The following is a 57,671-nucleotide window of genomic DNA, read 5'->3' as shown; positions in this document are numbered from 1 at the left end:
ACACGCAGCTAGGTCGGAGATTGCCGGACCCAGCTTGAGAGACGCAATCTTGTCTGCAATTGGGCCTGACGAACAGGGTCTCAGACTGCGGCTCCCTGCACCCGCGATCGGCCTGTCCGTGCTTGCGACCTCCACTTGTGCCCACACGTTTCACTCATCTGGTCGTGAACCTGACGGCCTCGCGGAGCGATGCAGCGGCACCGGTCAGATCGGCCAACCGGGCCGCCAGCGTTGCCTCGGCCAGACGCGGCGGAAGGGCGGTATTGAACTTCAGCCCGGCCAGTGCACGGGGGTCCACCGCCGGGAGGCACAGGTGGCCAGCGGCGTCCGCGGTTGCCCGCTTCCAGTCTTGGAGCGTGATGTCCTCACGCAGCCGGACGTATGTGTCCGTGGGGCGCTGAAGCGGATCGGTGATGGTGGAGAGGGTGGCGGCCAGAGTGGCGTTGGTGCGATAGCCGGCCCACGTCCACCACCGCACATTCGTGTCGCGGCCTCCCCGCATGACGACGGTGCCGTCGTGGTACACGAACTCGGCGCTCTCATCGCGCACGCGAGCGAGGGCACTTTCGGCACGGCGGGTGAGCCTGACTGGAGGGGCCGCGCCGAGCAGGATGTCGCGGGCCGCCCGTGTCAGCTCGTACGACGAGGTACGGGTCAGGCCGACGCCTCCCCACCGAGCCCGCCCGCCACTTTCCACGGGCTCGACGAAGCAGCGGCGGCGCGACCAGTCGATGTACGTCACCTGCCAGCTGCGCCCGGCGAGCAGAAGTCGGCGAGGGCCCACGACCTCGTCCGTGAGCAGCACGGGATCTGTGGTGCCGATCTCGGCGCGACCCGACAGCACAGTGAACTCCGGGGCGGCGGTGAAGACCGCGGTGAGATCCATGAAGTGCCGGTAGCCGAACCGCTTTTCGGCTTCTGGGCCGATGAACAGCAGTTCGCCGTCCCGGTCCAGATAGCCCTCCTCGACCAGATGGCGCACGATCGGCTCGGCGGAAGGGCCGAACGGACCGAGGCCTCCCCACCACTCCTGCCACAGCCGGTCACCGACCCGGTGCTCCTGGAGGCAGAGCGCCAGCACCTGTTGCGCGACGATGTGCCGGGGCTCCGCAGGAGCGATGACCGGCTCCACCCAGCCGCGCGACCAGAGCAGCAGAAGTGCCGCCGCGGACAGGAGGCCGGCGTCGTCGGTGGCGAGGAACAGGCAGTTGCGGCTGGATCCGGGCCGTCGACCGGTGCGGCCCAGTCGCTGCAGGAACGAGGCCACGGTGCTCGGCGCATCGATCTGGACGACCCGGTCGAGGTCGCCGACATCGATGCCCAGTTCCAGGGTGCTGGTGGAGACGATCACGCAGTCGCGAGCCTCCGCGAAGGCTTCCTCAGCCCGACGCCGCTCGTCTGCGGACAGCGAGGCATGGGACAGGAAAGTGGTCACGCCCTTCGCATGCAGCGCCGCGCCGAGCTCCTCGACCTGCTTGCGCGATTCGCAGAAGACCAGTCGCTTCTCGCCCTGGTGCAATGCCGCGATCACTGTCGCCGCATTGGCCAAGGACCCCACATAGTCGAGCTGGACATCCCCGGGCGGGGGCAGTTTCTGTACCTTCTCCTTCAGGTGCGGGGCGACGACCTGTGCCGTGCGCCGCCCGGCCTTTGCTCCCTGCAACCAGGTGAGCAGCTCCTCCGGGTTACCCACGGTCGCGGACAGGCCGACCCGCTGCACCGGGCGCCCGGTCACCCGCTCCAGCCGTTCCAGCACGGCCAGCAGATGCCACCCCCGGTCATCGCCCGCGAAAGCGTGCACCTCGTCGACGACGATCGCCCGCAGCCCGGAGAACAACGCCCGGTGGTCGACGTTGGCACTGACCAGCATGGCCTCCAGGGACTCGGGAGTGGTCAGCAGCACATCCGGCCGTTCGCGCAGGATGCGCTTGCGGCGGGAGTGTGTGACATCGCCGTGCCAGAGCGCGGCTGTGCGCCCCAGCCAGGAGGTGTACGTCTCCAGTCGGGGCAGCAGGTTGTTGAGCAGCGCCTTCAGCGGACATACGTAGAGAACCGAGGTGCCGTCCCAATTCTCCTGCGCCATCCGCGACAGCAATGGGAAGCACGCGGCCTCGGTCTTCCCACCTGCGGTGGGGGCGATCAGGACGGCGTCCGCCCCATCTGTCAGGGGGGTGATCGCCTCCTCCTGGAGGGTCCGCAGGCGGGGCCAGCCCAGGGTGTTCACGACGTGGTGGACCAACCCCGGGTGAAGCAGGTCCATCGGGTCGGGCGCCACGTCGCTCATGGGAGGTCCAGTTCGACATCATCGGCGCTGTCTACCGCCGCCGCGTTGCGTTCGACTTCGGTCAGCTCCGAGGCGTTCACCGTGAGTGCGTAGTGCTTGCGCGGATCGAAGTCCTCGAACTGGTCCACACGGTCGAGGACGTCGCCGACGAGCTTCTTGAGGAACAGGCGAGGCGCTACCCCCACCTTGCCCCCCAGCGCCCCGCCGACGGCCTTGGCCAGATCGGCGACATATACGTCGTCTGTGATCTCCTTGACTCGCTCAGCCGACGAAGCTCCAGACGCATACAGGTCCCTGATGGTCAGCCCGAGACCGATCAGCGAGTCCAGAGTGAAGCCCGGCAGCCTGAGCTGCACGGCACGCGGGTTGTCGAAGCGCGGATCGGTGGTGAAGTCGGTGGCCAGCCGTTGGGCCAGCGGAGCCAGACGCTGCACGCCCTGTCGGCCGTCGTAGAACGCCGGCGTGCCGGTGATCAACAGATAGAGGCCGGGGAAGCGTCCGGAGTGCACCTCGTCGATGAGCTGGCGTAGCGCGTTCAGCGCCTTGTCACGGGCATCGGAGCGGACCCGCTGCAGGGTCTCCACCTCGTCCAGAACGACGAACAGGCCCGCGTGCCCGGAGTCGCGCAGCACGGTGAGCAGCCCCTGCAGGAAACCCAGGGCGCCGAAATGGTCGAGGTCGCCGCGCACCCCGGCGGACCTGCGGGCCGCCGCGGCCACATGCGGTTGTCCGCCCAGCCACGCCATGACGGCTGAGGCGGTGGCCTCGTCTCCCGACTCGAGGGCCGTACGGTAACCCCGCAGCGCCGTCGCGAACGACGGGGCGTGCCGGGATACCTCGGTGAGTCGGGCGGTCATCAACCGCTCCACCTCTGTGGGCAGGTCTTCCTCCGACGCACCTGCGGCGAGAGCGTCCTCCTCAAGGGCGTAGAACCAGGCGTCGACGACCGGCCGGAGCGCGCTCGGGGGGAATCCGGGCGTGGTCAGCCGCTCGGTGAGGCGTCGGTAGACGGTCTCCAGCTTGTGCAGCGGGGTCTCGGTCTCAGAGACCTGGATCTCGGCGACGGCGAAGTTGCGCCGCTTGGCCCGCTCCCCGAGCCACCGCGCGAAGAAGGTCTTGCCCGACCCGTACTCGCCGCGTACGGCCTTGAACACCGACGCGCCCGACGCCACGGCGTCGAATTCAGAGTCCAGGGCACTCTGGAACCGGTCCAGGCCGGTGGCCAGCAGGTCGAGCCCGCTCTCAGGAACGGCTCCCCGGCGCAGCGCGTCGATCACGTCACGGCGCCGGGCGGCACTGACGGGTCCGTTTCGGCCAGGGCTGTCTGTACTCACCCCGACAGTCTCCCATCGGCCGAAGACAGGGAGGGCACAAGACGAAACGGACGGCCCTGGAGTGCACATGGACCGCAGTACGGACTGTCCGGCCATCTCCGGATCGCCGATGTTGGTGCACGATAGCGGCGTCGGTGAATGCCTTGACTGCCGCCAACCCCCTTGGTGCAATGACATGTTCACCGTCGTGAGGGACGGTGACGCAGCGTTCGGTCCCAGACGGAAAGACACAGCGTGGCACTCGACAGTCTGAAACTCAGCGATGCCCTTGCGGACGTCGCTTCCGGCGCCTTACAGCTCCCCGACTTCCAACGTGAGTGGAAGTGGGACGACGAGCGCATCAGGGCGCTCATCGCGACGGTGACACTCGACTATCCGCTCGGGGTGGTGATGGCGCTGCAGACCAATGGCACCTCACTGTTCCGCACCCGGACCCTCAAGGGCGCCGAGGATGCGGAGGGCGAGGTTCCTGATCTCCTGCTGCTCGACGGCCAGCAGCGATTGACCTCTCTCTTCCAGGCACTGCACCGGGACCGCCCGGTCGAGACGGTCGACGCCCGGGGCAAGCCCATGAACCGCTGGTACTACGTCGACATCGCCAAGGCCATCGGGCCACCGGCCGAACGCGACGACGCCATCGTGTCCGTGCCTGAGGACAAGATCCTTAAGACCGGCTTCAACCGCAGGGACCTCATCGACCTGGGTACCGTCGAAGGTGAGTGCGCCGCCGGCTACTTCCCCCTCCACTTCGTGTTCGACACCGAGCGAGTGAATGCCTGGCACCAGGAGTACGTGAAGGTCGACGTCACGAACTGGGGGCTGTGGGGACAGTTCCAGATGCACGTGCTCAACCGTATGCAGTCGTTCCAGGTCCCGATGATCAAGCTCGCGGCCTCAACGACCATGGACGCGGTCTGTGCTGTGTTCGAGCGGGTGAACACCGGTGGTGTGCCGCTCAACGTCTTCGAACTGCTGACGGCCACCTACGCGGGCAACCAGGAGTACGTGGCCGAGCACGGCGACTACTACAAGCTCCCCGACGTCTGGCTGGACATCAAGAAGGGCCTGACATCGTCATACCCCGTGTTCGGACGCATGGAGGCCGGTGTCGAGGACGGACTCAGCAGCAGCGATTTCCTCCAGGCCGTGGCTCTCGTCCGAACCTGGGAGCGCAAGCGCCAGGAGCCGCGCGCCGCGGTCTCCTGCAAGCGCCGTGACCTGCTGGAACTGCCGCTCGCCGACTTCAGCCTGCTCGCCCCGCGCGTGGCGGAGGCCTTCGAGTGGGTGGGGGCTTTCCTGGAACGGCAGTGCATCGTGCGCGCCCCCGACCTGCCGTACCGAACCCAGCTCGTACCGCTGGCCGCCGTACGGACGATTCTCGGCGAGGAGACCGAGAAAGCGGCGGCCGACGAGCTGCTCACTCAGTGGTACTGGTGCGGTGTGCTCGGCGAGATGTACGGAGGTTCTACGGAAAGCCGCTTCACCCGCGACGTGGAGCAACTCGTCGAACGACTCCAGGGCAACACGGAACTGGTCCCCGACACCATTGCCGAGGCGGCCTTCCTGGACGACCGGCTGGACACCCTCAGCACGCGCAACAGCGCTGCGTACAAGGGGGTTTACGCCCTTCTGGTCAAGCAGGGAGCGGTGGACTGGTACTTCACGGAGGCACCCCTGAACGCCGCTCGGCTGGCCGAGTACAGCGTGGAGGTGCGCCAGATCTTCCCGAAGGCGTGGATCGACAAGAACCACCGGGCCTACAGCAACAGGGCGAACTCGATCATCAACAAGACACCCCTGTCGCTGCGGGCCAGCAAAAGCATGACCGGATCGCCCGCCGGCTACCTCAAGACGCTCGCGCTCGAGTCGGGAATGCGCCCCGAGTGGTTCGACGACGTCATCGGCACCCACCTCATCGACCCTGCCGCGCTGCACACGGGCGATTTCGAGCAGTTCTACGAGAACAGATCCAAGCAGCTGCTGGAGCTGGTCATGTCGGCCATGGGCAAGCGCACCGTCTTCCGCGATGCGAAGGCCGGGTGACGCAGCCGTGCTCCGGACACCCTCCGACGAAGAACTGCTGGCGCTCAAAGGCCGGCGCATACCTCTCGTTGAGCTCCTGACCTGTTTCAACACCCGGTTCCGCAACGACCAGGCCATCCTGCACATCGAGCAGAAGCTGAAGGACGTCGGTCTCGCGACCCTGCCGTACTTCGCCACTTGCAGCAGCCAGTCCGAGATCCACATCGTTGCCCAGGAATCCGCAGCAGGGGACCAGGGGGACGGCGCGGACGAGGAGGATGAGGCGGGGCTGCTGCCTGGTGCGATGCCGCAGCAATCCTTCAGGATCGGTGACCTGCCGTGTGCACACGCCGGGGTCGACTCGATCACCCTCGGCTCGGACCTCACCGACGCGATCTACATCATGCAGGCGAAGAAGTACTCCCAAGTCCCAGTGCTGGAGGACCAGTACACGGTGACCGGCGTCGTCACCTGGCGCTCGGTTGCCATGATGCACGCAAGGGGCGAGGACGCCGTGCTGGCCAACGCGATCGTGGACGACCCTCCGGTCGCGCACGCCCACGACGACTTCTTCTCCTTGCTGCCCATCATCTGTGAGCACGGATTCGTACTGGTCAGGGCGAACAACGGACGGGTCAGTGGCATCGTCACCGCCGCGGATATCACCCAACGTTTCGACGCCACCGCATGGCCGTTCTTCGTTGTCGGCGAGATCGAGTTCCGGCTGCGCAAGTGCCTCGGCGCGAAGATGAGTGAGGACGCCATCCGTGCCGTGCAGCACAACGACAGGAAGACGGGGAAGATCGCGGACCTCATGTTCGGCCAGTACGTGATGCTGCTCGACGGCGATCAGCGCAACAAGCAGGGACACCGGAAAGAGGCGCTGTGCGCCGCGGCCGACCAGAACTGGCAGACCCTCGGCTGGACCGGGGTGAACCGCGTCCAGTTCGTGCACCAGCTCGACCGGGTGCGCAGCATCCGCAACCAGATTGCGCACTTCGACCCGGAGCCGCTGTCGCCTCAGCGGAGCGAGGAGCTACGCCAGTTCGTGGGGTTGCTGCGCCAGCTCACGTGACGGATGGTGAAGCCGACCCCGCGTCCCGGGGTCGGCTTCATCGATTTCTCTCAGTTCAACTCAAACTGGTCCCGCAGCAGTCCGGTGTGCAGCCGCAGGGTCCGCCCGTCCGGCAGCGTCTCCAGCACCTGGACACCGTCGTGATTGAGCAACTGCCGGAGCACGGCGGCGAAGCCGTCCGCCGGCCGGTTCGCGGGCAGTCCGACGCGCTGGGCGAGGGCAGTCATGGGCAGGGTGCCGCCCGCGTCCAGCAGAGCGTGTACGCCCTTTTCCACCCTGGCAAGGTCCGGTTTACGGGCGAGCAGCTGCACCTGTGCCGTGAAGACTTCGGACTTCAGGAGGGCGTCGACCAAGGCATCACTCGGAGACACAGGGGTTACGGACAGCAGAGCGCCCTCCTCGGATCCCGAAGGAACCAGCGCCACGTCGAACAGTGCCTCGTGGCTCTTGGCGAGTTCCGCCTCGTTCTTGCTCTTCTTGGGCGGCTTCTTCGGTACCGGTACCGAGACCGCGGCGGCTTGGGCCCGCGGTGGCTGCTCCTCCCCTCGCGGGACCAGTGACCACCAGCTCGGCTGCTGGTTCCCCAGCTCCCGCCAGCCGCTCGGCGGCTTCGCCCCGAAGGGCAGGAAGGCCAGCACCGGGATGGCGAACTCGGCCAGGGACGCGCCGCCGTGATAGCCGGCCTTGCGAGACGTGTAGCGGGTGTCGGCGTCCCAGAGGGCGACGATCTCGCTCTCCGGTTCCGGGTCGAGAACCCGAGGGCCTGTCAGCACGACTTCCTGCTCCACGAGCGGACCTCCGGGACCGCGGTGCCGCGCGGACCGCACATCCTCGGCGTCCACCCGCGCCGACCGTCGATCGATGACATGGCCGTGGTCGCTGGTGAGGATCACCGCTCGGCCCTGGTCCGCGGCAGACCGAAGCAGTGCTCGCAGCCCCCCTATGTCGGACAGTCGCCAGGCACCGTCACCGAGTTTCTGCTCGGAGGCCAGCCGGTCGTCCACGGTGTTGAGGACCACCGCCACATGCGTACGGTCGCCGACGAGCGCCTCGTGCAGTTCGGGCCCGAACGGCTCACCACTGGTCTCGGCGCGCAGATCGTCCTTGTGGAAGACCGCCACGTCCTCCCCGCCCCAGAAGCGGTGAGCGGGGAACAGCCTCTTCTCGTCGGCCTGCGTGCCCTTCATCAGCCGCGCTGCGAAGAGCGAGGTCCGCGACACGGCCGTGACCGTGGGGAGCGCGGCTGCCATCGCGCGGCGCCGCGGAGCGTCCTTCGCTCCGGGCAGCGGGTCGTACTCCGCCCAGTGGTCGCGCAGTTGCTCGCCGAGCTCGGCGGCGATGGCTGCGCTCATCCCGTCGAGCACGAGGAGCAGCACTCTCCGCTCCCCGGCCTTCACGACCGGGGCGACGACCTCGGGGAGGAACGTCTCCACGGCCGGCATCGAGCCGGGACCACGGTCGGTCGCCGCCCGGGCGGCAAGCACCTGGGCGAAGTGCCGGTCGATCTCGCGCCGACGGTCGCGCGCCGAGGCGCACAGAGCGTCGTACGCGGAGCGGAGCACCGGATCGGGATCGCCTCCGGACTCGATGTGCTCCAGTGCCAGGTCCACCCAGCCCGTCTCGGCGACGTGACGGGCGATGGCATCCGCCACCGTGTGGGTCTCGACCGGCGGGTCGGTCGCGAGCCAACGTGCCAGCCGCTGCGCCATGCGCACCCGCTCGATACGGACGCTGTAGTCGGGATCCCGGGCGAGCCGGTGTCGGCTGAGGGCCTTCACCGCGGGTGTGACCCGCTCGGGGCCGCCGCTCGACAGCGCTTCGCCGACAGCGGTGAAGCGTGCTTCAAGACCTGCCGCCAGTACGGGACTTGTCCCTGCAGCCCGTTCCGCCCCGAACTGGCGGGAAAGGGCGGCCGCCCGGTCGAGAACGAAGCCGGTCAGTCGCCGGGCCTCCGCTGCTGTTTCGTCACTGTCCGACTGTCCTGTCAGCAGCAGGGCGGAGACGAACTCCTCGCAGGACCGTCCGAAGGCCGCCGCTAGGGCGTCCAGGTGCTCACCCTGGGCGGGCGGCTCCTCTCCGAACCAGCGCTCGGCCCGCCCTCGGGCCCGGTAGTCCTCCGCGTCCGCCACGGCGTCGGCGTGGCCCCACAGCGCCGCGCAGAGCAGACCGAACGCGACGGCGTCCGGCCCGTGTTCCGCCGTCACGAGGGCGAGCAGGGCTTGCCCCGCGCGCCCAGCCTGCTCCTCTTCGCCGAGGAACTGTACGAGCCCGGCTCGCTCGGGCGCTCGCAGCGCCAGGAGCCGTTCCGGGCCGCCAGGCACGAGGGACCATCGCAGCAGGGTGTGGATGTCCAGTTCGTCACCGGCTCCCGCCGCGGAGCGGGAGATTTCGGCGTCCGGATCGTAGCGGCCGATTCCCAGCCTGCGCAGGGCGAGCGACGTCAGCGCCTCGCGCCGCGACAGGACACCGCCCGCCAGCTTCGGCCATCCGCCGTGCGGCGGAGCGGCGTCCAGCAGTGCCTCGGCAGCCCAGTTCTCCTCGAACAGCCGGTGGTCGGAGGCGCTGGCACCGAAAGCCTCCCGTACGACATCCCAGGTGTCGACGGCGTTGACCCGCTGCCGGTGCACCTTGGCCAGCAGATCGGGCCCGAGTTCCGCCTCCTCGCGGTCGGTGAGTACCACCAGCACGTCGGGCCCGGTGGCCGACGGCTTCTGGTGTGCAAGGAGCAGCTCGTACACGCCGAGGGGAGAGGGCGCCGCCGCGACCGCGGCCCGCCGCTGCTCACCCCACGGCAGCTCGTCCGGGCCGTCCCAGGAGGGCGCGGCCCGTAGCAGCACGACCCTGCGCTTGTCCGGCTTGAGGCCGGGCTGTGATGCCAGGTACTGGGTGATGGTCGCGGCATTGAGCCGCACCGCGCTGGTGGTGGTCACGGCCGCCGTACTCACTGTTCCCACACCTTCTCCGTCAGCTGCCTTCCGCTCATTCCACAACCCGCCAGCTGATCTCGATCTCTGCGTCCGGCTCGGCAGCCGCCAGTTCGGCCAGTTCGGCCTTCAACTCGGCCAGCGCACGGGAGGCCGTGGTCCGGCCCCCACCCGAGCGACGTCCCGCACGTCGTCCGCCATTGGTGCCAGGGTGGGTGGAGGGCACGGGCGGCCGGCTGGCGTCGGTGCTCAGGCTGATCGCGTCGGGCTTTGTGAGAGGTTCGGTCGGCGTGGGCGCGGCGTACGCCCTACGCGGGTCGGTGGTGGGTGCCTGGCTGCGCTCGATGACGGTGACGATGGACCGTCGTGCCTCCCGCAGCGCCTCCTTGAGGTCCTTGGTGCGCTGATCGACACGCGCCGCGCCGCGCAACTCCTCCAGCACCGCCTCACCCTGCGGCCCGTAGTTGGGCGCGAGTTTGAGCATGTCCCAGGCCGCGGTGGCCAAGGCAGCCGCGACGGACTCGGCCTGCTTGATCGACGCACCGTAGCGGCTCGTCGGCACGTCGCCGAGATCGAAGCCGGCGAAGGCGGAGATGACCTGCTTCGCCGCCGCGGAACCGCCGGCCGCCCCCTGGTCCAGCCCGCGCAGTTCGTCCAGCAGGTCCCGGGCCCGGCGGGCGATCGCCAGTCGGCCGGACTCGTCGGTGCCGTCCAGACCGAGCAGCGTTACGTGCTTCTCCAACTGCGCCACCAGATCGGCCGCGTGCGGCTGGTACGTGCGGGCCCGCTCAGTGATCCGCCGGGCGAACTGCCCGACCATCCGGCCCCGGCGCAGCCTGGGCGGCTCCTCGCCGAAGATCTCCCAGTAGCGGCGCCCCGCCTCCTCCCAGACGTTCTCCTCTGGCAGCGGCTGGGAACGCAGCGCGTCCTGCGGCTTGATCGCCGAGAGCTCGGGCGAGGGGTCGAGCAGCGCACCGGCCCGTACCCAGACCCGGTCGTCCATCTCCGCGTACGACGCGATGACCAGATTGGCGAGGAACGGCTCCAAACCCATCGGCGCGGGACGGTCGATCCACTCGGTGAGCTGCACGACGCTGAGGTCACCGGGACCGGCCTCGCCGCGCGCCTGGAGGGCGAAGTGCTCCGGCCAGCGGGTCGAGAGCCGGAAGTACGCCTCTTTCTGCTGGCCGAGCCCCAGGGGTGTGGCGACGCGCCGCATGAGGTCCCGTTCCTTGCCCGGGATCTCGGCCTGCCGGTCACCGGCTTCCGAGGCGCCGCGGATGTGCCCGAACACGGTCCGCGCGTCGGCGAGTTTGACGACGGTCCCCGTGCCGTCGGGGTCGAAGTCCGGGTGCGCGGGGAACTGGTGGGCCAGGAGCTTGCCCGCCACGTGCCGGACCGCGTCATGCAGGGACTGCCCGATGGAGACACGCAGATCCGGGACGTCGGGCAGCGGTTCCAAGTGCTCATTGAAGTCCGGAATGACGTCGCCGGGCTTCTTGGCCGCAAGGCCATAGGCCTGTTTGAACGCCGCCTTCACCGTCTTGGTCAGAGTCTCGCGCTGGTCTTCCAGCAGAGCCTTGGCACGGGCCCGGTTGTCGGCGTTCAGGTGCTGCGCGTAGCTGGTGTCGAAGCGCCGCTGGTCGGCGAGCGCGTAGTGGATGACGACCAGTCGTTGGAAGTCCTGGAAGCGGCCGGTGGACAGATGCGTGGGAATCCACCCCACCGTCCGTGGCCGATTTCCGGGAAGCCGACGGAGTTCGGCCATGCGATTGACGTCTTCGCGCCACCCGTACTCGCCTTCGTCGTACGGCAGATCGATGATCATCCGCCACAGACCGTCCTGGCTGGGGGCGAAGTCGTGGTCCTGCAGGTCGTCGTGGTCGGCGATGTTGCCGAAGATGACCTCCGCTGTGCGGTTCGAGCCACGCCAGACGAACTTCAGCTCGTCCGCGGTGAGTCGCTCCTGGAGGTCGATTCCCAGCTCCTCGGCGAGCAGTCGCTTGGCGAGGGCGCGGCGATTGGAGCGGTTGTTGTTGACGTTGGCGTTCGCGATGACCGAATCCACGTCCACGCCGGCCAATTCGAGCCGTACGCCGGGGTTGGCCTTGGTGCCGGTGGGTTTGATCTCCGCGAAGCGCGACGCCCACTCGTCGATCTTCGACTTGATCGCCCCGACCTCCGCCCCAGGGATGGGGGAGATGACCGAGCCGTGGTTGAGGGACGCGAGCCGCCGGATCGTCAGGTCCCGCAGCGCGGGCACACTGGGCGCCAGCGCGGACAGCAGAAGCGTGCACATCAGCCGGTCGTCGCCCACGAACGCCTTGCACCGCTGGACGAGCCCCTGGTCGGTGACGGTCTCGCGGCGGTGGCGGTAGCGCTCGATGTCCTCCTCGGTGACGTCGTACATCGCCAGGAGATAGGGCCGCAGCTTGGTGCGGTACAGCTTGTCCGCGGCCTGGAACTCCACCTTCAGACTGTCGACGAACGGCCGGTCGCCTCCATCCGCGATGACCGGGTAGAGGTCGCCCAGCGGGATGAGCTGCTCCAGCGTCGCGTCGTCGCGATGATCGGCCAGCAGCTGGCCCATGAGCTTCAGACCGGTACGGGAGCGCTGCAGCGCCGAGGAGATGTGGACCAGGGTGTCCATGAAAGAAGGCGAGAAGGGATACGTCAGCCGGAACGACGCCTCGTCGGCACCGGTCGTCCCCTCGTCGGATCCCAGCAACACGTCCCACACCTGCGGACCGACCCGCTTGATCTTCGCGAACGCCGCGTCGAGCTTGGCGGCGGCCTCCGCGCCCTTGGGCCTCAGGAGACGCGCGTGGGCGATCTGCGGGAGGTTGCGGTCCTCCAGCGTGATCTTGTCGAAGCGCCCGGAAGCCAGGTTGAGACTGTCTTGGATCGCGGTCTCGGCCGCCCCGGAGACCTCCTGGCCGACCAGCTCCCGCAGATCGCGCTGACGCGCGATGAACGACACGATCGGGATGGCGCGGCGAGAGTCCGCGCCCTCCACGAAGTTGGTGATCTTGTCCGCTTCGCGGGAGACGAACTTCTGGTCGTGGATGCGGTTGGCGAGCCAGAGGATCAGCTCGTCCATGAAAAGGATCAGCCCGTCGTACTTCAGCGACTTCGCATGCTCGGCGATGACGGCGAGGCCGGCGTCGAGCGAGATGAAGCCGTGCTCGTCCTCGGCGGCGTTCTTCGCGAAGCCGGGGAACCAGCTGGTGCTCGCGTCGTGCACCAGCTTGGCGCGCAGCTCGGCCGGGGTGGTCGGGTTGACCAGGTTGAGGTTGACCTCGGCGCCGTCCAGTTCCTCGGCGGTGAGGGCGGTGTTGAGGAGCGCCGGGGTCCAGGCGAAGGAGTCGCCCCACTCGTCGTCGGCATCGACGGTGTTCCCCTCGGCCGCGGCCCCGGCGAGCCCTTCGATGAACTTGTCGTCGCCCATACGATCCCTCAGCGCGCGGATGTCCGCGAAGAGGGCGTCGGTCCGGTAGACCTGCGGGGTGGGCGCATCGTCATGCAGTGCCTTGACGTGGCTGACGTACCCGCCGAGCACCCGCTGCTCCAGGGACTTGGCCCCGAGCATGTGGTACGGCACGAGGAGGAACCGCTTCCCGTCGGTGCTCAGCCATTCGTGCTTGGCCAGCACCGGATCGAAATCGGTCCGGGCGCGTGCGGCCTCGTCGCCCCGGAGCAGGGCGTGCAGCACGGCCATGAAGTGCGACTTGCCGGAACCGAACGAGCCGTGCAGATACGCGGCCTTCGACGTCTGCCCGTCCAGCGCGGTCTTGATCAGACTGAGCGCCTCGTCGAAGTTCTCCAGAAGGCGCTCGGTGACGACGTAATCCCGCAGCGCCCGCTCGGCGCCCTCCTCGGTGACGGCTTCGGCCAGCTTCAGGACGAAGTCCGACGTGGAGATGGACGTCTTGATGTCGATGACATCGCGGAGAAGGGGGGCCGTGGCGGCGGTCGGGGCCATCTCTGTCTCGCGTCTCCTGTTTTCCGTGTACTACGTCTACGTCCACCGGGCAGCGCGGCGCGTCCCCCCGTCGACCGGAACGGCGTGCGATGCCCGCACCGCACGCTGCTCCGGAAGCACCGTCCGCCACTGTTCACACATGTGGGGACGGTCTTCGATCGTATCGGGCGTGTCTGAAATGGGGGAGGGAGCTCACGCAGCGGAAGCCCAGGCCTCCATCAGCTGCTCGGGCCCGTACGTAGCCGTCAGTCCGTCCACTGAGAACCCGGAGCGGGAAACCGCGACCAGCGGGGTGTCCTCGTCGGCACCGGGTACGGCGAGGGCGTCCCGGGCCAGCGCGGCCAGGGCACGGCGGTCGAAGGTGCCGTTCTCGTGCCACTTGATCGAGCCGACGAACCCGACCTCGCGCGCCGGCGCCCGGTCCGCCCCCACGAGGTCGACCTCGGGATTGTTCGATCGAGGCCACCAGCCGCCCACTTCCCGCACCTGCGGCCACGTGTCGTCGGGCAGCAGTCGGGCCAGGGACTCTCGTACGACGGGTTCGATCGCCCGCCCGCGCCACGAGGTCCATCCACGTTCGACCGCCTCGACCACGATCCGGCTGCGTCCGCGCTCGATCTCCGGGATCCCCTGTTCGAGGAAGACCAGCCAGAAACGGAGGTACGGGTCGGCGACGCGGTAGCGGCGGTCGCGGTCTCCGGGGTGGGTGGAGAGAGGGGTGTCCACGGCGATGAGCCGCTTGTCCGCGAGGGTGCGCAGGGCCGGGTTGAGGGAGCCGGGGGGGAGCGGTCGGTCGGCTGCCCCGGCTTTCGCGGCGATGGTCCCGAAGGTCCGCTCACCGCTGCCGATCACGGAGAGCACGTGCCTGGCCTGGAGAGCGGTAGGAAATTCGGCGGCCAGTGCCCGCTCGGCGGAGACGAGGAGGGGGGAGGTGGGGTCGTCGAGGGCGCGGGATAGGAAGTCGGTGCGGCTCTCGCCTTCCTGCCACTCCTGGCAGATGAGGGGCAGGCCGCCGGTGATCAGATGGGCGTCGAAGGCGTCGGCGGCCGGGAGCCCGGTCATCGCCATGACCTCGGAGGGGGAGAGGGGCGCGAGGACCATCTCGACCCCTCGCTCATGAAAGGGGCGGCCGTAGGCGGAGAGCTGTTCCATCATGGCGAGATCGCTGCCGATGAGGATGAGCAGTACCGGCTTCCGGCTCAGCACACGGTCCCAGACGGTCTGCAAGGTGCCTTCCAGGACCGGGTCGCCTTCGAGCATCCAGGGCAGCTCGTCGAGTACGACGATGCTGGGGGCGTCGTCCGGGAGCACTGCGGCGAGCTGACGTAGGGCCGTGTCCCATTCGGCGACGGTTGTGACGCCGGCGAGGAGGGCGGTGTCGGGCAGTGAGGAGTGCCGGACCTCGGCGAGGAAGCGGGCCCGTTCCCGTTGGGCGTCCTCGCCTCGGGTGGCCTGGTGGACGACGTAGGGCACCTGGGCGCGCTCACAGAAGAGGTCCACGAGCCGAGACTTCCCGACGCGACGCCGGCCGCGGAGGAGCAGGGCCCGGCCGCGCTGGTCGCCGCGGCCGTCGCGTACCCAGGCGAGGTGGCGGTCCAGGGTGGCCAGCTCGGATGTGCGGCCTACGAAGCCTGGCATGGGTCACCCTTCGAGCTTGCTCGTGTTGAACATACTCAAGTGAACCATAGTATGGAGAATATGAGTAATGGACTGTGACTATGGGTGATGAGTGCGGGTGGACTGGAAGGCGGTGAAGGGCGGGCCGGCCTTGAGGTAGTCGGGTTCAGCTCAGGTGGGCGATGAATGCGCGCCAGGCGTGGGGGGTGAAAGCGATCACTGGGCCGGTGGGGCGCTTGCTGTCGCGGACCGGTATGAGTGCGGGGATGCCGTCGGCGATCTCGACGCACTCGTTGTTGCCACCGCTGTAGGTGCTGCTGCGCCACTTCGCGCCCGACAGGTCCAGCGTGCTGTGGCGTGCGCTATTCATGCTCTGTGCTCCTTGGCCCTGCGTCGGACGACGGCTCGGGATTCCATCGGAGAGAGCGCGGACGTGCGAGCGGCGTCGAACAGATCCTGGTAACGGGCGACTTCCGCCTCCCGCTCCAGCCAGATGGAGCCGGTTGGGTTGTCCGCCAGCACCACGTCGAGCGCTGCCTCCTCTGAGAAACCCAGTACTACGTACGGGCCGAACATACTCGCGTGTGCTCCGCGCGAGAACGGCAGGACCTGGATGGTGACGTTGGGCTGCTCGGAGGTCGCCAGGAGGTGCTCCAACTGTGCCTGCATCACCTGAGGGTCGCCGACCTGTTGGAGGAGAACGGCCTCCGACAGCACTGCCCAGAGATGCAAAGGGGAGTCGCCAGTGAGTCGCTCCTGTCGGGCGAGGCGAACCTGGACGAACTTTTCGATCTCGTCGGCTGTCTGCCATTGTCGTGAGGCCACCGTCACGGCACGGACGTACTCCGGGGTCTGGAGCAGGCCGGGAACCAACTGCGCCTGGAACGTGCGGATCTCTCCAGCCATGGCTTCCAGCGCGATGTAGTCGCGGTACGTGTCGGCGAGGACGGATCCGTACTGGTTCCACCATCCTTGCCTGCGACGGCGGTTGGCCGTGCGGGCCAGTGCTCCCAGTCGCTCGCGAAGCTCAGGATCCGCCACCTCGTAGGCGTGCAGCATCGCGGTCAGGTCCGGGAGTCGGACGGCCACCCGACCGTTCTCGATCCGGCTGATCTTGCCCTTGGTGCAGTCGAGGGCTTCAGCTGCCTGATTGGTGGTCAGCCCTGCGGCCTCCCGCAACCGGCGTAGCTCGTCGCCAAGTTGGCGGCCGAGCACGGTCGAGGGGTTCGGGGTGGTGCTCTTCGCAAGCATGCCAACACCTTTAGCAGAGCCGTGGATGCGTCAGGGTTGTATTAACCCGGAAGGGGGAAGATTGAGGTCATCTCAGTCGGCAACGTTGCAGATTCGGATGGTGCGCATACATTCTGCTGGCCATGGACATCGGCGTCCCATGGTTCGACTTGCTGTCTCTATGGGGCTCCGGCCGCGCGTCGACCCTCTGGGGGCTGCCATGGCTGCACCGAATGAAGTCACCTTCCGGTTAACCCGTTGCCGTCGCAGCGTGCCCCGAACGCGAGCGCTGGCGCATGCCGTGCTCAGCGGCTGGGGCGTCAGCCAAGACGCCCTGGAATCGGTGGAGTTGGCGCTCTCGGAATTGGTGACCAACGCGCTGCGCGTACGTGTGCCGAGTGACCGACAGGTGGGCGTACGGATCGCGCGATGCCTGGAGGGCGGCCTGCTGCGGCTGGAAGTCAGCGACGCGGGCTCGGGCAGGCCCGAAGTGCGGGCGCCCGGTGACGAGGAGACTGGCGGGCGCGGGCTGTTGCTCGTGGAGGCGTTGGCTCACCGCTGGGGAGTTGAGGAGCGCACGGGCGGGATCGGGAAGACAGTGTGGGCAGAGCTGAAAGCGCCGGACATCGTGGCTGAACCCGACGGGCGGGAGGTCGCGGCTGTCATGGTGCGGCCTGGCCAGCTAGTGCGAGTGTGGGGTGAGTGGCGCACTGTCCGTACGGTGCGCACTGAGTCGCACGCGGCTGGTGGACTCGCCGTTGTGCTTGGACTGGACGAGGGCCCGGCGCTACGGGTACACGCAGCAGAACCGTTGACCGTGCGGGACGATGGCGTGCCCTCCGCGCGGGAGAGAGGGGAGGGCACGCCGGGGTGATCAGCCCTTGGTTGGCTTCCCAGGACGCCAGGCGCGCAAGTCGTCATCGGTCAGACCGTGTTCGCCCTGCTTGGTCGCCCGGTAGCCCGCGAAGAAGGCTGCGGGGGAGCCGCCGTACAGGGGGTCGAACTCGTCGTGCCACTGGGTGAGCCAGGGCTGAAGTTCGAGGAGGCCGGCGAGCAGCGGCGTCATCTGCTCGTCGGACAGCTCGTCGTGGTTCGTGAAGTACGTGCTGAGGGTCTGGGCCTGCTCACGGTGATCCCAGCCCGCCCAGCCGAACAGGTCCGGGGTGCCGGAGATCGCGCCGGTGGCGTAGGAGATGAACCGCTCCTTCGGCACGTCCAGCTTCCCGCGGGCGCGCCAGTAGGACGGCTTGAGGAAGTCGGCCGACGTGTACTTCGGCGGTACGGGGATCGAGTCCCGGATCTTCCGCTTGGAGGGTTCGTCTGGGGCGGCGTCTTCCAGACGCTGGAGATCCCAGACGTGCTCCCAGTCGGCGCGCTTCCTGAGACCGGTGGGCTTGTAGCGCAGGGCGGCGAGGAAGGGCACGTGTTCCCCGGCGAGGAGGTCAGCGACGACGGTCGCCAGCTCATTGCGAGGGGCGTACAGCTCGGCCACGGAGACAAAGTCCGCGTCGAGGGAGAGAGCGGAGGTGAGCTGAGCCCGAGTGAGGATGGTCGGCTGGCCGTCTTGGAACCAGAGCTCGCGGTCCTCGATGTGGTCGAGAAGCCAGTTGCTCAGGGCCTTCTCCTGGAGCGCGTCCCAACCTTCTGTCGACCAGCGGCGCTTGTACTCGGGGCGCTCGACCATGCCGATAGCGCGGGACGACTCAATGGCGTCGATGCGCTTCTGGACGGTTGCCTTGTAGGCGTCCGACCAGTGGTCGGGGATCGTGGTGATGGGGGTGGACCCGTGCCGCTTGAACCACTCGTCGGACGCCTCGCCCTTCTCAACCCGCCGAGCCAGTACGATTTCGAAAGTCCGCTCGCCAAGGGCGAGTTCGGGGACTTCAGACTCGGGGGCCCGGAGGTCTTCCGGATGCAGACCATAGAGAGAATAGAATTGCCAGTCCAATTCTTCTTGCAAGGCGATCATCTGGGCGCGGATGGAGTGCCACTTGGTGCTTGCTTCGCGGAGGGTCGTGGCAGTGGGGGCCACGGATGCGGCTACGGATGAGGGGCTGGTAGCGCTCAGATCCTGGGCGAGAGAATCAAGGGCGACAGCGATTTTCTCGGGGAGAATGGGGGGAAGTGGGATGCGCCCTAGATTGGCGCCTTTGAATTGGTAGAAGCGCTCCCACTCTTGAGACTTGAAACCCTCGTTAATGCCCTGGCCGCCTTTATCGTGACAGGTCATCTTGAGCCAGAAACATACTGCGGAGCTGCAAAGCGCTCCCAGGACCTGAAGATATTCCTCCTCGCTGCTCTTTTCGTCGAGCTTGATCACTGGAGCGGTGTCTTTGAAGACTTTGTTTCCGCGATCCAGGGCGAAGTGGTTGAGCGTGGTGGTCTCAGGCACTGTGATCGACAGCGGCTGCCTATATCGACCCTCGAAGAACATCGAATATTCAAACCAGGTTAGTCCGCGCTGAAGTTGAGTCTTCCCAAAGGCTACGCGGCCTTGGAGCAGCTTTCGGTACGGCCAGAGGGTGCGGACAGCCGCTTCAGAAACTTCCGCTTTCAAAGACTCGCTTGAGTAAGGCCAGATCGAGGTCGTGGGATTCCAAATCAAGTAGTCACGTACCTGAGTTCCCTCGACGATGGGGCGTTGTTGCGCTGCGGAAATACCATTGCGTCTCATGTAGCCTGCGCCAAGCATGTAAGCATCGTCTTCACGCGTTACGGCGCCAGCTCCGATAACCCGAGCGGTCTTCTCCAGGGTGGTTTTCGAGCCAGAAGAAAGTGCAGCAACAAGTTCCAGCCCTCCGTCTTTGAGAATCCAGGGGCGCCGACTAAAGTGATCATCCCGGCTCAAATCATCAACAGAGACCCACTGACTGACTGAACCGGGCTGGTCGATCTGTCGGGCGATCGCGTTCCATACGAGGCCGTCTGCTGCATTCTCTGGCGTTACAGGTTCGCCTTGGACGCTGCGCACAGTGCGGATCGTTGGCGCACGCCCGATGCCAGACCGGCGTCGCCCCACCAGGATGACTGTCGGAGTGCCATGTCCTGGGATGAATGCTCCTGATGTGTCAATGACTTCGGTCAGCTCAATTTTGTGCGCAAAGTACTCTTCAATGAGCTTCGTCCCGAACTCTCGCTTCATGAAGGAGTTCGCAGTGATTTGGCCAACCATTCCGTAGCCGCGACCGTCCGGTTCTCCAGCCTTCGCTAGTTGGAAGAAGCGTTCAGCGAATGGCACGGAGAGGGCGTAAGCGCCGGCGCATGATGCGTACAACTCCCGATACAACGTGTTCAGCTTCTTGTCCTTGACCGTGATGTAGGGCGGGTTCCCCACCACCACGTCGTACCGTCCCTGCTCCAAGATGCCTGGGTAATCGTCTACGTCTTCCATGGCATAAGAGAAATCTGCCAGCGGATCCCCCAATTCCTCTTCGCCCAGAGTCAGCTCAAGCTGACGAGCCTTGATAAGTGAGTCACCCACCGCCAGATGGATCGGCCAGTCGTACTGCCCAGCCTCCCTCAGAGTCCCCACCCCGGACACCGCCATCGCCGCCACCAACAACCGGAACCGCGCAATGGCCACCGCGAATGGATTGAGGTCCACCCCGTGCACGGAGTTCAACGCATCCCGCACCCGCTCATGCACATCTCGCCCAGGCTCCCGCTCCGCCCACAGCCGGACCATCCTCCGAAACGCGCCCAGGACAAAGTGCCCCGACCCACACGTAGGGTCGATCATCTTCAGCTCGCCGAACCGCCCGCCCAGCTCCCGCACCACCGGATCCATCGTCCGGTCGAGGATGAATTCCTCCACGAACTCCGGCGTCTGGAGCAGTGCATACGTCTTCCGGGCCGCCTCTGACAGATCCTGGTACAGGTCACCGAGGAAGCGCGTGTCCCACCCCTTCGTGCCGTCCTCGTTCAGCGGGTCAGCGAAGTCGTGGACCAGCTCACCGTCCTCCCGCCGCTCCCGCCAGAACTCCACCAGCGCCCGCGCCCCGTCGTGCGAGACCGGGATCTGATACAGCGGGTTGCGCCGCTTGTCGAACAGCAGCTTGCCGGCCTGCCCGGAGCCCAGCTCCGCGAACGCCCGCTCCAGCCACCCTCGGTACGTCGGGTCTTGCTCGTCCTCGACGTACTGCCGATACCGGGCCTCCGCCAGATCCCGCCGCTCGGCGTCCGGGCCCGTGAGGTACGGCTCCGGGATCAGCCGGTTGTCCTCGCAGAAGCGTACGAACACCGTGCCCAGCACCCACGCGACCGCGACCTGCGTGACCCGCTCGTCCAACCACGCGCTCCAAGTCGCCCCCGTGCGCTCAAGCTTGAACGCCTGGTCGTACTCAGCCCGCAGCCTCCCCGCGACGGCCTCCGCCGCCCGCACCAGCTCGGCACCCTCCTCCGGCAGCCCAGCCAACCGCTCCTCCAGCCAGGCCCCCCACTTGGGGCTCCCCTTGGGGTCGGCCTTCTGCAGCTTGCCGTACTCCGTACGCAGCGGCTTCAGAACGGTCTCGCCGTCCCGAACCTGCTGGCCGAGGTCGACCTCGACCGCCTTCACCTGCTTGATCAGGTCCGCCAGCAGTGCCTTGGACTTGCGGTCGATCACCTGGTCACGTCTCCTGTCGTCATCCCCACCCACACGCGAACCGCTCCGAGTACGGCACGCGCGCTCAGCGCATCATCCCCGTGGGCCGCCGGCCCCGGCCCTCTCCGGCTTCGCGCGGTGCGCGTTCTGTACCCAGAATTCATTCAGCGTGATCCACTCGCCCAGCCCCGACTGATACGGCACCGCCACCGTCCCCAGCCGTGGCGGCCGGGCCGGGTCGCTCTGCGGACACAGCAGCCACAGCGCGCGGCCACCACCCCGCGACCGCTCCGCCAGCCGGTCCAGTACGCCCATCGCGTCGTACCGGGCGAAGACCCCAGCGTCCGTCAGCACCAATGGAGCAGCCAACCCGCCCCCGCCACCGTTCCCAGAACCCGTGCCCCCCGGCACCAGCAGCTCCCCGATCCGAGGCTCCACCAGTCCCCACGCCGTCCCCGCATACTCGGCGAATTTCATCGCACCCGGCGTCCCGGTCTTCGCCACATCCGCACGCAGGATGGTCTCCCACGTGGGCTTGGGCCGCGGGTCGACCAGCTCGTGCAGCGCTCGAACGAACAGCTCGGCCACCGACACCACGACGGCCCCGCCCGCGAAGTCGTCGCGCCCAAGCTCGTCGATCGCATCCCGTGCCCACTCCGTCGGCACCGTCAGCACACGGAAGCCGTCCCGCCGTGCCGAAGCCTTCAGCCGGTCCTCGGCCGTGCCCGCCGCCGCAAGCTCCGGATCGTCGGAGTAGCGGTGCGCGGAGACGGTGCCCGTCGGCTGCCGCCGCGCGTCCGACGACAGATAGGCAGACACTCCGTCCGGACTGCTCGGCAGATACCGCAGCGTCCCCGTGCTCTTGCGCGTCGACAGCACCAGGTCGAAGCCGGCCTCCCGCAGAGCCCTCGTCAGCGGACCGCCCGTGGGCAGGGCATGGCCACCCCGCTCGTTCAGCAGCTCCGGGAAGCGGGCCCGTACCCGCTCGTGGACGTCGTCCGCCGTCAGGCCCGGCTGCTCGGCCTCCGCCATCCCAGGGATGAGCGGTACCAGGCCGGCCTGGGTGAGGCGCAGCGCGCGTACCAGCGGCAGCTTGCGCGGATAGATCTCCAGACGGGGTGTCGCGGCGGCATGGCGGGAGGCAGCCACCGCGATCTCCACCATGCGCCGGTCGTCCCACTGCACCGCAGCACTCGGCGGCGGTACGGCACCCAGCTCGGCCACCACGGTCGCCGCCGTTGGCAGGGTGTCGAGCCCGGCCAGCCGGTCCGCGATACGGCCGAGCCGCTGGGCGTAGTGGAGCAGCCCCGGCGCGGACGGTGTGTCCGGCGCGTCGTCGGCGCCCACCTCCAGGGCCAGCAGGCCCGCGCCCATGCTTTCGTCGGCCGCGTCGCGGTTCGGGGCGTGTCCGAACTCGGCCTCCTCCGGGACGAGTTGCTCGACCTCCACCACGGCCCGTACGGCGGCCAGCGCCAGCGCCCGGCGCTGCTCGCGCTCCTGGAGCTGCGTGCCGCGCCGCACGGTCAGCGCGTCCGCGACCTCCGCGGCCGAAGCGACCCGGCCCAGGTCGTGCAGCAAGTCCAGGACCTCGGCGCGCAGTGCCCGTACCGCCGCGTGCTTCTTCCAGCGGGTCCGCTGGTTCTTCAGCATCTGCGGGATACGGCCGGCAGACAGCCCCAGGGCGCCCGCGACATCCTTCTGCTTGGGCCAGACCCCGACCTCCGACGGCAACACGCCCTGCTCGTTGGGCAGCCGCAGGAGTAGCCGTACCATCTCGCACTCGTTGTGGTTCGAGCCGTCCTTGCGTAGCGGCGGTACGAACACCGTGGCGAGGGTGTCGAGGCTGACGCTGCGCAGCGCGCGCTCCGGCAGCGAATGCGCACCGGCGCCGCCGTTGGCCGCCACCGCGTCGACCGCTGCGGCCTCGGCAGCCGACAGCTCCTCCTTCGCGGCCTTGCGGCCCTCGGGAGTGAGCGGCGCGGCAGGCTTCTCCGCGAGCTTGAGGCGCCACTGTTTGATGCGGCTCAAGACCTCCTTGCGGGTCTTCGCGCCGAGACCGGGTGCGTTGACGAGCTGGCGCTGGCTGTAGTCGAGCAACTCACCGACCGTGTTGACGCCGAGGCCGTACACGAAGGACTCCGCGGCCGGGCTCAGACCGGACGACGAGACGAGCGTGTCCCGGTCGACGCGCTCCGCCAGCCGCTCGCGCTGCTGCTCGGCGCTCTCCTCCTCGGCCTCCGGAATGGCGGCGTCCGGGGCGGGCTGCGCCGCCTCGCCCTGCGCGGGTGGCGCCGCGTGCCGTGACGGGCGGCGGGACGAGGGCTTCGCCTCGTCCATGGCGAGGAAGATCTTCTTCCAGGCGTCCCGCATCGGCTTGAGGTCGGGGAAGCGCTGGGAGGCGTCCCGGTGCAGGGCCTTCTGGAAGAACGCGACCAGACCGTCCCGTACCGCCGGGTCGAAGGCGTCGGCGGCGATCCTCGGGTACGGCTCCTTCTCCGGGTCGGTCTGGCGTGGCGAGACCTTGCCGTCGCCCCACACCGGAAGCTCTCGGGACGCCATTTCGTGCAGGGTGACGGCCAGGGCATAGCGCTCGGCGTGGGCGTCGTAGACCGAGCGGTCGGTGAGCGTGCCGATGAACGGGTCGAGGTAGCCGTCCGTGCCCGCCGCGGTCTCGTTCACCGGGTAGCCCGCGAGCGAGAAGTCGATCAGCACCAGTTCGCGGGTGCGGTTCGGGCGGATGCGGATCGCGATGTTGTCCGGCTTGATGTCGCGGTGCCACACGCCCTCGCCCTCGAGGAAGTCCACCGCGCCGAACAGGTAGTCGCCGTACGCCTCGAGCTGGTCCACGGACAGGCGGCCGAACTCGCGCAGCTGCCGGGCGACGGTCTCCTCCCGGCGGCGGCGCTTCGTACCCGGTGCAGACGGCTCAGCGCTCTCCTCGCGCTCGTCGCCGACGTACTCCATGACCAGGACCGTGCGCGGGTCGATGCGCTGCGGCTCCGGCTCGACCAGGCGGATCACGCGGGAGTCGGGGCGGAGCCGGCCCAGTACCTCGGCCTCGCGGCGCAGCACCTCGCCGCGGCTGTCCGACGTCGCGACCTTCAGCACCGCCAGGGACTTCGAGAAGCGCACATCCGGGCCGGCGGTCAGGTCCCGCACCAGGAACGCGCGGCTCGTCGAACCCGTACCGAGGCGGCGCCTGACCTCCCAGCGGCCCGCCAGCACATCGCCGGCGACCGCGTCCAGGGGGTCCTTCTCGGGTTCGGCCGGGCGCGGGGCCTCGGCCGTCGGAGGTTCGGTCAGGTCCGCCTCGACGACCTCCAGCATCTCCAGGAAGTCGTCGACCGACGACAGCCGGGCGGAGACGTCGTAGGCCGTGGCCGCCTGCACCAGCTCGTCGATGTACGGGGAGAGGCCGTCCACCACGGAGCTGGGGCGCAGGCCCTCGCCTGCCTCGTAGCGAGCCACCAGTTCGGCCTGGCTGGCGGCCGGTGGCCTGCCGGTGGCCAGTAGATAGGTGAGCACTCCGAGTCCGTACACGTCCAGGGCGACCGGGTCGGGCCTGAGCGCGGTCAGCTCCGGGGCCAGATAAGGGTCAGCGCCCTCGGCGAGATGCGCGCCCGCGCGCGAGAAGGTCGTGGGGGCGAACCGCTCACCGCTGCCGGTCACGCCGTGCTCGGAGCTGCGCTGGACGGCGACCTGCCAGTCGGAGATCTGCAGGTGTGGGCTGGACCAGGCGCCGGTCTCGCTCTCGGAGTCGCTCCGGCCACCACGGCAGCGCGGGATGACGTGGACCGCGCGGGCCGCCAGGGTGCGGTGGAAGATCCGCCGGCCGTGCGCCGAGCGCACCGTCTCGGCCAGCTGCCTCACCAGCGCTATGCGACTGAGGATGTCCAGCTTCTCGCCGTACTGGAGCAGGTATTCGTCCAGGCGCAGGGTCCGCGGATCGAAATCGAAGATCAGCGCGGGGCCCGCGGAGTGCCCGGAGGGGTCGTACTGCTTGAGCTGGACGACACCTGGGTGCCGGAAGTGGCGCAGCACAGCGGCTTCGCGGCGCGCGGCACGCTCGACGGATGCCCGCAGCTCGGCGTCGGAACCGCGCTCGCGCAGATACACACGGACGCGGGCGGCCTCCGGCAGCTCACTGTGCTGGGCCAGATAGTCGGCCCAGGTCGGGCCCGAGTCGAACGCCTTCCGGCTCAGCAGATATGGGCCGACCTTGTACTCGGCGTCGCTGCGCGCGATGCCGATGCGCTCCAGAACCGCCTTGATCCGGCGCGAGCGCGCGGCGTCGATCCGGCGGTACTCGTCCTTCGGCGGCTCCTTCAGCATCTCGGTGAGCTGGTGGACGGTGAAGACGCCGTTGCGGTCGTGGGCGGGCAGCCGGTTGCGCAGCGAGGAGTCGGTGAAGCAGACGGCCTCCGAGACCCACACCTTCTCGCCGTTCTGCTGCAGCAGCGCGGCCAGCTCCTTGGCCTTCTTGTTGGCCAGGTGCAGCGGATTGCCGTGGGGGATCTGGCGGCCGCTGGGCTGGGTCTGCAGCCAGGTGCCGTTGCGGGACTCGACGGAGCCGTGCCAGTCCTTCAGCTCGATCAGGTGGACTCCGCCCGGAGCGATTACCAGGAGGTCCACTTCCCGGACGTGGCCGGTGTGCGCGGTGAACGTGAAGTTCGACCAGGCCCGCCACGGGTCGTTGTCCGGGAGCTTCTCGCGGATGGCCTCCAGGCCCCGGTGCTCATGCTGGAACTCGGATTCGGTGACCGTCGTCCACCGGCCGTCCCGCATCTGCCATCCCCGCTTCGCTGTTGTTCTGTGCCGATCGCTGCTGCTCAGGCCGCAAAAGTCCCGCACCGATCGTAGCGGGGCGGGGAACCGGGACGAAGGGGGATCGGTGGGGTCACGGTCGGAGCTCCCGGATTCGGGAGTGGATTCACCAAATCAATTCCGAGCTTCGAGAGTGGCATTTTAACGTTGCCCGACATGCAAACCGACTGCTGGAGCTACACCAAACCGACTGCTGCAGTGCGCTACTGTGGTGTGTAGGTCGACGGGGGGCGCTGTGTCTCGTCGGTTTGTTGTGCTTTGTAGGCATGCGTGGTGAAGGGAGAACGCAGGTGGGTGGGACGCGGGGCATGAAGGTGACGCTCGCGATAGCAGTGGCGATGATCTGCGCGCTGCTGGTCGCCTTGTGGCGCCTGGCGCGCACAGGCGACCTGGATCAGGCCCTCATGACCGGCGGGGGCGTGTTCGTCGCGGTGTTCACCATGGCCTTCATGGCCATGACCTACATGAGCGGCGGCTGAGTCCGGCCAGGCATGATGGGCGCACCAGAAGGCGGTCGTCCGGCCGAACGCGTGCGCAGACGGGAGACAAGGTGGAGCGAGCGTCGAAGGGGATGTCACTGGGGAGGGTGCTGGATGCCCTGCGCGGGGCACTGGCACCCCAGGACGCCCTTCTCCTCGTCATGGCAGTGATCCTGCTGCGCCACGAGGCCGAAACGGAGCGTGGCGACGAGTGGGGCGATCTCACGCCGGCACGCGAAGCCTGGGGTGCGCTTATGAGTGGTGGCCTCTGGCGGGACGGGGGGCACGGTCTGGCTGAGGCGCTCCATCGTGGACTTCGCGCGCGGGAAGCTGAATTTTCTTCGTTGCTGGACCTGCCGAACCTGGGCGGAGTGCGAGGCCAGCAAGTAGCTGCCCTGATCGACTGGGTGGCCGCAGCACCGGACCTGACAGAAATCTTCGAAGTCTGCCTGGATCATGGGCAGACGACGAGCAAGGGCGGCGACTACTACACGCCGTCGGATGTCGCTCGCCTCCTGGCCGGTGTGATGGAGCCCAGGGAGGGCGACGCCGTCTATGACCCCGTTTGTGGTTCCGGCGGCCTCCTTCTGCGGGCTCGCGAGCACCTCGAAGCGAGCGGTGGCCATGCCGATGAGCTGGCGTTGTACGGACAGGACGAGAGTCGGAGCGCCCTGCAGACCGCTGCGATGAACGTCTGTGTACACGGGGCTGAAGCACGACTGAAGGGCCCGGAATCCACATTTGTCAACGACCGGTTCGCGGACCTGACCTTCGACGTGGTTGTCGCCAACCCGCCTTTCAACCAGTCTGGTTGGGACGAGGGCGGCTACCTTCGCCACAGCCTTCCTTGGCCGTACGGGGTCCCACCGGCCGGAAACGCCAACTTCGCCTGGGCCCAGCACGTCGTGAGGAAGATGACGCCGACGGGGCGGGGTGCGCTCCTGCTGCCCACAGGCGCTGCCACTACGGCGAAGACCGCAGAAGGCCAGATCCGCGCCCGTCTGGTCGATGACGACGTCCTGAGTTGTGTGGTCGAACTGCCTGCCGGCCTGATTCCTCATGTGCGTAACCCGGTGAGTCTGTGGCTCTTCACCAAGAGCAAGAAGCCTCGCGACAACTGGGGGCGCAGTGACCGGTCGGGACAGTTCCTGCTGATCGACGCCCGTGACACCGCCGCGAGCGTGACGCGCGGACGGCGAGCCATGCCAGAGGCAGCGAAGAAGCGCATCATCAAGACCTTCGCTGCCTGGAGGGGAGTGCGGGGCAGCCAGCCGTACGAGGACGTACCCGCCTGGTGTACATCGGTCTCCCGGGGCGAGATCGCGGCGAAGGAGTACGACGTACTGCCCTCCCACCACGTTGCCGCGCCACCCGCCGAGTCCGTGCCCGCAGATGCGCACGAGCGTGCTGCCGACCTGACCGACGAACTGCTCGGGCTGTTCGAGACGTCCCGCCGCCTCGAAGGCGAGTTGCGTGACCTGCTGGGGCAGCTGTGACGCAGGAGAGTCTGGAAAACGAGCTGCAGCGACTGCCCAGGGATTGGGGTGTGGGACGGCTGGGTGATCTGCCGAACGTGCAGGTCATTGGGTATGGCATCACTCGCCCCGGGGCGCACGTCGACGACGGTGTGCCCATGATTCGGGCTGCCGACATCCAGGACGGACGACTGCGCAGCGACGAACCGAGGCGGATCGCCTCCCAGGTGCACGAAACAAGCCTGCGCAGCCAACTGGAGGTCGGCGACGTCGTCGTGGTCCTGGTCGGCCGCGTGGGTGAAGCGGCAGTCGTCGGCGGAGAGTTCCACCACTGGAACGCGTCTCGGACCGTCGCCATCATCCGACCGAGCGAACCCGACGAGGCGGCCTGGCTGAGCCTGTGGCTCGGATCGCCGGCGGTGCGAGAGTGGTGCGAGAGGCAGGCCACTGGTTCCACACTGCAACGCACGCTCAGCCTGGCGGCGCTGCGAAGTCTCCCCGTGCCGATTCCGCCAGTAGGGCCAAGGACCGCCCTGTTGCGAGCGATGCGGCTTCTGGAGGCGAAAACGGCGACGAACTCACGTATCGCCGAGTGCGCCACGGAGTTGAGCGAAGCGCACTTCGCACGCGAGGCGCGCGACAGCAAGTCCTGGCCGGAACAGCCCCTGGCAAGCCTTGTTCATCTCACTGCCGGAACTGCACCACGCCCGCGCCCGGACGGCGACGGGACGCAGACCGAGGGCGGTACCGCTTTCGTCGCCCCCGCGGACATCCTGCAGAGCGAGCTGCCCCATTTGTATGGCACGGAGCGACGACTGCCCAAGGGTAAAGAGGGCCGCGTGTGCGCTCCGGGCTCCCTTCTCGTCGCCTCAAGGGAAGACGGGGTGCGGGCCGTGATGAACCAAGTACCTGCCGCCATTGGCCGCAACGTACTTGCGCTGGGACCTGAGTCGGTATCCGATGCGCAGTGGCTGCTGCACGAGATCCGCTCGCGCGGCGCCGAGCTGGCAGCTACCGCACAGGGATCTGCAGGGCGTGAACTCAGCGGTCGGGCGTTCGGAGCCACCATGGTTCGGTGGCCTCCGAGTGATGTGCGTGAGCGTTTCGCCCGGCTCGCCGAACGCCTCCACGCTCGAGCGCACATCGCGCAAACGGAGAACGAGATGCTGCGCGGCCTGCGAGGACGGATCCTCGACAGCTTCCTGTCCGGCAGATTTCCGGGCAAGTCCGCCTCTTGACCGACCTCGGAGTCGACGGATCACCCGCCAGACTCCACGAGGTGAGAACGACTTGAAGCGCCGCGCCGATCTCGACGAGTACAGGCCCGTTGTTTGATGCCTCAAGTCCGTTACCAATTCCCCTTCTTAGTGTGAAAATCTGATCACCATGGGGAATGGTTATGGTGATCAGCCGAACTTCGGCACAGGTTCAGGGGCAGGTTCAGGTACGGGGGGAGGGGCAGGCGGCCGACGGAGGCAGAGCCCGGTCGGACACATAGAAGCCGACGCGGCCCAATGGGTGTTGCAGCCCCGCGGCAGCGCCAGGGTGCGCGGGCCGCAACACTTCGAGCACTCGGTGCGCAAGGGAATCCGGCTCTCGGACTACGAGCACGCCATCGGAGAGCATGCGGTCGAGCTCAAGCGGATCTTCCCCGACGGAGTGGCGCGGTTGTGGGGCTCGACGCCCACGCAGCAGACAGGGAACGCCAAGGCCGTCGCGCTGCGGGATCGGAAGGTCGGCGACGAGGTCCTCTTCTATGCCCAGAACATGTTCATCGCCCGCGCCCGCATTCTCGGACTCCTTCACAACCGCGACTTGGCGGAAGCGGTCTGGGGGGTCGACGAGGAGACACAGAGCACCTGGGAATACATCATGGCCCTGGGCGACGTCGTTGAATTCGAGGTGCCGGCGGAGCCCATCCTGACTGCTCTGGCAATGACACCTCCGCTGCGCAGCCTCACCCTCGTCAGGGCCGCGGAGCGCCGCCGTCACCTGAGCCTCCTGGACGGACGAATACCCGCCGCGGGAGAACGACCGTCCGGCGAGGGAGGGGCGGCTGCTCCTACTGACAGCATGGGGCGTGGGGACCTCTTGCGCGCACTCGGAACCCTCGACGCCGATGTTCCGGACGAGCGACGTACCCGTCACGGGTCTCTCACGCTCATCTGGGCCATTGGTCGGCTGGTGTCGGGGCAGGATCGTCTGGCGCCGTCGGACGTCTACCAGAGCCAGCTCGAGCCCATCTTGCAGGAGTTCGGCTCCCCAGACGTCTCAGTGTCACTCGAGTATCCGTTCCGTCACCTGAGCGACGGCGGGCTGTGGGAAGTCGTAGGTACGGAGCGTTCGGACTCAGACCTGCTGTCGCTGGCGGCCTCTGTCGAGTCAGGAACCCAAGCAGGGCTCCGGCGGGAAGCCGCAAGGCTGCTACGCCAGCCGCTCGCCCGTGCCGAGGCGATCGGTCTGCTGTGCACCACCTACTTCGGGGACGTCGACCAGGAAGAACTCCTGGAGCGAGTTGGCCTTGGCGGGTACGCGCACGCCAGCGGAGCGGATGAAGGCGACGGTGAGCGCGATGGCAGGGGCGGGTCTGCTCGGGCCAAGGGGCGCCGCCAGGTCACCGCCTCGCGCCCCGACAGGGATCAGCGACTGGTGAACAGGGTCAAGCTGCTCCACCAGCATCAGTGCCAAGTGTGCGGGCTCCGACTGGAGACACGTTTCAGTAACTACAGCGAGGCGGCACACATCAGAGGGCTTGGAAGCCCGCACGACGGTCCGGACGAGCTGACCAATTTGCTGTGCCTCTGTCCCAACCACCACGTCCAGTTCGACACCCTGGCCATCTTCATCGACGAGCACTGGAACGTGCGGCGGAGCAAGGATGGAGCATCCATCGGCACCCTGAGACGCCACCCCGAACACGACATCGACGAGCAGCACGTCGAGTACCACCGAGGACTGTGCGGAGGGAACCGCTTCAGCGCTGTTCGCAGCTGATCCTTCGGGGCGCAGGGCGCGCACGCGACCGCACGGCCGTCCCTTGAATGCCGGTGTCTGGTGCCCGGATGGGCCGAACTGAACCCTATGCCGCGAGGTTGCCGCGCTGATCTGCATCAAGGTGCGGCCGTCTCGGGCGGGCACTTCGTTTGGATCATGGCGAGATGCGCGCCTCTGGCCAGAACTGCGCTCTTTCCGTTTCAACTTCTCCCCCGCACGCTTCGACCAGGAGTGGTACGGCGAACCAGCGGAATCAACGGGGGAGCCGCGATGGTCGAGCCGATCTATGTGCCGGTCCTCCCTACAACGCGCGCGGCCCTGACGGCTTACGCTCGAGTGGATCTCGGCCTGCGGCAAAGGATCGCGCCACTGTGGACGGTCGTCCCGTGCACCGGGCCTGAGCGCCCTCGAGGACGGTCCCCAGTCCCCGACCCGGAGCCGGACGAGGCGGCATTGCGACGCTGGGTGAGGCCACGCATGGACGGTCTCATCGACGTCATGGGTGGCATGAGCGGCTGGGTGGACCCGACCCACGTCGAACGCCTCCTCGACGCCTCTGCGGAGAGTCTGTGGCGGCTGGCGACCAGGAGCAACCTGCGGCTGGTCACCGGCCCGGAACGGGACCCGGATCACCAGCGGTACGCCGTTGATCTGGCCTTTCTGAGCGTTCTCGGCCTCGGTATAAGGGTCCTGCTCGAGGGTCCTGCTCGACGATCCACCCGACGAACTCCGCCGAACACAGCTCGTGGACCTAATCAATCGGCTGCGCCCGCCTCCCTTGCGACTCGATCTTCGGCTCGGTTGAAGGCGTCAGCAGCCATGCCTCAAAGCCCGAGCTCTATGCGACGAATCGGCCGTCTGGTCAAGCCACTTCCGCCCCATGCCGCTTGCCTTCCAACGACATGGGCGTTCGACCTCAGCTCTTCTGCTCGCCAAGCGCCGCGCGGAGCCAGTCCAGCGACCCCGTGTCCAGCACCGCGTCAGCGAGTGCCTGGCCTGTCTTGGTGACGATCCGGCCCCGGCTGTTGTCGATCCATCGCTGAGCGTTGGCGTAGCCCTGGTCCCGGTATTCGATGCCCTGGATCATGCACTCCAGCTTGTCGGCATCGCGGGCGCAGATCGCTTCCGGGGACTCCTTCGCCTCGTACTCGGCGACCAGGTCGCGCACGGCTTCGGCCAGGAGCTCGGGCATGCCGGCGACTTGGTCGGCAGTGATGTCGCGGGGGTCAGCTTCTCCGCGGGTGTACTTCTTGCCGAGGTGGTTGACGTCCCCTGTGCGAGTCTCCTGCGAGTCGTGCCAGACGGCGAGGAACGCGGCCCGGGCCGGGTCGGCGCCCTCCAGCTTCGCGATGATCGTTGCGATGAGGGCGGTGCGCCAGGAGTGCTCGGCGACCGACTCGGGGTGTTGTACGCCAGCCATCCACCATCCGGTACGAGCGGTGTTCTTCAGCGTCCCTGCCTCGTACAGGAAACGGGCAACCGCTGTCAGGTCCTCGGACACCGTGGGGCTCCTCTCACGCCTCGGCGAGGCGGATTGCGTACCGGATGCTTTCCAACTCCCGCCGCCCGCACGACGAGAGCTCATGGCTATCCAACATCACGGGGAGCCGGTCGCGTAGGGCCCGGGCTGCCGCACCGGATTGCAGGAGGTTGGGGCGGATCTGCAGCAGCGACCACAGGGAGTGGATGTTGAGGTCGACGTAGCCGTGGTGTGGCGCCAGGCCCTGGACGAGGTGTGACAGGAGCTTGTCGCCGGGCCACGGTCGGGGTGTGCGGTCGGCGATGAAGTCGTCCGAGAGCTCCATGTGCTGCATCTCGCCCACCCAGTACGCCCAGTAGTTCAGATTGGCGGACTCGCCGGCGTCGTCGTCCACGAGTGCGGTGTCGATGAAGTGGCTCATGCGGTCGCGGTCGCCCTGCCGGGCGGCGACGGCCGCGACGCTGCGGGCGTTGAGCCACAAGGCCAACCAGTCGCTCGGCCGTTCGGTGCGCTGCTGGTGGGAGAGCCAGTGCGCTGTGTCGGGCTGTGTGTCGTAGCCGGATAGGTAGAGGGCCTGGCGGCGTAATAAGAACTGTCCTTCGCCGCGAGCTTGCTCGGCGGTGTGCCGCATGGTGGAGAAGAACACCGCACGTTCCGACTGGCTGAGCTGGGGGCCGGCCGGTGCGGGTCCACGTCGGGGGCGCGGCGGCTGAGGCCAGTCCCGGATGGGTTGCGGCGGTACGCCGTTGAGCGGCCACGCCAGGACCTCGCCGAGTTCGCGCTGCATCACCATCGCGCCGAGCGGGCTTTCCTTCACCGCGGCGTCTTGGTCGAGCACGGTTCCAAGGAGGACGTCCGCCTCGAGAGCGCGCTCGAGCGCCTGTAGGAGCGCGGACGGGGTGCTCAGCTGCATCAGCCGGTGACGGTGCATGAGCATCTGGCCGACCGGTACGGAGGTCAGCGGGCGGCGTCCGGTCTCCCAGCCAGCGATGGTGTCCGGGGAGACGTTCAGGTGCTCGGCGAGATCCTCCTGCGTGTAGCCCTGTTGTTCCCTGATGACGCGTAGGACGTACCCCGAGATGAGGCCTGAACGGGGCCGCGTCGGCATTCCCGTACCGCCGGTCAGGGTGCGTCGTGAGCTTGGCCGCATGGGGTGTCCGTTCCCGGGGTTCGAGCGCAAACCACCTGTACTCACAGTCACTTCAGACCGTGGCGCCGGATTTCTACCGTTGTAGTCATCCCGGATCGAGCCTAGTAGGGAGGCAGCTGCTCATGCGCCCCGTTACCCATGCACACGGCCCGAATGTGTCACCTCAGGCTGCGCCGCACCCGGTCGCGGAGGTCGAGTGGTGAGGAGCGAGACTCGACGCACGACACCGGACCCGGAGGCCGGGGTGCTGATGCACGCCCGCGTTGATGACGAGCTGGGAATCAGTGAGTGGCTCCTGCAGGCTGCCGACGATCCGGCTCGGGCGCGCGCCGAGTGGCAGACGATGAACATCGCCCTTCTACGCTGCGGCGTTCACTTCTCCGCCGTCCGTGTCTCGGTCGATGTCGTGTTGGCTGCTGCTCGCAGTAAGGACCGGGCCCGGGTCGACGAGTACCTGGCCGCCGCTCTGCACGGCGGCCCGGTATTCGTCGACCGGCAATCAGGTTGGTATTACTGCCTGGTCCCGGCCAGCACATGCGCCACCTTGCGGGTGCCGGACACGGCCTGCCTCGCCGCGGGCAGCTTCCTCGGAGTGCCGCACCCGAGTATCGACTCAAGCAGGTACCTGGCTCGCTCCTCCTGGTGCGTGCCGCCGGGCCGTTCCGAAGCCTTCTGCCAGGCCGACGCGGTCGTGCAGATGGTCAACCTGGGCCGTTTCCTCCTGGCCGGAGCCAAGGGGACCGACGATGCCTGAAAGCCCGCCGCTCGACTTCGACCTGTTCCGTCAGGCCTGGACGGAAGCCTTGGAGCTGACCAACGGGCTGCCCGCCACGGTTCCAGAGCGGGCCGAGGTAGACAGACTGACCGGCTACCTGCGCGGGCCTGTGGAACTGCTGGCTGCCGAGCTGGCAGCGGCGACCGAAGGGTGGGCGGCGGACAGCAGCGACCGCGAGACCGCGCGCTGGCTCCTCATTCGAACCCGTAAGGCACTCGACGAGGGGCAGGGCCCGAACCACCGCACGGCCGCCGTTTACATGGAAGACCTCGCCCTGACCTGCCGGGCCCTGGCCACGCTGTGTCATCAGCTTGTGCGCCCGCCCTGAGCGGTTAGCGCCTCCGAGCCCCGACAAACCAGCGTTGTTCCGAGTCCATAAGGGCCCCGGTAATCCGCCCTTCCGCCTCGAATCGCAACGACCGTTGTTCAAGGAGGACTTGTGTTCAGTCACGTAGACCGTTTGCCCCTCGGCACGCCGCTGCCGTCCGGTGCAGCCTCCCTGGTTCCGTGGGGTGTGCGGCGCATGGCGCCGTACCCGGCCTTCGATCCCGGCTATGCCCGCACCGAACTCGACCCGGCCACGCAGACCGCCCGCTACTTCGACGCCGTCGGGCAGCCCGTGATGATGCCCGGCCACGGCACCAGCACCGGCACCAATCCGCCGACGAACACCGGCAACCCGTCCGACGGCGCCGGACCAGGTGGGGGCGGCGGCGGGGACCAGGACACCGGAAGCGACAACGACCAGTGAGCACGGATTCGCGCCCGGTTCTGGTCGTCACCAACCTGGACGACCCCACGACCGACCTGGTGATCGAGGATCTGCACAACCGGGGCATCCCGGTCGCGCGGTTCGACTCCGGGGACTTCCCGCACGCCTTGTCGATCGCGGCCACGATCACCACCCAGGACGGCATCGCGGGAATACTCACCACGCCGTCACGGACGACCGATCTGTCCTGCGTGCGGTCGCTGTACTACCGGCGCCCCTCCGGCTTCGTCTTCGACCACCTGCCAGAGCAGGACGGCCGCTTCGCCCTCATGCAGGCCCGCTACGGGCTCGGTGGCGTCCTCGCTTCTTTGCCTGGCTGCCTCTACGTCAACCACCCCCACCGCATCGGCGACGCCGAGTTCAAGCCCTCCGGTCTGGCCGCCGCCGTCAACGCCGGATTCCGCGTCCCGCCCACCCTGGTCACCTCTGACCCGGACTCGGCACGGGCTTTCGTCAAGGAGTACGGCCCGGTCATCTACAAGCCGTTCTCCGCCCCGCTGTACCGCATCGACGGTGTCTCGTGCACTGTCGAGGTCGGCGAGGTGACGGCCGACCAGCTCGATGAGACCGTGGCCGGGACGGCGCACCTGTTCCAGCACCGCGTCGACAAGGTCGCGGACGTCCGTGTGACCGTGATCGGTAGGCGGGTGTTCTGCGTCCGTATCGACTCCGACCTGCTGGACTGGCGTACCGACTACAGCAAGCTCATGTACAGCGTGGTCGAGGCGCCGCCCAGGATCACCGAAGCTCTGCACGCATACCTGGAGCACTTCCGGCTCGTCTTCGGCGCATTCGACTTCGCCGTGGACCGGCATGGGCAATGGTGGTTCCTGGAGTGCAACCCGTCGGGGCAGTGGGCTTGGCTGGAACCCGAGACAGGTCTGCCCATGGTCGCGGCCATGGCCGATCTGCTGGAGAGGAAGCAGACGTGACGGATGACGAAGAACTCCGGCTCCGGCTCGCCGGGCGCCTGACCGGTAGCGGCCACCTGCGCACGGCCCCGTGGCAGGCGGCGGTCGAGGCCGTCCCCCGACACGAGTTCCTCCGCGGCGGCTTCTTCGAGATGGTCGACGGCTCAGTGCCCACGGCGTGGCGGCCGGTGTTGCCCGACGACCCACGCTGGCTGGCGCGCTGCTACGACGACGACTCCCTCGTCACGCAGATCGCCGGGACGATCGTCCCCGCCGACGTACGGGGCGAGGTCATGCGCGCCCCAACCTCCTCCAGCACCATGCCCGGTCTGGTTGCGCGGATGCTCGAAGAGCTCCAGGTCGAAGACGGCCAACAGGTCCTGGAGATCGGCACCGGCACCGGTTACTCCACCGCCCTGCTCTGCCACCGGCTCGGCGACGACCTGGTGACCTCCGTCGAGGTCGACGAGCGCGTCTCCACCCGGGCCCGCAACGCGCTCGGACAAGCGGGGTATGCCCCGCGCCTGGTTGTCGGCGACGGCCTCGCCGGATACAAGGAGCATGCGCCGTACGACCGGATCGTCGCCACCTGCGGCATCCTCAGCCTGCCCCACGACTGGCTCGAACAGGCCCGCCTCGGCAGCCTGATACTGGCCACCCTGTGCGGCTGGATGTACTCCTCGGAGCTGGCCAGGCTGACCGTCCACGCCGACGGGACCGCCACCGGCACCTTCCTCGGCGGCCAGATCTCCTTCATGCTGGCCCGCACTCAGGCGCCGCCTCTACTCGGGACGCTTCCCGATCTTGACGACGGGGACGAACGGTCGACCAGCCTCGGAGCCGACCTGGACGACTGGAACACCCGCTTCGTAGCCCAACTCGCCGCGCCCCACGCCCAGAAGATCACCCTGCCCCGCGACGGCCGCACCGAACAGGTCCTCATCGACGTGGAAACCGGATCGTGGGCAGCCTTGCGCCAAGACGCCGGGGGGCGCTGGCTCGTCCGCCAAGGCGGACCCGAACCCCTCTGGGACGCCATCGAAGGTCATGTCCAGCGGTGGCAGCAGGACGGCGCGCCACCTCTGGAGCGCTTCACCGTCACAGTGAGCCCAGAGGGCCAGCGCGTCACTTGGCCCAGGGCGTAGACACATCGCTCCATGAACGGCGACAGCGGCCGGTCCTGCGCACCACGCAAGTACAGGACCGGCCGTCACGTCTGTTCACCGCCGTGCTCCTGGCTCCGCCGCTGACCGAGGAGGGTCCCTTGACCACACCGCAGTCGCCCGGCACCTTCGTCTTCGACCGACGCCTGCTGATGCTTTTGCTGGACGGCACCGTGCTCGCGGTCGCGCCCACGCCGGCCAATATCAAGGCGTTCGGCCCACCTCCGGGCGGCAGCCACAAGCCCGGACACCACCCCCAGGTCAAACTCGCCTGCTGATCGCCTGCTGATCGCCTGCGGAACCCGCGGCATCCTCGGCGCCCGCTTCGGCCCGCGCCGGACAACGAAGTCACCCTGGCCACATACCTGGCCACGGCCCCGATGCTGTCGGGCGGGCAACTCGTACTGATGGACCGGGCCTTCCACGGCCACGACATCCTCGCCCGGATCACTGCCTGCGGCGCCGACTTCATCGTCCGGGCCCATGCAGGACGGTGTCTCCCACTTGCAGGTTGGGGGCGGTGGTCATCGCGTCTCCTTCACGCAGGGCCGTACGCCCGATGAAGGTCCATCCCACCGCATCGAGGGGCGTAGCTGAGCGCCCTACCGGGGCCGTCTCGGGGCCGTGGAAGGGCGCTCGACGTTGACCAACGCCGATATCCGGCGACGGCTAAGCCACAGGTCACAGTCCTGATCGATTACGTGCCCGGGGGTCACAGGGTCTGCGGGTCACTTCCAGAAGAACTGAGCGAGGCCACCCGGGAAGGGGCGGGCGCCTCCCGCCCTCAGGGGAAGGAGGCGCCCGGCGTGGTCGGTGGTTGCGAGGTGCGTCAGCTCAGCGGCAGCCGGTACACACCGCTCCCTGTGCCCGCGAACAGCCAGTGTCCGTCGGGAGAGACCAGCACCGAGTGCACGTCAGGGTCGAGGAGCTGCGCGGAGACACTGTTGCTCCAGTGGCTGCCACCGTCGTCGCTGCGGAACACGCCCTGACCAGGCTCGGACAGGTCGCGCGATGCGGCGAACAGCGTCCCGTCCGGGGCGAAGGTGACGTCGTCGTAGGTCAGTTCGGCAATGCCCACAGCGTCGCTGAACGATGCGCCGCCGTCATGGCTCACCTTGATCATGCCGTCCCCGACGACCACGATGTGGTTCGGATCGGTGGGGTCGACCGCAACCCGGTTGACCTGCCCGTCGAACACCTTGACTCCGGTCGAGCCGGAATCGGTGCTGTGGTAGAGGCCGGTCACATCACCGATCCACAAACCACCGTCGGCCCGGCGGTCAACGGCAACCGACGCCACGCCCTGCAGCTCCGGGAACTGGTGCAATTGGAAGGTCGCACCGCCGTCCTGGCTGGCATACACGCCTACGGCCGGGAACGTGGACGCGGCGTAGATCTTCGCCGTATCACCGGGGTCGACGGCCACCGAGAATGACGCCCCGCCGGGGACCTGGGCCAGCGTCCGCCAGCTGGCCCCGCCGTCGGTCGAGCGCTCCAAGGCGAAGCAGTCGGTCATGCAAAGGCCGCCGCGCGTCCTCAGCACGTCTCCCTTCTCGCCCGGTACGGTAGCCAGCGCTTCGATTTGGTTGCCGATGGTGTCGGTGCGCTGCCCTGTCCACCCCCACTCCTGGTAGCCCTGCGGAAGGTTCTTGGTCAGGGGTGCCGTGGAACGGTAGCTGCCCGCGGTGGCCGTGCCGGCGATGAGGGCGGAGCCCGAGACGGTCAGCGAGTCGACCTCGGCGTCAGGCGCGCCGATGCGCTGGAAGCGAACCGAGTTCGAAGTCGTGTAGATCCCTGCGGCAGCCGCAATGACCTGCTCTTGCGGTCGGTCCGGGAAGCTGCCGGTGTCGGTGTAGACATCGAGCGCTTTGGTCGCTGCCGGCTTGGGGATCCACGTCCGGCCGAGATCGCGGCTCACCCACAGGTTCTTCGCGCCCGATCCGTCGGCCGCCCCCGCGACCGTCTGCACCTGGAGCTCGCCTGACGCAGTCAGCCCGGTGTAGAGGATCGCGTCCTGCTCCCCCCAAGGCCCGGTCAGCTGGGTCCAGTTGCGGCCATGGTCGGTGGAGAAGACCGCGCCCTGGAATATGTTCGAGGCCACCAGGACCGAACCTTGGGCCGACAGGTGTTGCACCGAGAGTTCAAGGGGCGTCGGCAGCTTCCGCGCCGGGCCGGCGTTCCCGAGTGCGTCCTCGATGAGGTAGATCCCCTTGCCGGTGCCGACGAACAGGTCGTGGTCATCGAGTGCGAGCCGGGTCGCTCCGCTCGGTGAGCCGGGGAGCTGCTGCCAGTTCAGGCCGTGGTCCGAACTGACGAAGACCCCTGCGTCACCGGCCGCGAAGACGTACCGTCCTGAAGGCGACACCACCACATCGGAGATTTCGGTGGGGCTGTCCACCACCGTATGGAACGTCCGGGCGCCGTCGTCGCTGCGCAGCAGGAAGCCCTGTCCACTGCCCAGCACCCTTCCCGCCACATAAAGGACGTCGGGGTCGTGGGGATCGGCCGCCAGCCGCATTCCCACACCATTGGGAATTGCGAACTTGGCCTGCGGCTGCCACGTCACACCGTGGTCGTCGCTCCGATCGATGCGCATGCCCCGGTCGGGCAGCACGTAGACGCGGGACGGCATAGCCGGGGTGAACGCGAGATGGCCGCCGCTGGCGTTGGGGCCCATCAACTGCCACTGAGTCGCGGTGGCGGTGTTCGGGGTGCCCGTACCGGCCGTGGCGGGCAGTGTCGCTGCTCCGGCGAGGGCCGTGCTCAGACCCAGCACGAGCAGGGTCCGCTTCATGGTTCTGAGGTGCATGAACGGATCGTTAATCGGACAACGGTTGGTGACAACCGGTCGATGCTGTCCCAACTGCGCCATGTCACATTCAGGCCAATGCGTCGGGTGACGTATGAGTGCTCTGCGGCGTCATACCAGATTCCGGGCTTATGGCGGTAAACCATGCACGCCTGGAGAGCCGCCTTTGGCCTTTGTCTCCGCCGGTTTGGCCAGAATCGGTACGCCTCGACGCACGGTGGCGTGGGCGCGAAGGGCAGTAGGCGGCTTTGCCATCCTCGGTGCCGCCAAGGAGGTGCGCTCCCCGTCCGGATGATCGGCTGAGCGCGAAGGCCTCTGACATCCACGGCTGACATCAACGACGCCGGACTAGGGCGTACACCAGCGTCTCTGTCCGGCCGTCGCACCAGTCGACGGCAGCAGCCAGTCCCGCCCCGACTCGTCTCGTAGTCCGGTCCGGCACATGCTGGCAGGCATCAGCGCCCGTGGACTATCCGTGGACAGGAAGCCGTCGAGTGGCTGGACGATGCGATTCGTTCGTGCAGTCAGCGCACGCTTCGGCAAACCCCGCCGGGAGATGTCCGCGCTGTATATCGGCGGCCGGAGAGCCGGCACTGCTCAGCCGATTATCCCGACTTGCTCCGGAGTGTCAGTGGCGGTCCGTACGCTCGGCAGCATGGAGGGGGACGAACTGCACGAGGGATTGAGTGGCGAGCGGCCCGGTGAGGGGAGCGACAGCGAGGTCTGGCAGCGGCTGAGTGCGTACGCCTATCTCAGCGCGCCAGAGCGTCTGGAGTACGTCGCGGTGATGCGGGTGTTCTGCGGCACTCTCCTCGCGGACCTGGCCGTACCCGATGTGCTCGGCAAGCTGGCGCAGGCGGGTGGCCCAGGGGCGGCACTTGGTGCGGAGATGCTGACCGCTCGGCTTGAACAGCTCGTGCGTTGGGGGAATCTGCTGCGCAGCACGCACACAGTCACGGCGACCAGCATCGCTGAGTACCAGCGCTCCCGGTCTCGTTATCAGCTGTCCAAGCTGGGGGAGCGCGTGCAGCGCGACGCGGACGAGGTGCTGGCCGGTGCGGACGCCGCGCGTGAGGTCAGCAGTGAGCTGCTCACGCTCGTCGACCGGGGCCTTGGCGAGATCGCCGCTCTGGCTGCCGCCCCAGGTGGCGCGGACCCGCAGCAGGCGCTGGAGAAGATCAGCACCCTCTTCGCGCAGTTCGCGGGGTTCGCCGAGTCGGTGCGGGACTTCTACGCCTACCTGGGTCAGGTGCTCGCCCGCTACGACCTTGATGGAGCTGAGTACCAGGGTTTCAAGGAGCTGCTGCTCGACTATGTGGAGGCGATCACCGAGGACGTGTCCTTCCGCGCCCCGCGCATTGCCGCGCACCTGCGGGCGATCTGGCCGCACTTGCCCACGCTGCTGAGCCGTATCGACGCCCATGCGGGAGGCCTTGGAGCGCTCTCCGATGCATTGCCCGAGACGCGGGTGCAGCGCAGCCGAGGTCGGGAGCCGGCTGACTGGGAGGGTCTGCGCGACTGGTTTGCCGACAATGACGGTCACGGCAGCCAGGTGGACCAACTCCGGGATGCGACCCTGCGTGCCCTGCAGTCCCTGCTCGCCAACGCCAAGCGGATGCTGCGCTCGGCGTCGGGGGAGATGTCCCGGCGCAGGGACCTGCTGAGGCTGGCGGCCTGGTTCGATGCAGCGGAGCCGGAGGAGGCCCACGACATCGCGGTTGCCGCATTCGGGCTGTACGGGGCACGTCATCTGGGCGTGGCGCCGGATCCCGATGCGGCTGTGCCTGCGTATGTGAGCTGGTGGACCGGGCCCGTTGTGGATGTACCGGTGGCGTTGCGCGAGCGCGGCAGCCGGGCCCCGCGCGGGCGGGCCGCGGCGGTGGAGGACCATGGCGAGCAGAAGCGCCGCCTCGTGGAGCAGGCAGCTGAGCAGGTTGCCGCGCGTCAGGCCGCGGCCGCCGAACTGCGCAGTGCCTCGGGGCGGTTCGACCAGGTCAGGCTGGGCTCCGCCGCGATGCGGCTGCTGCTGGAACTCCTCGCCACCGCCCTCGGCAATGCCCAACTGCGCTATGAAGCAGAGGAGTTTCGCCTCGAGGGTGCGCAGGCTGGTGACGAGGACCTGGGTATCCGGCTCACCGCCTGGCGCACCCCGGGCCGGCACACCGTGCTGCGCTCCGTGGATGGTGATTTGACCGCGGACGACCTCACCCTGATCGTCGACAGCAGCGCCTCGGCGCCGGCCGCCCGGGAGGCGAGCGCGTGATGACCCTGCCCTCCGCCCACGACGTGGCGCTGGCTGCCGAACGCCGTACCGCCGCGCGGCTGCTGCTGTCCCACCCTCTGGTCACCAGTGACGGCCCGTACAGCGACTCCTTCCCGCTGGTCCGGCGCCACGCCGACTGGCTCGCCCAGCGCTTCCAGCAGGTGTTCGGCTATCGGCTGCTCGTCGAGGCGTCATACGCCCGCCTGTTCAAAGCCGGCCTCGGCCCCGGATCCGGTCACCGGCTTCAGCGACCGTCCACCGGCACACCGTTCACACCACGGACGTACGCCTACCTGGCTCTCGCCCTGTCTGTCCTCGTCACCGCCCCGGAACAGCTCCTGCTCTCCCAACTCGTCGCCGACCTGCGGGCCGCGGCCGTCGACGCCGGAATCGAGATCGACGACACCGGGCGGCAGGCCGAGCGGCGCACGCTGGCCGCCGCGCTGCGGCAACTCGTCGACTGGGGTGTTCTGACAGAGACCGAGGGGCATGTCTCCTCCGTCGCCGAGGAGCGGGGCGGCGAGGCGCTCCTCACCGTGGACCGTGAGATCGCCCGTGCGGTCGTCGCCGGCCCGCTGGGCCCGAGCCGCGACGGAGCGGATCTGGTACGTCGCGCAGCCGACCCCGGCTTCGGCGGCCCGCGTACGTATGTCCGCAGGCGGCTCGTCGAGACTCCTGTCGTTCACCTCGACGACCTCACGGGCGCGGAGCGCGAATGGCTGCGGACCCGGCAGCGTCGCGAGTCCCAGGCCTTCTCCGAACTGCTGGGCCTGGAGGCCGAGATCCGCGCCGAGGGCATCGCCCTCGTCGATCCGGACGACGAGCTCACCGACCTGAACCTGCCCGGAACCGGCACGGTCGCCCAGGCGGCGTTGCTCCTCGTGGAGCGGCTGGTGGACCGACTGCGCCCCACCGACCCCGGCCACCCGGCGGTCGGTGGCCGGCTGGTCATCGGTGTACCCGTCCCGGACGAGCTGTTGTCGGAGCTGCTCGACGAACTGGTCGAGGAGTACGGCCGGCGCGGCAACTGGCAGCGTGGCCTGCTGGACGACCGGGACGCGCTGCTCGCCGCCGTCCTCGACCTCCTGGTCCGCATGCGTCTGATGGCACCTGTCGGTCCGGTGCGCGCGGACGGTCATGGCCTGCCCGAGGGATACGAGGACACCGTGCCGGACGGCCGCCCCGTCACCGACGTGTCGGGGGCCCGCGCAGCGGGCAGCGGCGGCTGGGTGCTGCTCGCCGCGGCTGCCCGGTTCGCCACCACGGTGGCCGTCAAGCCCCGTACGCAACAGCACGGGGCTGACAGCGCCGACCCCGCCACTGCCGATTCCGTCACTCAGGAGCAGCCCTGGTGAACCGACCGCCGTCCCCGCACCGCTACCGCCTGCACCGCGCCGGCATCCGCAACGTCTGGCAGTACGACGAGCAGGAGTTCTCCTTCGGCGACGGCCGCCTGCTGCTGCGCGGCAAGAACGGCGCGGGCAAGTCCAAGGCACTTGAGATGTTGCTGCCGTATCTCCTCGATGGGGACGCCCGCGCCCTGGACGCCACCGGCACGGGCCGCACCACGCTGCCATGGCTGATGCTCGACGGCTTCGAGCAAACCAACCGGTTGGGCTACCTGTGGGTCGAGTTCGTGCGGACGGATGCGCAAGGGGAGCAGCACCATCTCACCCTCGGTGCGGCCATCCGGGCCTCTCAGTCGACCAGGACGGCCAAGCCCTTCTTCTTCGTCACCCCGCTGCGGGTGGGCGAGAACCTGCACCTGGCCCCTGCAGGACAGCCGCTCCCGGTCGACCAGCTCAAGTCCTGTGTCGGCGCGGAGAATGTCACCGACCGCGCCGTGGAGCACAGGGTGCGCGTCGCCCGCGACCTGTTCGGCCTCAAGGAGCCGGCGCGCTATCGCAACCTGCTCCACCTGCTGCACCGCCTGCGCCGCCCCACCATCGGCGACCGCATCGACTCCGGTGGCCTGGTCAACGTCCTCGCCGAGACACTGCCCGCGCTCGACGACGAGATCGTGGAGAAAGTGGCGCGCAACCTCGACGACCTGGACGCCGTACGCAACGACCTCGGGCGCCTTGAGCGGACCGACGAGGCGTTGCGGACCTTCCTCACCGGTTACCGCGGCTATCTGCATGGGACGCTGCGCTGCCGGGCCGGCCAGGTGAGCGACGAACTGGAACGGCTGGCGGAGTACCGGCGCGCGGCGAGCGACGCAGCCAAGAAGGCGACCGACCTCCGTACGAACGAGGAAGACATCGCCGCCCGCCTCGACGCCCTCGTGGCGGAGTCGGAGGCGGCCGAGACGGATCTTGCCGCGCTGCACGCCAGTGCCGCCTACCGCAGCCTGCAGGAGCTCGGGGAGAAGCGCGCCACGGTGACCGCGCTGCACAGCGCGGCGGCGACCGCCTTCAAAGCCCTGCGCCAGGCCCACAGCGGTCAGGAAGAGGCAGGGCGACGGCTCACCGACGATGCCGGCAGGCTCGGCGCGGAGCTGACCGAACTCGCCACGGCTCACGGCGAGTTGCTGCGGGAGGCCGAGCGTTCTGGACTCGATCCCGTACACCTGGGAGAACCCCCGCTGGCCCCTGCCACCGCGGTCGCCTCCGCCGCGGCGGCACAACTCACAGCGCCGGACGGCGACTTCCAGCTCGTCCGGCACAGCGAAGTACTGGCCCTCGACACGCAGACCTGCGCCGACGCCCTGCATGCCTGGGACACCCAACTGGACGCCGCGGGATCGGTGATCAGGAACCGCGTCCGGGCCGTCACCGAGTTGATCGCGCTCCTGGAGAAGGCACGCCTGGCCCGGCGGGAGGCACACGAGGCCGACGCGGCCCGGGAGCGCCTGGAGGAGCAGACGGAGGAGGCACGTGCCCGGGCCGGGCGCCGCCGGGAGGAGACGGCACGCCAGGGCGAGGCGTTCGCCCACGCCGTCCGGGTCTGGACCGAGCGACTGCACAGCCTCACTGGCGTGCCGCTCGACGCCGTGCGCGCGCAGACCGTTCACGACCCGGCACTGGATCCGCTGCCCGCCTACGTCCCCGACGAGGTGGCCGACACGGCACGCTCGGTCCTCGACGATTGGCTGACAGCACTGGGCGAACAGCGCGACACCCAGGCCGTGGCGATCCGTGAACTGACTGCCGAACACAACCGCCTGCGCCACGACCGGGAGGACTGGGAGCACCGCACCGACCCCGCGCCCACACCCCCACCGCACCGCTCGGCACCTCGCACAGCCGGCACCGGCGCACCCCTGTACCGGCTCGTGGACTTCACGCACGGCACAAGTCCGACCGTATGCCCAGGGCTGGAGGCCGCACTCGAAGCGAGCGGCCTGCTCGACGCCTGGGTGCTGGCTGATGGCACCGTCCTGGACCCGAACGCGCTGGACACCCTCCTCGTCCCCGGAACCCCTGCCGCCGGCCCCACGCTCGCCGACGTGCTGCGTCCGGTCGCGGCGCCGGACAGCGGGGTGACGGCCGAGCGGGTCGAGAGCGTGCTGCGGGCAGTGGCCTTGGTGACCGAGGGAGCCGCGGAGGCGACCGGGGAGTCCGTGATCGGCACGGACGGCTCCTGGAAGCTGGGCGCCGCCTGCGGTCGACACATCAAGCAGACCGCCGAATACGTCGGCGCGGAGGTGCGCGCCGAGACCCGCCGCCGCGCCCTGGCCGAACTCGACCGGCGGCTCGCCGAGGCGCAGCAGCACCTGATCGAGCAGGAACGGAGCCTGCGCCTGCTGACGGAGCACCGCACGCAGGTGGCCGACGCCCTCAGTCACCCGCCCGCCGGACGTGGACTGACCGACGCCTGGGCCCGCGCCGCCGAGGCCGAGCGCACCGCCCAGGTCCTGGCCGGCCAGGCGTCCGCGGCCGCCCGCGAGGCGGAGCAGGCGCGCGCCCGCGCGGTCGCCGCCCGCCGCGAGACCGAAGCCACGGCAGGCGCACATGACCTGTCCGCCGACCCCATGGCCCTCGACTCCGTACGACTGGCCCTCGACCGTCTCACCACCGGTACGCAGCGGCTGCGCGGGCGGCTGCGCACCGTCGCCGCATCCGCCGACGGCCACCGCCAAAGCCGCGAGGATTACGAACGTGCCCTGACCTCCCGCGCCGAGGCGGAGTCCGACTATGCCGAGCCGCTCGCCCGCCTGGACGCGGCGCGCCGCACGGTGCAGGCCCTGGAAGAGGCCCTGGGCGCGTCGGAGCAGGAGATCCTCGCCCGTGAGGACGAAGCCAAGCGCCGCCAGGAGGCGGTACGGCGCCAACTTCCGGGTGTGCAGCGGGACATGGGCGACACCCACGACGCACGGGTGCGCGCGGAGGAGGACGAGCGGGTACGGCACGAGGCACTGGCCCAGCAGGAGGGCGAGGCGATCGCGAGCGGAAGACGACTGCGTACGGCCTTGTCCCTGCCGGGCGTGAGCAGAGGTGCCGGCCTCGACCTTCCGGGGGAGGCAGCGTCCGCCGAGGACGACGCACGCGACCGTACCAAGGCGCTGCGCCGACTGATGGAGACCGTACGCAGCCGCCTGGACGCCGAGCGACGCGACATCTCGGACACCACCCTCCTCAACCGTCACACAGAGCTGCGCGACCAGCTCTCCGGGGGCTACGACGCCACCCTTGAGGAGCACGACGGCATCAAGGTCTGCCGCCTCGTCGACGACCACGGCGCACACGACATCGCCGTGGTGGGCGAACGCATCGCCGCCCAGGCGGCCGACGCACGCGAACGGCTGACGGAACGCGAACGCCAGGTGTTCCAGCGGTTCCTGACGGGAGAACTGGGCGACCACCTGTCGGCCCAGGTCTTGGCCGCGGGGACTTTGGTGGCCGCCCTGAACACCACCCTGTCCACGGTCCGCACCTCACACGGACTGGGCGTCACGCTCGACTGGAAACTGGCCGACGCAGTGGAGGCTGATGTCAGGGCGGCTGTCGACCTCCTGCGCAGCCCCTCCGGACTGCGCACACGCGACCAGTCCGAACAACTCCGCGACGTCCTCCAGCGCCGCATCGAAGACGCCCGCCGCGCCGACCCTGCCGCAGGCTACGCCGCCCACCTGCGCACTGCCCTCGACTACCGCGACTGGTTCTCCTTCACCCCCTGGGTCGTGAACGACGCAGCACCCGCCAGCCGCCGTAAACTCTCCGGCCGCACCGGTCTCAGCCAGGGTGAGCAACGCGTCCTGTCCTACCTCGTCCTCTTCGCCGCCGCAGCCGCACACTTCACCAGCCTGGCCGAAGCGGCCCCGCACGCACCCCGGCTGATCCTGCTCGACGACGCGTTCGCCAAGGTCGACGAGCCCACCCATGCCCGCCTCGGCCGCATCCTGGTCGACCTGGACCTCGACTTCGTTCTCACCAGCGAACGCCTGATCGGGAACTGGCCCGACGTGCCGTCGCTGCACATCTACGAGTGTCTGCGCGACCCGCACGTACGAGGCGTGGCCACCCTGCACTACACGTGGAACGGACGGCAGCGGCGGCTGGTGTCGGTATGACGAACCGGGACGCACCCAGGGAGTCCCGGGACGCGGAGACCCTCGCCTTCCTCACCCGCCCGGGCCTCACCCGCCTTTGGACCGCCGTGCGGACCCGCTTGGAACGCAACGGTCTGCAGCCGACCGGCACGGTCAGGCTCCAGGACCTGGACGCCGAGGAGCGCGAGGCCCTGTCCCTCCTGCTGGCGCGACCGCTCACCGCCGCCACTGCCACGATCCGTCTGCCGGACCTCGACACCCGCCTGCGCACCAGCGCGCTCGCCCAAGGCCTGACCGCGACACTGGATGAACTGGGCCCACCCCTGACCGACCGCCGCGCGGCCCGCGACGCTGCGTCGGCCCAGCGCGCCGGGCTGTGGTCCGCAGCGGCGGCGGCCCTCGCCGCGACCTCTCTGTCCCCACAGCCGTGGGCGGCCCGGTGGCTGCAGGAGACTCGACGTGCCGGCACGGTCGCCCGCCAGGACCCACAGACCGCGACCACCCTCCTCACCCAGGCGATCCGGACCCTGGCGACGCTTTTCCCCGGCACGGACGCGGACCCCACCCCCGTCGTCTGGGGCCGTGGCGAACTGGCCACCCGCACCACCGGTTCGGCGCATGGACTGGATGACGGCACCCTCCTCGCCCGCCTGGTCCTGCGCGGCATCGCCCTGGCCACGGGTGCCGACTTTCCCGCCGACGCACCGGGACGCCGGGCCCTGTGGCGCCTGGCCTCGGTCACTCCGGACGAGGTGTCCAGCACGGTGCTGACCTACGGCCTGCGGCCGACAGGCGGGACGTGGGGCGAGCAAGTTCTGTGCCGACGAGCGGAGCATCACCTGGAGACCCACCTGACCCTGCGCGAACTGCGCGGCCTGCACCTGAAGATGCCTGCCCACACCCACATCCACGTCTGCGAAAACCCACGCGTGGTCGAAGCCGCGGCCGACGCCGGCTGCAGCGCGCCCCTGATCTGCACCTCGGGCAACGCGACGACGGTCGTGCTGACACTGCTGGACGCACTCGCCGCCACCGGGTGCGTCTTCGGCTACCACGGTGACTTCGACTGGCCGGGCATCGCCCTGGCCAACCGCGTCATGGACCGATACGGCGCCGAGCCCTGGCGGATGAGAGCGCAGGACTACGAATACCTCGCGACACGCACCCAAGTACACGGCACACCACAGCTCCTCCTGTCCGGGCCGAGGATCGAGGCCACGTGGGACCAGGAACTGGCCCCGACGATGGACGCTTTGGGAATTGCCCTGCACGAGGAGGCGGCCCTCGACCTGCTGTTGGAAGACCTGTCATAAAGGGGCAACGCGCGCCCGCCGGGACGCGGTGACAAAGAAGGTCACCGCGGCATCAGCGCGGACGACCGCGGGCAACTGCCGGAGCAGGACGGGCACGGGCCAGTGGACCGCAGCCCGGGCGATCGAGCAGGCCGTGACAGTCGGCGAGGTGCTGACCGTCGCCTGCTGACCTGGCTGGATGGAAACATCTCCTGAACCAACTCTTGCACCATCTCTCACATCAACTCTTGCCCCATCTCTTACGCGAGCCTTTCGGTCGGCCTCGTGTCTGCGCAGGTCACCACGCCTGTCACGGCGTGGTCGGGGGCCTGACATCCCCCTATGCGCCTCTCGCAGCCTCCCCGAAGCAAGGAAAAGAGAGAGTGGGGGCGGGCTGGGCAGCGATCGGCGCGGCGGGGGATCGGGCGGCCTGGAGGTGGTGTTGCGCGTCGGGGGCCGCCGCACTCCGCGCCGGGCCGGCACACGAGGGACAGGGGCAGGTGGCGTGTCCCGCCGAGGACTGGCCCCCTGCTGCAGCCTGGCCATGGCAACTGCGAACCGGGCGTGCTCCGTTCAAGTGCTCACTCTCCCCGGGCTGCGCGACAGCTCCTGCTTGCGCCGATCGAAGTCGCTCGCACATTATCCGCGGACGCGTCGAAGCCACCGGTGTCTGCTGCCGCCTGACTAGCCATCACCTCTGAGTATGTGGGCCTGCAGAGAGCATCTCGGTCGCGGCGCGCTCGACGTCCGCTTCCGACACAAGTACCAACTGAGCTGCTTTCCCCAGCGGGACGAAGCTGTCCACGCTCGCGACCCGTCTGATCGCCCCGGTGAATCCGGCATCGACCAGGGCGGTCACGACTCCCTCTGACACACCTCCCGTACGGCGGGTCTCGTCGACCACGAGGACGCGTCCCGTCGCACGGGCTTCCCGCAGCAGGTCGTCGAGCGGCAGGGGGGCCAGCCAGCGCAGGTCGACGACCCGGCCGGCGATGCCCTGTTGATCCAGTAGGCGTGCGGCCCGGAGGGAGATGGGGAGGCCGTTGCCGAAGGTTACGAGGGTCAGGTCTGTGCCTGTGCCGTAGGTGCGGGCTCGGCCGATCGGTACGTGGTCTGCGGGGGGCGGGTATGCCGCCAGCCAGGCGTTGTCTCCCTCCTCTTGGAGGTCTCGCGTGTGGTAGAGCGCGATCGGCTCCAGGAAGGCGCTGACCGTGCCGTCCACCTTCGCGCTCGCCACGCACGTGCGGAGCATCGCCGCCGCGTCGTCGGGGCGGGAGGGGGAGGCGATGACCAGGCCGGGGATGTCGCGCAGGGCGCCGAGCGCGTTGTCGTTGTGGAAGTGGCCACCGAAGCCGCGCTGGTAGCCGTAGCCGGCGATGCGGACCACAAGGGGGTTGCGGTACTGGCCCTGGGAGAAGAACTGGAGTGTGGCGGCCTCGCCTCGCAGTTGGTCTGCGGCGTTGTGCAGGTAGGCGAGGTATTGGATTTCGGGAACCGGCAGTAGTCCGGACAGGCCCGCCCCCAGCGCGAGGCCGAGGATGGACTGCTCGTCGAGCAGGGTGTCGAAGACCCGCGCGGTACCGAAACGCCGCTGGAGACCCCGCGTCAGACCATAGACCCCACCCTTGCGGCCGACGTCCTCGCCGAAGACGACCATCTCCGGGTGGCTGCCGAGCAGGTCGGCGAGTGTGTGGGTGATGGCCTGGGCGAATGTGACGGGCTCGCCCACGGGAGCTGTGGGTGGTTCGGTTGTACGGCGTGCCGTAGCCGCCACGAGGTCGGGGCGGCGGGGTGCGATGGGGGCTGTGATCTGCGCGGCGGTGGTCAGGGGCTCGCTCTCCAGGGCCTCCTTGGCTATGGCGAACACCCGTCCGCTCACCTCGTCGTACCGGTCGAGAACCTGTTGCGGTGACAGGATGCCGGCCGCTGTGAGCAGCCGGGCCGTGGCCAGCAGTGGGTCGCGTTCCAGGTCCGCGGCGACTTCGGACGGCGTGCGGTAGGCGGCTTCGGCGTCCGAGCCCGCGTGGCCGAGGAAGCGCACCATCGACAGGTGCAGGAAGGCGGGTTGCCGGTTCTTGCGTACGTGGGTCACTGCCTCGCGCGCGGTGTCGAAGGCGGCCCGCGGATCGCAGCCGTCCGCGGCGAAGTAGGTGAGAGAAGGCCGGCTGCCGTAGGCCTGCCGCACCCAGTCGTGCGGTGTCGGGACACTGATGCCCAGGCCGTTGTCCTCGCAGACGAACAGGATCGGCATCGGGAGGCCCTGGTAGGCCGCGTGGCAGGCGCTGTTGATGGCGCCTGCCGCCGTGGAGTGGTTGACCGAGGCGTCGCCGAAGGAGCAGCAGACGACGGCGTCGGCGGGCCAGGTGCACTCGGTTCCGAGCCGCTTGGCGCGGGCGATGCTCCATGCCACCCCGACCGCTCGGGGCAGGTGGGAGGCGATGGTCGACGTCTGCGGGATGACGGCCAGTTCGTGGCGCCCGTATACCTTGTGCCGTCCACCGGCGATCGGCTCCTCGGCCCCGGCGGCCACCCCCAGCAGCATGTCCGTGACCGCGTCGACGCCGCCGGCCTGCCGGGCGCGGGCGCAGTAGAAGGCGCCGGATCGGTAGTGCAGTAGCGCCGGGTCGGTGGGGCGCAGGGCGAGGGCGAGTGCGGCGTTGCCCTCGTGCCCGCTCGATCCGATGGTGTAGTAGCCGCGGCCCTGTTGTTGCATCCAGCGTGCGGCGGCGTCGGTGTGCCGGCTCTCCAACTGCGCGTCGAACAGGTCCAGTGCGGTACCGGTGTCCAGTCCGCCGGCTTCGCGCAGCGGGATCGCCGCGTCCGCGGACCGTAGTCCGGCTACCGCCTCGCGGAAGTGCCGGTCCAGGTCCTCGACGGCGCTCACAGGCGGAAGGACAGGTCGGGCTCGAGCGTGGCCACGTCCATCTGCGCTTTTTGCAGACGGCCGGAGTGGTCCCAGTTCATGGACTGCCAGCGGGTGAACTGGTCGAGCACCCACTGCCCCGACTGTCGACTGCCGTTGCCCGACTTGCCGTTGCCGCCGAAGGGAAGGTGGGCCTCGGCTCCGGAGGTGGTGTTGTTGACGCTGACCATGCCTGCGGAGATGCCGCGCCGGTACGTCCATACCTCGTGCGGATCGTTGGTGTAGATCGCGGCGGACAGTCCGTAGCCGTGGGCGTTGGCCAGATCGAGGGCCTCATCGATGTCCCGGTAGGTCGTCACTCCGACGATGGGGCCGAAGGTCTCGTTGAGGAACAGGTCGTCGTCGCGGCGCACTCCGTCGACGATCACCGGGTGGTAGAACATGCCCGCCTCAGGATCCCCGACGAAGCCCTTGCGCGGGTTGTCGGCCGTGATCCGCCCGATGCCGTCGGAGCCGTAGGTGCGGTGGTGGTCCTTGATCCAGCCGAGGAAGGTCTCGTAGCGCTGCGCGAAGCGCTCGTCGAGCATCGGGCCGTAGAGGACGTCCTCGAACGCGTCGCCGATCCGGGCCGCGCGGCTCGCGGCGTCGAAGCGGGTGAGGAAGTCCTCGTGCACCGATTCGTGCACGATGAGCGTCCCGAGGGAGGTGCAGCGCTGCCCCGCGGTGCCGAACCCGGAGAACAACGCCCCCTCGACCGCCAGGTCGAGGTTGGCGCTCGGGGTGATCACCTGGGGGTTCTTGCCACCCAGCTCCAGGCAGGGGGTCTGCAGATGGCTCCCGCACAGGGCGCCGATCTTCTGGCCGACGAGCGTGGACCCCGTGAAGCCGACCTTGTCGACCAGGCCGGCGTCGAGGGAGGCCTCCAAACCGGCGTATGTCTGCTCCCCGTCGGCGAGGACGAGGTTGAGTACGCCGTCGGGCAGGCCCCCTCCGTGCACGAACAGCTCGAAGAGGGCCTTGGCGCTCGCGGCGGCGTACTCGGCGGGCTTCCACACCACGGTGTTGCCGGTCACGAGCGCCGGTACGAGGTACCAGGACGGCACGGCCACCGGGAAGTTGCCGGCGGTGATCACCGCGACCGCGCCCATGGGGTTGCGGAAGGTGAACAGCTGCTTGTCCGGCATCTCCGAGGGCACCGTCTGCCCGTACAGTCGGCGTCCCTCGCCCAGGAAGAAGTCGCAGGTGTCGATGATCTCCTGGACCTCGCCGAGTGCCTCGGCCAGCGGCTTGCCGATCTCCTCGGTCACGATGCGGGCGAGCCGGTCCTTGTTCGCCTCGACGAGCCGGCCGATCTTTCCGATCGCCGACCCGCGCACCGGCGCCGGGACGTCCGCCCAGGACCGCTGAGCCGCCTTCGCGGCCCTGGCGGCCTCGACGAAGGTCGAGGCGTTCCCGAGCGAGACCTCGGTGACCACTTCGGCGGTATGACCGGGATTGGGGCGCCGAAGAGTCCCGCCGGGAGCGCCGGCGACCGGATGGCCGGCAACGATCGAGGCGACGGAACGGGCCATGTCTTTGCCCTGCCTTTCGGGTGGGTTGGGCTGGGGTGGCTGGTATGGGGGTCGGCTCGTACGGGATCGTCCGGTACGGGTCAGTGGAGACCGGCGAGGATCCGGTCGAGGGCCCGCAAGGCGAACCCGAGCTCGTCCCGGGTGATGGACAGGGCGGGGCGGAAGCGCACCGTACGCTCACCGCACGGCAATGCGATCACCTGCTCCTCGGTTCGCAGCCTGCGCACCACGTCGTCGCGCACGGCGCCGTCAGGCAGATCGATGGCGCACATCAGTCCGCGGCCTCGCGCGTTGGCCGCCATTGGTGTGTGTCGGACTTCGAGATCACGCAGTTCGGTCAGGAACCACGCTCCCACGGCAGCGGCATTGGCCACCAGGTCGTCCCTTTCGATGATCTCCAGGATGCGGCGGGCCCGCACCATGTCGACGAGTCCGCCGCCCCAGGTGGAGTTGATCCGCCCGGAGACCCGAAGGACGTTGTCGGGTACCTGGTCGACCCGGCGGCCGGCCATGATGCCGCCGAGCTGGACCTTCTTGGCGAAGGCGACGATATCCGGCTCGAGACCGAGTTGCTGGTAGGCCCAGGTGGTGCCGGTGATCCCCACCCCGGTCTGCACCTCGTCGAGCACGAACAGCGCGTCGTACTCGTGGCAGAGCGCCTGCATCGCCTGCAGGAACTCCGGGCGCATGTGGTTGTCGCCGCCCTCGCCCTGGATCGGCTCGGCGATGAAGCAGGCGATGTCGTGCGGGTTGTCCTCGAACGCTCGCCGCGCCTGCGCGAGGGCCTCTCGCTCGGCCTCCTCGACCTCGGCGAGGTGGCGCTCGAGGGGGAAGCGCACCGCGGGTACGTCGATGCGTGGCCAGTCGAACTTCGGGAAGCGGGCCGTCTTGTTGGGCTCGGTGTTGGTCAGCGAGAGGGTGTACCCGCTGCGGCCGTGGAACGCCTGCCGAAGGTGGAGCACCTTGGTGCCGAGCTCGGGGGAGCGGCCTGCAGCCTCGTTGCGGCGGCTCTTCCAGTCGAACGCCGTCTTGAGCGCGTTCTCGACGGCGAGCGCCCCGCCCTCGACGAAGAACAGTCTCGGCAGGTCCGGATCGCCCAGCACCCGGGCGAACGTCTCGACGAACTCGGCGTAGTGCGTGGTGTAGACGTCGGGGTTGGCGGGCTTGTTCGCCGCCACCTGTGCGAGGAGGCTCATGAACTCCGGGTCGTCCACGATGCCCCGCGCGTTGAGCCCCAGCGGGGCGGACGCGAAGAACGAGTAGAGGTCGAGGAACTTCCCACCGGTGCGCGCGTCGATGATCCACGAGCCCTGGCTGTCGAGCGGGTCGAGCACAAGCTTGAAACCGTCGGTCAGCACATGTCGGCCGAGTCTCTCGTGCACCTCGTCGGGGTGGACTGTCGACACTGCGGCAACCGTCATGGAGGCACCTACTCTCGATAGCCGTCTACCGAAGAAACTTCGTTGAACGCGAGAATCAGCGAAAATATTTTAGATATGAGGCGGCAGAGGCCGCAAGGCTTCGTGCAGCGGTAGATGCGGATGCTGACGACCGCCAGTGGCCGGCCGCTACCCCAGCCGGGGCGGACGGGACTGCTGTGCGGCAGAACAAGATCGAGGGGCAGCGCCTGCGGACGTGCGGGGCTGTCCGACGGTCTGGTTAGCAGGCGGAGGGGCCCACTCACGGGACCATCAAGCGCCTCTCGCGCTCGCGGGTCCGCATGCGCGCTACCGGGCCGTCGGCGTCGCGGCGGTCAGGGGCCCGGCAGACCACGCCGGCTGCAGTTGCTATCGATCCTGGCCCGAGCGGGTGGACCCAGTCAGGGGTGGGCCTTTACGCCGGATACGGCGCTGGGGGCACGTGCTCCGCGTGACCGGGGAGCTGACATCCCCCTCAGCAGCCCCCGCCCCCACCCAGAACAAGATGGAAAGGAAGGGGCGGGGACAGCACGTGCTGCTTCGGGGGATCGGGGCGGCCTGTCCCGTGGTTGCGCGTCGGCGGGCCTCTGCGCGGGCCGTCGCTGCTCGTCCGTCGGGAGTCGGCGACCGGGCGTGGAGCACGCGTTGATTCCGGCATCGCCGGCGCCGACGGCGACGACACGCTTGCTGGTCACTGCGCGTCGCAGTTGGCTGGCCCAACGGCCCGCTGCTGGTCAGCAGTTGATGGGAGCGTTACCGGAAGCGACTACGCAGAAGTCCGACCCGAGTCCGCCGTCGACGGTGCCGGCGTTCGGGCCGACGAGGATGAAGTCGCTGTCGGCGCCGCCGAGGATCTTGCCGCTCGCCGTGGTGCCGGCGTTGGCCGTGATGAAGTCGCTGCCGGTGCCGCCGTCGACGGTGCCGGCAACGGTGCCGTTGATGACGATGTAGTCGCTCCCGCCCAAGCCGTTGACGCTATCGCCCAAAGCAAGGGCGCCGCAGCGGATGTAGTCGGCGCCGGTAGTGCCACTGACGGTCGTACCGGACACGGGATGGCCGTTGACCGTACATGCAGTCAGGGCTTGTGCAGGCGTCGCGGTCAGGGCGAGGGGGGCGGCCACGAGGGTGGCGGCGCAGAGTGTGCGCATCGCGTGTCTGATCATGTAATGAGTGGTTCATGGTGACTTCATGATCGCAATTCCGCACCGTCGGTGACTCTGCCGTCCGGGGCGGTCCGCCACCCGGACGGTCCACCGAGGCTGACGGTCGGCTGGTCGGGTTTGCGAAAGTGCCTCCGCATCCTCGTCGCCGACACCCTCGGCCGCGCCCCGGCCGCCGCCCCGCACCGACTCCACGCCACATACCGAATTCTGTGGCTCGGCGACGTACGCGCCCAAACCGCCGGCCGGCCGTCGGCGCCCAACGTGGAACCGGTCATCAGCCCCGGGAGTCACGGCCGGATCAGGCCCAGGTAGAGGCTTGCGGGTTACCCCCAATAATCGCCCAGCCGTTTTGGCAGTCCCATGCCCTGCGCCCCCGAACGCGGCCCCGCTAACGTCCTGACATGACGCGACGCAAAGGCATCGGAACGCGACGGATCAGGGCATTACAACGGGCGCGGGACAAGGCGTTACGGCGGCGGGAAGACGGAAGGCGGCCGAGCTGGGGCCGACGACTCGGCCGACGGGCCGAGCGAGCCCGCCCCTGGTTCCAGCTCCTCGCCGACCTCGCCACACTCCTCGCAAGGATGGTCAGGTAGCAAGTCTCGGTCTCGGTGCTCGACCCCCTCACCAGCACCGCGGCAGAACATGTGCCCGGGTAGTGGCAGCGCGCCGCCCTCGGGCACACTGCTGAAGAGGGCTTCGCGGGGGAGCAGAGAAGACGCGCGCACCTGAACGGCACTGCGTACGCCCCCGGTTCGCCACCCGCCACGTCACCTGCGCGATCGAGTCCGCACCCCTCGCCACTCACCCCCGGTCACCACCCCCTCGGCGGGACGTTGGGACCACGTGGGGGCAGCCGCCCCTTGTTGGGACACTGCGGGACGTACTGGCTTGCACGGCGATCCGCCCCTGAACCGACCGCCGCCGGTGGGGCGCTCGGGATCGCGGGTCCCGGCGGTGGCGGAGCCGTCGGCGAGGGTGAGTGCGCCGCGTTCGGTGAGCCAGGCGACGGCGTCGATGAAGGCGTTCCGGTCGGGCTTGCGTGCGGTGTCGAGCCCGAGCCCGAGTCCGTCGACGCGTACGGCGTCCGTCGGTTTCATAGCCGTCCGGTTCATAGCCGTCCGGGCCGGCGCCATGGGGTGGGCGGTGGCGGGTCGGCCGCCGCCCAGTGAGGCGGAGGCGGCAGCTCGGTTCGGCCACGTGTGACGAGCTGAGGTGCCTCATGGGTCGCCAGGCGGTGTTCCCCGAGCAGGAGGCAGTCACCGGCGGTGTCCGACACGGGCAGGTTCGACCGATGTCTGGCCAGTAAGCGACATGCCGCATCCCGCTGCACCCCGATGCGCTGGGATGACGCAACCCATCACAAGTACATCGATTGAGGCGGGTATGGACAACTTGGGCAGAACCGGATCACCTCAACCTGCCGAGGCCGGGTGGGAGCAGTCCTGCCGGTGCGACGTCCACGGCAGGGAGTTCGGTTCATCGGAGGTGTCCGAGGAGCGTTTTCGGGGGCTGTTGGAAGCCGCTCCGGATGCCATGGTGATTGTCGATGACACCGGGACCATCAGGCTTGTCAATGCTCAGACCGAGGCGCTTTTCGGTTATCCGCGTGACGAGCTCCTTGGCTGTCCTGTCGAACTGCTCGTCCCCAAGCGGTTTCACGGCCACCATGGGATGTATCGCGAGGGTTATGCGGCGAACCGTCAGGTCCGTCCGATGGGTGCCGGG

The 57,671-nt window shown here is 68.6% G+C and carries 35 protein-coding genes; 18 read left to right on the top strand and 17 right to left on the bottom strand.

All coding sequences use genetic code 11. The features are described from left to right. Positions 1–154: 154 nt before the first annotated feature. Together IEY95_RS43795 and brxD are read right to left on the bottom strand one after the other, a co-directional pair. On the bottom strand, positions 155–2,284 hold the full coding sequence (locus IEY95_RS43795) for a DEAD/DEAH box helicase (RefSeq protein ID WP_189191871.1): 2,130 nt from the start codon (positions 2,282–2,284) through the stop codon (positions 155–157). Next, entirely contained in the window at positions 2,281–3,618 is a 1,338-nt protein-coding gene (gene brxD / locus IEY95_RS43790) for a BREX system ATP-binding protein BrxD (RefSeq protein ID WP_229703780.1), read from the bottom strand. Before brxD ends, IEY95_RS43795 begins: the two co-directional genes overlap by 4 nt. 234 nt (positions 3,619–3,852) lie before the next feature. Here brxD and IEY95_RS43785 point away from each other — a divergent pair, with 234 nt between their 5' ends. Both IEY95_RS43785 and IEY95_RS43780 read left to right on the top strand, forming a co-directional pair. Then, positions 3,853–5,661, top strand: a complete 1,809-nt coding sequence (locus tag IEY95_RS43785; protein ID WP_189191870.1) for a GmrSD restriction endonuclease domain-containing protein — start codon at positions 3,853–3,855, stop codon at positions 5,659–5,661. A gap of 7 nt (positions 5,662–5,668) precedes the next feature. Continuing rightward, entirely contained in the window at positions 5,669–6,715 is a 1,047-nt protein-coding gene (locus IEY95_RS43780; protein WP_189191869.1) for a CBS domain-containing protein, read from the top strand. A 50-nt stretch (positions 6,716–6,765) separates the two neighbouring features. Here IEY95_RS43780 and pglZ read toward each other — a convergent pair whose 3' ends face one another. The 5 genes from pglZ to IEY95_RS43755 all read right to left on the bottom strand — a co-directional run bounded on the left by pglZ (position 6,766) and on the right by IEY95_RS43755 (position 16,489). Then, positions 6,766–9,660, bottom strand: a complete 2,895-nt coding sequence (pglZ, locus tag IEY95_RS43775; protein WP_189191868.1) for a BREX-2 system phosphatase PglZ — start codon at positions 9,658–9,660, stop codon at positions 6,766–6,768. A gap of 34 nt (positions 9,661–9,694) precedes the next feature. Continuing rightward, positions 9,695–13,621, bottom strand: a complete 3,927-nt coding sequence (gene pglY / locus IEY95_RS43770; RefSeq protein WP_189191867.1) for a BREX-2 system ATPase PglY — start codon at positions 13,619–13,621, stop codon at positions 9,695–9,697. 192 nt (positions 13,622–13,813) lie between these two features. After that, a complete protein-coding gene (locus IEY95_RS43765) occupies positions 13,814–15,259 on the bottom strand; it encodes an ATP-binding protein (RefSeq protein WP_189191866.1) in 1,446 nt (481 codons plus the stop codon). A gap of 145 nt (positions 15,260–15,404) precedes the next feature. Next, a complete protein-coding gene (locus IEY95_RS43760) occupies positions 15,405–15,608 on the bottom strand; it encodes a DUF397 domain-containing protein (RefSeq protein ID WP_189191865.1) in 204 nt (67 codons plus the stop codon). Further along, on the bottom strand, positions 15,605–16,489 hold the full coding sequence (locus IEY95_RS43755) for a helix-turn-helix domain-containing protein (RefSeq protein ID WP_189191864.1): 885 nt from the start codon (positions 16,487–16,489) through the stop codon (positions 15,605–15,607). Before IEY95_RS43755 ends, IEY95_RS43760 begins: the two co-directional genes overlap by 4 nt. Before the next feature lie 250 nt (positions 16,490–16,739). On the opposite strand from IEY95_RS43755, the gene IEY95_RS43750 reads away from it, so the two are divergent. Then, positions 16,740–17,342, top strand: coding sequence for an ATP-binding protein (locus IEY95_RS43750; RefSeq protein ID WP_229703779.1), 603 nt, complete (start codon positions 16,740–16,742; stop codon positions 17,340–17,342). Here IEY95_RS43750 and pglX read toward each other — a convergent pair whose 3' ends face one another. Together pglX and pglW are read right to left on the bottom strand one after the other, a co-directional pair. Further along, positions 17,343–21,071, bottom strand: a complete 3,729-nt coding sequence (gene pglX / locus IEY95_RS43745) for a BREX-2 system adenine-specific DNA-methyltransferase PglX (protein WP_189191862.1) — start codon at positions 21,069–21,071, stop codon at positions 17,343–17,345. Between the two features lie 72 nt (positions 21,072–21,143). Continuing rightward, positions 21,144–25,835 carry a BREX system serine/threonine kinase PglW gene (pglW, locus tag IEY95_RS43740; protein WP_189191861.1) on the bottom strand — a complete coding sequence of 1,564 codons (4,692 nt, stop codon included), beginning with the start codon at positions 25,833–25,835 and terminating at the stop codon, positions 21,144–21,146. A gap of 347 nt (positions 25,836–26,182) precedes the next feature. On the opposite strand from pglW, the gene IEY95_RS43735 reads away from it, so the two are divergent. The 4 genes from IEY95_RS43735 to IEY95_RS49810 all read left to right on the top strand — a co-directional run bounded on the left by IEY95_RS43735 (position 26,183) and on the right by IEY95_RS49810 (position 30,822). Then, entirely contained in the window at positions 26,183–26,353 is a 171-nt protein-coding gene (locus IEY95_RS43735; RefSeq protein ID WP_189191860.1) for a hypothetical protein, read from the top strand. Positions 26,354–26,460: 107 nt separating this feature from the next. Continuing rightward, positions 26,461–27,849, top strand: a complete 1,389-nt coding sequence (locus IEY95_RS43730; RefSeq protein WP_189191859.1) for an N-6 DNA methylase — start codon at positions 26,461–26,463, stop codon at positions 27,847–27,849. Beyond that, the gene (locus tag IEY95_RS43725; protein ID WP_189191858.1) at positions 27,846–29,066 is read left to right on the top strand and encodes a restriction endonuclease subunit S domain-containing protein; all 1,221 of its coding nucleotides are present in this window, start codon (positions 27,846–27,848) and stop codon (positions 29,064–29,066) included. Before IEY95_RS43730 ends, IEY95_RS43725 begins: the two co-directional genes overlap by 4 nt. 337 nt (positions 29,067–29,403) lie before the next feature. After that, positions 29,404–30,822: an HNH endonuclease gene (locus tag IEY95_RS49810; protein WP_229703778.1), complete on the top strand. Its 1,419-nt coding sequence runs from the start codon at positions 29,404–29,406 to the stop codon at positions 30,820–30,822. 916 nt (positions 30,823–31,738) lie between these two features. Here IEY95_RS49810 and IEY95_RS43715 read toward each other — a convergent pair. Further along, a complete protein-coding gene (locus IEY95_RS43715; RefSeq protein WP_189191857.1) occupies positions 31,739–32,323 on the bottom strand; it encodes an HD domain-containing protein in 585 nt (194 codons plus the stop codon). Positions 32,324–32,336: 13 nt separating this feature from the next. Continuing rightward, complete coding sequence (locus tag IEY95_RS43710; RefSeq protein ID WP_229703777.1) at positions 32,337–33,410, bottom strand: helix-turn-helix domain-containing protein; 1,074 nt, start codon at positions 33,408–33,410, stop codon at positions 32,337–32,339. Positions 33,411–33,696: 286 nt separating this feature from the next. Between IEY95_RS43710 and IEY95_RS43705 the strand changes: the two genes are divergently transcribed. From IEY95_RS43705 to IEY95_RS43680, 6 genes are all read left to right on the top strand, one after another. Continuing rightward, positions 33,697–34,206, top strand: a complete 510-nt coding sequence (locus tag IEY95_RS43705; protein WP_189191855.1) for a hypothetical protein — start codon at positions 33,697–33,699, stop codon at positions 34,204–34,206. Continuing rightward, positions 34,199–34,555, top strand: coding sequence for a DUF6415 family natural product biosynthesis protein (locus tag IEY95_RS43700; RefSeq protein WP_189191854.1), 357 nt, complete (start codon positions 34,199–34,201; stop codon positions 34,553–34,555). Before IEY95_RS43705 ends, IEY95_RS43700 begins: the two co-directional genes overlap by 8 nt. Positions 34,556–34,666: 111 nt before the next feature. Continuing rightward, positions 34,667–34,978, top strand: a complete 312-nt coding sequence (gene tgmA, locus IEY95_RS43695; RefSeq protein ID WP_189191853.1) for a putative ATP-grasp-modified RiPP — start codon at positions 34,667–34,669, stop codon at positions 34,976–34,978. Continuing rightward, on the top strand, positions 34,975–35,931 hold the full coding sequence (tgmB, locus tag IEY95_RS43690) for an ATP-grasp ribosomal peptide maturase (RefSeq protein WP_189191852.1): 957 nt from the start codon (positions 34,975–34,977) through the stop codon (positions 35,929–35,931). The genes tgmA and tgmB overlap by 4 nt, the downstream gene beginning before the upstream one ends. Next, a complete protein-coding gene (tgmC, locus tag IEY95_RS43685) occupies positions 35,928–37,055 on the top strand; it encodes an ATP-grasp peptide maturase system methyltransferase (RefSeq protein ID WP_229703776.1) in 1,128 nt (375 codons plus the stop codon). Before tgmB ends, tgmC begins: the two co-directional genes overlap by 4 nt. 119 nt (positions 37,056–37,174) lie before the next feature. Next, entirely contained in the window at positions 37,175–37,351 is a 177-nt protein-coding gene (locus IEY95_RS43680; RefSeq protein WP_189191850.1) for a hypothetical protein, read from the top strand. A gap of 551 nt (positions 37,352–37,902) precedes the next feature. Here IEY95_RS43680 and IEY95_RS43675 read toward each other — a convergent pair. Beyond that, positions 37,903–39,945 (bottom strand): sialidase family protein, encoded by a 2,043-nt coding sequence (locus IEY95_RS43675; RefSeq protein WP_189191849.1) that lies wholly within the window; start codon positions 39,943–39,945, stop codon positions 37,903–37,905. Positions 39,946–40,537: 592 nt separating this feature from the next. Here IEY95_RS43675 and IEY95_RS43670 point away from each other — a divergent pair. The 4 genes from IEY95_RS43670 to IEY95_RS43655 are packed head-to-tail and all read left to right on the top strand — an operon-like array spanning position 40,538 to position 48,949. Further along, positions 40,538–42,145: a TIGR02677 family protein gene (locus tag IEY95_RS43670; protein WP_189191932.1), complete on the top strand. Its 1,608-nt coding sequence runs from the start codon at positions 40,538–40,540 to the stop codon at positions 42,143–42,145. Then, a complete protein-coding gene (locus tag IEY95_RS43665) occupies positions 42,145–43,500 on the top strand; it encodes a TIGR02678 family protein (RefSeq protein ID WP_189191848.1) in 1,356 nt (451 codons plus the stop codon). The genes IEY95_RS43670 and IEY95_RS43665 overlap by 1 nt, the downstream gene beginning before the upstream one ends. After that, a complete protein-coding gene (locus IEY95_RS43660) occupies positions 43,497–47,657 on the top strand; it encodes a TIGR02680 family protein (protein WP_189191847.1) in 4,161 nt (1,386 codons plus the stop codon). Before IEY95_RS43665 ends, IEY95_RS43660 begins: the two co-directional genes overlap by 4 nt. After that, on the top strand, positions 47,654–48,949 hold the full coding sequence (locus tag IEY95_RS43655) for a TIGR02679 family protein (RefSeq protein WP_189191846.1): 1,296 nt from the start codon (positions 47,654–47,656) through the stop codon (positions 48,947–48,949). Before IEY95_RS43660 ends, IEY95_RS43655 begins: the two co-directional genes overlap by 4 nt. Positions 48,950–49,619: 670 nt before the next feature. Here IEY95_RS43655 and IEY95_RS43650 read toward each other — a convergent pair. The 5 genes from IEY95_RS43650 to IEY95_RS49805 form a co-directional block, all read right to left on the bottom strand. Beyond that, positions 49,620–51,812, bottom strand: coding sequence for a thiamine pyrophosphate-dependent enzyme (locus IEY95_RS43650; protein ID WP_229703775.1), 2,193 nt, complete (start codon positions 51,810–51,812; stop codon positions 49,620–49,622). Further along, positions 51,809–53,362, bottom strand: a complete 1,554-nt coding sequence (locus tag IEY95_RS43645) for an aldehyde dehydrogenase family protein (RefSeq protein ID WP_189191845.1) — start codon at positions 53,360–53,362, stop codon at positions 51,809–51,811. The genes IEY95_RS43650 and IEY95_RS43645 overlap by 4 nt, the downstream gene beginning before the upstream one ends. Before the next feature lie 80 nt (positions 53,363–53,442). Further along, positions 53,443–54,783, bottom strand: coding sequence for an L-lysine 6-transaminase (lat, locus tag IEY95_RS43640; protein WP_189191844.1), 1,341 nt, complete (start codon positions 54,781–54,783; stop codon positions 53,443–53,445). 731 nt (positions 54,784–55,514) lie between these two features. Next, positions 55,515–55,928, bottom strand: coding sequence for a hypothetical protein (locus tag IEY95_RS43635; protein ID WP_229703774.1), 414 nt, complete (start codon positions 55,926–55,928; stop codon positions 55,515–55,517). Positions 55,929–56,713: 785 nt separating this feature from the next. Next, positions 56,714–57,043 carry a hypothetical protein gene (locus IEY95_RS49805; protein ID WP_229703773.1) on the bottom strand — a complete coding sequence of 110 codons (330 nt, stop codon included), beginning with the start codon at positions 57,041–57,043 and terminating at the stop codon, positions 56,714–56,716. A 286-nt stretch (positions 57,044–57,329) separates the two neighbouring features. Between IEY95_RS49805 and IEY95_RS43625 the strand changes: the two genes are divergently transcribed. Further along, positions 57,330–57,671: PAS domain S-box protein (locus tag IEY95_RS43625; protein ID WP_189191842.1), on the top strand; the 342-nt coding region annotated here is incomplete at its 3' end.

The organism is Streptomyces albiflavescens, assembly GCF_014645835.1.
Taxonomy (GTDB): Bacteria; Actinomycetota; Actinomycetes; order Streptomycetales; family Streptomycetaceae; genus Streptomyces; species Streptomyces albiflavescens.
This window is presented reverse-complemented; position numbering and strand designations above follow the sequence as displayed.

What these genes read in the sequence shown, in the direction of transcription:
- IEY95_RS43795 (WP_189191871.1), bottom strand. Translation starts at nt 2,284, where the DNA reads ATGAGCGACGTGGCGCCCGACCCGATGGACCTGCTTCACCCGGGGTTG.
- pglY (WP_189191867.1), bottom strand. Translation starts at nt 13,621, where the DNA reads ATGGCCCCGACCGCCGCCACGGCCCCCCTTCTCCGCGATGTCATCGAC.
- IEY95_RS43765 (WP_189191866.1), bottom strand. Translation starts at nt 15,259, where the DNA reads ATGCCAGGCTTCGTAGGCCGCACATCCGAGCTGGCCACCCTGGACCGC.
- IEY95_RS43760 (WP_189191865.1), bottom strand. Translation starts at nt 15,608, where the DNA reads ATGAATAGCGCACGCCACAGCACGCTGGACCTGTCGGGCGCGAAGTGG.
- IEY95_RS43755 (WP_189191864.1), bottom strand. Translation starts at nt 16,489, where the DNA reads ATGCTTGCGAAGAGCACCACCCCGAACCCCTCGACCGTGCTCGGCCGC.
- pglW (WP_189191861.1), bottom strand. Translation starts at nt 25,835, where the DNA reads ATGCGGGACGGCCGGTGGACGACGGTCACCGAATCCGAGTTCCAGCAT.
- IEY95_RS43735 (WP_189191860.1), top strand. Translation starts at nt 26,183, where the DNA reads ATGAAGGTGACGCTCGCGATAGCAGTGGCGATGATCTGCGCGCTGCTG.
- IEY95_RS43710 (WP_229703777.1), bottom strand. Translation starts at nt 33,410, where the DNA reads ATGCCGACGCGGCCCCGTTCAGGCCTCATCTCGGGGTACGTCCTACGC.
- IEY95_RS43700 (WP_189191854.1), top strand. Translation starts at nt 34,199, where the DNA reads ATGCCTGAAAGCCCGCCGCTCGACTTCGACCTGTTCCGTCAGGCCTGG.
- IEY95_RS43675 (WP_189191849.1), bottom strand. Translation starts at nt 39,945, where the DNA reads ATGGCGCAGTTGGGACAGCATCGACCGGTTGTCACCAACCGTTGTCCG.
- IEY95_RS43670 (WP_189191932.1), top strand. Translation starts at nt 40,538, where the DNA reads ATGGAGGGGGACGAACTGCACGAGGGATTGAGTGGCGAGCGGCCCGGT.
- IEY95_RS43665 (WP_189191848.1), top strand. Translation starts at nt 42,145, where the DNA reads ATGACCCTGCCCTCCGCCCACGACGTGGCGCTGGCTGCCGAACGCCGT.
- IEY95_RS43655 (WP_189191846.1), top strand. Translation starts at nt 47,654, where the DNA reads ATGACGAACCGGGACGCACCCAGGGAGTCCCGGGACGCGGAGACCCTC.
- IEY95_RS43645 (WP_189191845.1), bottom strand. Translation starts at nt 53,362, where the DNA reads ATGGCCCGTTCCGTCGCCTCGATCGTTGCCGGCCATCCGGTCGCCGGC.
- lat (WP_189191844.1), bottom strand. Translation starts at nt 54,783, where the DNA reads ATGACGGTTGCCGCAGTGTCGACAGTCCACCCCGACGAGGTGCACGAG.
- IEY95_RS43635 (WP_229703774.1), bottom strand. Translation starts at nt 55,928, where the DNA reads ATGCGCACACTCTGCGCCGCCACCCTCGTGGCCGCCCCCCTCGCCCTG.
- IEY95_RS49805 (WP_229703773.1), bottom strand. Translation starts at nt 57,043, where the DNA reads ATGAAACCGACGGACGCCGTACGCGTCGACGGACTCGGGCTCGGGCTC.